The 44,664-nt window shown below is 65.8% G+C and carries 38 protein-coding genes and 1 pseudogene (1 of these 39 running past the window's edge); 21 read left to right on the plus strand and 18 right to left on the minus strand.

Features of this window, described 5'->3' with window-relative positions:
• The 6 genes from BLR19_RS12665 to BLR19_RS12690 form a co-directional block, all read left to right on the plus strand.
• Positions 1–619, plus strand: partial view of an AGE family epimerase/isomerase gene (locus BLR19_RS12665; protein ID WP_255366651.1) — the 3' portion only. Its footprint begins 1,595 nt before the window's first position; 619 of the gene's 2,214 nt are visible here — the last part of the coding sequence; its start codon lies beyond the left edge, outside the window; it ends in the stop codon at positions 617–619.
• Between the two features lie 89 nt (positions 620–708).
• Entirely contained in the window at positions 709–1,794 is a 1,086-nt protein-coding gene (locus BLR19_RS12670) for a glycosyltransferase family 4 protein (protein ID WP_091751642.1), read from the plus strand.
• Between the two features lie 10 nt (positions 1,795–1,804).
• The gene (locus BLR19_RS12675; RefSeq protein ID WP_091751645.1) at positions 1,805–3,304 is read left to right on the plus strand and encodes a phosphomannomutase/phosphoglucomutase; all 1,500 of its coding nucleotides are present in this window, start codon (positions 1,805–1,807) and stop codon (positions 3,302–3,304) included.
• Between the two features lie 70 nt (positions 3,305–3,374).
• Entirely contained in the window at positions 3,375–3,635 is a 261-nt protein-coding gene (locus BLR19_RS12680; RefSeq protein ID WP_066628951.1) for a DUF6894 family protein, read from the plus strand.
• The gene (locus BLR19_RS12685; protein WP_091751648.1) at positions 3,635–4,378 is read left to right on the plus strand and encodes a Crp/Fnr family transcriptional regulator; all 744 of its coding nucleotides are present in this window, start codon (positions 3,635–3,637) and stop codon (positions 4,376–4,378) included. The genes BLR19_RS12680 and BLR19_RS12685 overlap by 1 nt, the downstream gene beginning before the upstream one ends.
• A gap of 52 nt (positions 4,379–4,430) precedes the next feature.
• Positions 4,431–5,099, plus strand: coding sequence for a Crp/Fnr family transcriptional regulator (locus BLR19_RS12690; RefSeq protein WP_091751651.1), 669 nt, complete (start codon positions 4,431–4,433; stop codon positions 5,097–5,099).
• On the opposite strand, the gene glmS is transcribed toward BLR19_RS12690, so the two are convergent.
• Positions 5,060–6,874 carry a glutamine--fructose-6-phosphate transaminase (isomerizing) gene (glmS, locus tag BLR19_RS12695; protein WP_091751654.1) on the minus strand — a complete coding sequence of 605 codons (1,815 nt, stop codon included), beginning with the start codon at positions 6,872–6,874 and terminating at the stop codon, positions 5,060–5,062. The two genes, BLR19_RS12690 and glmS, sit on opposite strands and share 40 nt — an antisense overlap.
• Positions 6,875–7,035: 161 nt before the next feature.
• Here glmS and glmM point away from each other — a divergent pair, with 161 nt between their 5' ends.
• From glmM to BLR19_RS12715, 3 genes are all read left to right on the plus strand, one after another.
• Positions 7,036–8,385 (plus strand): phosphoglucosamine mutase, encoded by a 1,350-nt coding sequence (gene glmM, locus BLR19_RS12700; protein WP_091751657.1) that lies wholly within the window; start codon positions 7,036–7,038, stop codon positions 8,383–8,385.
• A gap of 87 nt (positions 8,386–8,472) precedes the next feature.
• Positions 8,473–9,408 carry a HEPN domain-containing protein gene (locus tag BLR19_RS12705; protein WP_066553366.1) on the plus strand — a complete coding sequence of 312 codons (936 nt, stop codon included), beginning with the start codon at positions 8,473–8,475 and terminating at the stop codon, positions 9,406–9,408.
• A gap of 819 nt (positions 9,409–10,227) precedes the next feature.
• The gene (locus tag BLR19_RS12715; RefSeq protein WP_176758348.1) at positions 10,228–10,734 is read left to right on the plus strand and encodes an RNA polymerase sigma factor; all 507 of its coding nucleotides are present in this window, start codon (positions 10,228–10,230) and stop codon (positions 10,732–10,734) included.
• Positions 10,735–10,840: 106 nt separating this feature from the next.
• Here the strand turns inward: BLR19_RS12715 and BLR19_RS12720 are convergent, their stop codons facing one another.
• Complete coding sequence (locus BLR19_RS12720; RefSeq protein ID WP_176758349.1) at positions 10,841–12,544, minus strand: DUF3363 domain-containing protein; 1,704 nt, start codon at positions 12,542–12,544, stop codon at positions 10,841–10,843.
• A 447-nt stretch (positions 12,545–12,991) separates the two neighbouring features.
• On the opposite strand from BLR19_RS12720, the pseudogene BLR19_RS12725 reads away from it, so the two are divergent.
• Positions 12,992–13,237 (plus strand): annotated as a pseudogene (locus BLR19_RS12725) (phosphoglucosamine mutase); the annotation flags it as partial.
• Here the strand turns inward: BLR19_RS12725 and BLR19_RS12730 are convergent.
• Together BLR19_RS12730 and rph are read right to left on the minus strand one after the other, a co-directional pair.
• Positions 13,234–13,695 carry a hypothetical protein gene (locus tag BLR19_RS12730; RefSeq protein ID WP_143007384.1) on the minus strand — a complete coding sequence of 154 codons (462 nt, stop codon included), beginning with the start codon at positions 13,693–13,695 and terminating at the stop codon, positions 13,234–13,236. The pseudogene BLR19_RS12725 and the gene BLR19_RS12730 overlap by 4 nt on opposite strands.
• A gap of 64 nt (positions 13,696–13,759) precedes the next feature.
• On the minus strand, positions 13,760–14,485 hold the full coding sequence (gene rph / locus BLR19_RS12735; protein ID WP_055754224.1) for a ribonuclease PH: 726 nt from the start codon (positions 14,483–14,485) through the stop codon (positions 13,760–13,762).
• Positions 14,486–14,599: 114 nt separating this feature from the next.
• On the opposite strand from rph, the gene hrcA reads away from it, so the two are divergent.
• Both hrcA and grpE read left to right on the plus strand, forming a co-directional pair.
• The gene (hrcA, locus tag BLR19_RS12740; protein ID WP_091751751.1) at positions 14,600–15,658 is read left to right on the plus strand and encodes a heat-inducible transcriptional repressor HrcA; all 1,059 of its coding nucleotides are present in this window, start codon (positions 14,600–14,602) and stop codon (positions 15,656–15,658) included.
• 44 nt (positions 15,659–15,702) lie between these two features.
• Positions 15,703–16,290 (plus strand): nucleotide exchange factor GrpE, encoded by a 588-nt coding sequence (gene grpE / locus BLR19_RS12745; protein WP_369818860.1) that lies wholly within the window; start codon positions 15,703–15,705, stop codon positions 16,288–16,290.
• 24 nt (positions 16,291–16,314) lie between these two features.
• Here grpE and BLR19_RS12750 read toward each other — a convergent pair whose 3' ends face one another.
• From BLR19_RS12750 to BLR19_RS12780, 7 genes are all read right to left on the minus strand, one after another.
• Positions 16,315–18,399, minus strand: coding sequence for a S8 family peptidase (locus BLR19_RS12750; RefSeq protein ID WP_255366654.1), 2,085 nt, complete (start codon positions 18,397–18,399; stop codon positions 16,315–16,317).
• Positions 18,400–18,662: 263 nt separating this feature from the next.
• Positions 18,663–19,562 carry a dienelactone hydrolase family protein gene (locus tag BLR19_RS12755; RefSeq protein WP_091751675.1) on the minus strand — a complete coding sequence of 300 codons (900 nt, stop codon included), beginning with the start codon at positions 19,560–19,562 and terminating at the stop codon, positions 18,663–18,665.
• Positions 19,563–19,707: 145 nt separating this feature from the next.
• Positions 19,708–21,312: a bifunctional phosphoribosylaminoimidazolecarboxamide formyltransferase/IMP cyclohydrolase gene (purH, locus tag BLR19_RS12760; protein ID WP_091751679.1), complete on the minus strand. Its 1,605-nt coding sequence runs from the start codon at positions 21,310–21,312 to the stop codon at positions 19,708–19,710.
• A 78-nt stretch (positions 21,313–21,390) separates the two neighbouring features.
• A complete protein-coding gene (locus BLR19_RS12765) occupies positions 21,391–23,238 on the minus strand; it encodes a heparinase II/III family protein (RefSeq protein WP_091751682.1) in 1,848 nt (615 codons plus the stop codon).
• Positions 23,235–23,909: a ribulose-phosphate 3-epimerase gene (gene rpe, locus BLR19_RS12770; protein ID WP_091751685.1), complete on the minus strand. Its 675-nt coding sequence runs from the start codon at positions 23,907–23,909 to the stop codon at positions 23,235–23,237. Before rpe ends, BLR19_RS12765 begins: the two co-directional genes overlap by 4 nt.
• 47 nt (positions 23,910–23,956) lie before the next feature.
• Positions 23,957–25,345: an RsmB/NOP family class I SAM-dependent RNA methyltransferase gene (locus BLR19_RS12775; protein WP_369818859.1), complete on the minus strand. Its 1,389-nt coding sequence runs from the start codon at positions 25,343–25,345 to the stop codon at positions 23,957–23,959.
• Positions 25,342–27,318, minus strand: coding sequence for a potassium transporter Kup (locus tag BLR19_RS12780; RefSeq protein WP_091751688.1), 1,977 nt, complete (start codon positions 27,316–27,318; stop codon positions 25,342–25,344). The genes BLR19_RS12775 and BLR19_RS12780 overlap by 4 nt, the downstream gene beginning before the upstream one ends.
• A 168-nt stretch (positions 27,319–27,486) precedes the next feature.
• Between BLR19_RS12780 and BLR19_RS12785 the strand changes: the two genes are divergently transcribed.
• Positions 27,487–27,957: an Rrf2 family transcriptional regulator gene (locus BLR19_RS12785; RefSeq protein WP_091751760.1), complete on the plus strand. Its 471-nt coding sequence runs from the start codon at positions 27,487–27,489 to the stop codon at positions 27,955–27,957.
• A gap of 7 nt (positions 27,958–27,964) precedes the next feature.
• Positions 27,965–28,762, plus strand: coding sequence for an SDR family NAD(P)-dependent oxidoreductase (locus BLR19_RS12790; RefSeq protein ID WP_091751691.1), 798 nt, complete (start codon positions 27,965–27,967; stop codon positions 28,760–28,762).
• Here BLR19_RS12790 and lpdA read toward each other — a convergent pair whose 3' ends face one another.
• From lpdA to BLR19_RS12815, 5 genes are all read right to left on the minus strand, one after another.
• The gene (lpdA, locus tag BLR19_RS12795; protein WP_091751694.1) at positions 28,763–30,160 is read right to left on the minus strand and encodes a dihydrolipoyl dehydrogenase; all 1,398 of its coding nucleotides are present in this window, start codon (positions 30,158–30,160) and stop codon (positions 28,763–28,765) included.
• Positions 30,157–30,678, minus strand: coding sequence for a hypothetical protein (locus BLR19_RS12800; protein WP_143007385.1), 522 nt, complete (start codon positions 30,676–30,678; stop codon positions 30,157–30,159). Before BLR19_RS12800 ends, lpdA begins: the two co-directional genes overlap by 4 nt.
• Before the next feature lie 67 nt (positions 30,679–30,745).
• Positions 30,746–32,401 (minus strand): 2-oxo acid dehydrogenase subunit E2, encoded by a 1,656-nt coding sequence (locus BLR19_RS12805; protein WP_091751700.1) that lies wholly within the window; start codon positions 32,399–32,401, stop codon positions 30,746–30,748.
• A 1-nt stretch (position 32,402) separates the two neighbouring features.
• Positions 32,403–33,470, minus strand: coding sequence for an alpha-ketoacid dehydrogenase subunit beta (locus tag BLR19_RS12810; RefSeq protein WP_369818862.1), 1,068 nt, complete (start codon positions 33,468–33,470; stop codon positions 32,403–32,405).
• Between the two features lie 59 nt (positions 33,471–33,529).
• A complete protein-coding gene (locus tag BLR19_RS12815) occupies positions 33,530–34,765 on the minus strand; it encodes a thiamine pyrophosphate-dependent enzyme (protein WP_255366657.1) in 1,236 nt (411 codons plus the stop codon).
• 161 nt (positions 34,766–34,926) lie between these two features.
• Here BLR19_RS12815 and BLR19_RS12820 point away from each other — a divergent pair, with 161 nt between their 5' ends.
• The 6 genes from BLR19_RS12820 (at position 34,927) to BLR19_RS12850 (ending at position 42,437) form a co-directional block, all read left to right on the plus strand.
• The gene (locus tag BLR19_RS12820; protein ID WP_055754211.1) at positions 34,927–35,415 is read left to right on the plus strand and encodes an Lrp/AsnC family transcriptional regulator; all 489 of its coding nucleotides are present in this window, start codon (positions 34,927–34,929) and stop codon (positions 35,413–35,415) included.
• Between the two features lie 39 nt (positions 35,416–35,454).
• A complete protein-coding gene (locus BLR19_RS12825) occupies positions 35,455–36,405 on the plus strand; it encodes a pirin family protein (RefSeq protein ID WP_091751706.1) in 951 nt (316 codons plus the stop codon).
• Positions 36,406–36,773: 368 nt separating this feature from the next.
• Complete coding sequence (locus BLR19_RS12835; RefSeq protein WP_091751712.1) at positions 36,774–37,739, plus strand: WD40 repeat domain-containing protein; 966 nt, start codon at positions 36,774–36,776, stop codon at positions 37,737–37,739.
• Entirely contained in the window at positions 37,739–38,431 is a 693-nt protein-coding gene (mtgA, locus tag BLR19_RS12840) for a monofunctional biosynthetic peptidoglycan transglycosylase (RefSeq protein WP_091751716.1), read from the plus strand. Before BLR19_RS12835 ends, mtgA begins: the two co-directional genes overlap by 1 nt.
• A gap of 64 nt (positions 38,432–38,495) precedes the next feature.
• Positions 38,496–40,391, plus strand: coding sequence for a M2 family metallopeptidase (locus BLR19_RS12845; RefSeq protein ID WP_091751719.1), 1,896 nt, complete (start codon positions 38,496–38,498; stop codon positions 40,389–40,391).
• A 96-nt stretch (positions 40,392–40,487) separates the two neighbouring features.
• On the plus strand, positions 40,488–42,437 hold the full coding sequence (locus tag BLR19_RS12850; protein WP_176758351.1) for a TadE/TadG family type IV pilus assembly protein: 1,950 nt from the start codon (positions 40,488–40,490) through the stop codon (positions 42,435–42,437).
• Positions 42,438–42,441: 4 nt separating this feature from the next.
• On the opposite strand, the gene BLR19_RS12855 is transcribed toward BLR19_RS12850, so the two are convergent.
• Positions 42,442–43,353, minus strand: coding sequence for an isopenicillin N synthase family dioxygenase (locus BLR19_RS12855; RefSeq protein WP_091751766.1), 912 nt, complete (start codon positions 43,351–43,353; stop codon positions 42,442–42,444).
• 226 nt (positions 43,354–43,579) lie between these two features.
• Here BLR19_RS12855 and BLR19_RS12860 point away from each other — a divergent pair, with 226 nt between their 5' ends.
• Positions 43,580–44,254 carry a YiaD family glycine zipper/OmpA-like lipoprotein gene (locus tag BLR19_RS12860; protein ID WP_091751725.1) on the plus strand — a complete coding sequence of 225 codons (675 nt, stop codon included), beginning with the start codon at positions 43,580–43,582 and terminating at the stop codon, positions 44,252–44,254.
• Between the two features lie 188 nt (positions 44,255–44,442).
• On the opposite strand, the gene BLR19_RS12865 is transcribed toward BLR19_RS12860, so the two are convergent.
• A partial coding sequence (locus tag BLR19_RS12865; RefSeq protein WP_176758287.1) for an OmpA family protein occupies positions 44,443–44,664 on the minus strand: 222 nt, incomplete at its 5' end.

Raw genomic sequence — 44,664 nt, forward strand, 5'->3', positions numbered from 1 at the left:
CGCAGGAGGCGACTCGTGCTGGGCAGGGCTTTCGGATCGGATCGTCGCCTTGGCGCGCAAACGGTTCATCGATGCCGACACCGGCACGATCCGAGAATTCTTCTCTTCCGACTGGTCTCCGGCAGCCGGCGGCGACGGTTCGCTGATAGAGCCCGGTCATCAGTTTGAATGGGCCTGGCTTCTGGCTCGTTACGCTAGAGCCCGCGCCGACGCTGAGACACTCGAGGTGGCTTGGCGACTGTTCGAGGCTGGCCTGAACGGTGTCGATCCCTCGCGGGGGGTGGCGATCGATGCGATGGATATCGACGGCTCGATCCGAAGCGCGCGGGCGCGCCTGTGGCCGCAGACGGAATGGCTGAAGGCCGCCCTGATCCTGGCGTCGTCTTCAGACGACGGTCGACGCGATCTGTGCCTGATGCAAGCCGCCAAAGCGCAGCGCGCCCTCTGGCGTTACCTGACGCCCGTCGGTCTGTGGCGCGACAAAATGCTGGAGAGCGGCGATTTCATCGACGAGCCAGCGCCTGCCAGTTCTCTCTACCACATCATGGCCGCCTACAGTCAGGTCAGGGCCACGCTAGGCGCCCTGCGCCCTGATCTTGCCTCTTCGCTGGATCTGTAATCAGAGCTCTCGACATCCGTCTCGCCTTCGTCATGCGAACCGTCTAGAAGTTCCGCCCTTACTCAACGGCTCAGGGTCCGCCCGCCTCAATGCGCATCGTTTTGGCCACCGACGCCTGGGAACCTCAGGTCAATGGCGTCGTCCGCACCCTGACGCGCACCGTCGCGGAATGCCGCGGCATGGGCCATGAGGTCGAGGTCATCGAACCCAGTCTGTTCAAGACCATCCCCTGCCCGACTTATCCGGAGATCCGGCTGGCGCTTGGGGCGGAAGAAGAAATCCGCGAGATGCTGCGCGCCTTCGAACCCGAGGCTGTCCATATCGCCACCGAAGGTCCCATTGGCATCGCCACGCGACGCATCTGCGTGGAGTGGAAGCTGCCGTTTACGACCAGCTACCACACCAAATTCCCCGAATATGTCTCGGCGCGTTTCCCGATCCCGGTTCAGGTCGGCTACGCCTATATGAAATGGTTCCACAAGCCGTCGGGACGGCTGATGGTGGCGACGCCGACCCTGCGCGACGAACTGGTCGAGCATGGATTCAAGAACGTCTCGCCCTGGTCGCGGGGCGTGGACACGGAGGTGTTCAATCCCGACCTGGAGCGCATCTACGACGAGCTTGGCGGCAAGGACTGGCCGCGCCCCTTCTTCCTGAACGTAGGCCGTGTGGCGGTCGAGAAGAACATCGAGGCCTTCCTGCAACTCGACCTGCCCGGCACCAAGATCGTCGTGGGCGATGGCCCGGCCCGCGCCGAGCTCGAAGAAAAATATCCGGATGCCAAGTTCCTCGGGGCCAAATTCGGCGACGACCTGGCCCGCTGTTTCCGCGACGCCGACGTTTTCGTCTTCCCCAGTTGGACCGACACCTTCGGTCTGGTGATTCTGGAAGCGATGGCCGCCGGTACGCCGGTCGCGGCCTATCCGGCTCACGGCCCGATCGACATCATTCCCGGATCGAACGCAGGCGCAATCGACAAGGACCTCAAGACCGCCTGCCTGCAGTGCCTCGATCTCGACCGTAAGGCTGTGCGGGCCTATGCGGAAAAGTTCAGCTGGCGGGCCTCGGCCGAGCAGTTCGTTGAGAACCTTCAGCCTTATCCCGAACCTGAGCGCGGCCGCTTCTGGCGTCGCCTGCGGCGCATCGCTCGGATTCGCAAACGCGCCGCCGCCTGAGCCAATCAGAATGCTCAAGCCCAGGCAGGACCTGAAGCCGAATACCGCAGATTACGAAACCCTGGCCTTCGTGAAACCGACAGGCTTTCGCGAATACGACGCGCGCTGGATCCTGGAAAAAGAGATCAACCTCCTCGGCATCCAGGCCCTAGGTCTCGGTCTGGCCACCTATGTCCACGAGATCGGCGTCGCGCCCAAGATCGTCACCGGTCATGACTTCCGCGGGTATAGCCTCAGCGTCAAACAGGCGTTGATCCTGGGGCTGCTGGAAGGCGGGATGGAGGTTCTGGACGTGGGCCTGGCCTTGTCGCCGATGGCCTATTTCGGCCAGTTCGAACTGGATGCGCCCTGCGTCGCCATGGTCACCGCCAGCCACAACGAGAATGGCTGGACAGGGGTGAAGATGGGGGCGAACAAGCCTCTGACCTTCGGCCCCGAAGAAATGAGCCGACTGAAAGAGATCGTTCTGAACGGCGAGGGCGTGGCCCGGTCAGGCGGCAAGCTGGTGCGGGTCGAAGATTTCCGCGAAACCTATATCGCCGACGTGGCCTCCACGGTGCAGATCAAGCGTCCCCTAAAGGTCGTCTGCGCCTGCGGCAACGGCACGGCTGGCGCCTTCGCCCCCGATGCTTTGCGCCGCATGGGCGTTGAGGTGATCGAGATGGACACCGACCTCGACTACACCTTCCCCAAATACAATCCGAACCCGGAAGATCACGCCATGCTGGTGCAGATGTCCCAGCGCGTCCGTGAGACGGGCGCCGATCTGGCCCTGGGCTTCGACGGCGACGGCGACCGCTGCGGCGTGGTGGACGACACGGGGGAGGAAATTTTCGCCGACAAGATCGGTCTGATGCTGGCCCGCGACCTGTCCAAGGTCTATCCAGACAGCATCTTCGTCGTCGATGTGAAGTCGACCGGCCTCTACAAGACCGATGAAATCCTCAAGGCCAATGGCGCCGAGGTGGTCTATTGGAAGACGGGCCACTCCTACATCAAGCGCAAGACCGCCGAACTGGGGGCCCTGGCCGGGTTCGAGAAGTCGGGCCACTTCTTCATGGCTGGCGATCTGGGCCACGGCTACGACGACGGTCTGGTCGCGGCCGGCGCAGTGCTGGCCATGCTGGATCGCAATCCGGACAAGAAACTCAGTGAACTGAAGACTGCCCTGCCGGACGCCTGGACCAGCCTGACCATGTCGCCCCACTGCGACGACGAGCTCAAGTACGGCGTGCTGGAGCGGATCGTGAAGGAATATTCCGATCTGGCCGCAGCAGGCGGCGAAATCCTGGGCCGCAAGATCGTCGAGGCCATCACCGTCAACGGCGTCCGCGTCCATCTGGATGACGGCTCATGGGTCCTGGTCCGCGCCTCGTCCAACAAGCCGGAACTGGTCGTGGTGGTCGAGAGCATGCGGTCAGAAGACGATATGCGCGACCTGTTCCGCAAAGAGATCAAGCCGCGCCTGGCCGCCTATCCAGAAATCGGCGCCTTCAACCAGGAAATCTGAAAGATCACAGCGGACTGAACCAATCGCGCCCGTGACCGCTTCCCTCTCGGCTGAGGCCAGGAGGGAAAGATTGCCGCGTTACTTTTTCCATACCCAGAACGGAGATTGCATCCGCGACGATCAGGGCGAGGAACTGAGGAGCGTTGATGCAGCCCGCGAGGAAGCCGTCGCCGTGCTGGGCGAAATCCTGCGCTATCGGGGCGCATCGTTCTGGACGACCCGCGCCTTCAGCGTCATCGTCACGGACACCGAGGGTCGAACGGTCGTCAGCGTCACGGCGTCCGCATCCGATCAGGCGCCCGAGGGCTGGACATTGACGGGGGACGCGTGATGACCAAGGGTGGCAGCGTCTCAAAGATCACCACGCTGGTCGATAAGTTGTCGCTTCGAGACCGGCTCAGTCCCGAAGAGATCGAGGCGTTGAGCGCTGTGCTCGATGCGCCCAAAACCATCTCCGCCGGCTCCGATATCGTGCGCGAGCACACCCGCCCGCTGCACAGCACCCTTCTGATTTCTGGCTTTTCCGCGCGGTATTCCACGCTGGAGGACGGGGCGCGTCAGATCACCGAAATCAATGTGTCGGGCGACTTCATCGACCTGCACAGCCTGTTGATGAAGCAGATGGATCACGGTGTCGTCGCCCTGACCGACTGTGTGATCGCAGAGGCGCCACACAGCGGCTTGATCGACATCACCGAACGACATCCACACCTGGGCCGGCTGCTTTGGCTGGACACCATCATCGACGCCGCCATCCACCGACAATGGCTGGTGGCCATGGGCCGACGGAGCGGTCTGGGCCATCTGGCGCATCTGGTGTGCGAGCTTTACCTGCGGCTCCAGGCCGTCGGCCAGACAGGCGATCTCACCTTCGAACTTCCGCTGACGCAAACGACGCTGGGTGATGCGCTGGGCCTCTCGACCGTCCATGTCAGCCGCCTGATTTCCGAGCTTCGCAGCGAGGGGGTCGTCGCTTGGGCGGGCGGGCGCATCGATATTCTCGACTGGCGTCGCTTGGCCGAGATCGCTGAATTCGACCCCACCTATCTGCGCTTGCAATCAGAGCCCGTCTGATCGCTTAACGCATGTTATCGCACAGAACGGCGATCGGCCGTCTAGACAGGGCATGTCCCAGTCGAACCTCGCGCACGCCCTGTTGTCTGCCCTTGCAGTTCAGGGCCTGGACGAAGGCGATGCTTTCTTCGCCGAGGCTGGCGCACGAACCTCAACCACACAGAATGGCGAAGCTGTCGTCACGCTGATTTTGTCAGGCGTCCTGGCGCGTATCGGGGTCGACGGCACTCTGTCGCATGGGCTGTCGTCCAGCGACGACGTGATCAACTTCGACGCTGCATTGGGCGGGGGTGGGCCAGAGTCGGCCGTTTGGTTGACGACCGGACGATACCTGATCGTCTCCGCTCGCAAGCTGGCGCAGAAGATCGATCGCGGCAGTCTGGTCGAGATGGCGTTGACGGATCTTCGCCGTCGCAACATCGCCCTTCAGGCTGAGCTTTCGCGCCACGCCACACTGAAAGTCAGCCAGCGCCTAGCCGCCCTATTGCTCGACGTTCACGACCGAAAGGGAGGCGACGTCCTGGCCCTTCGTCAAACCGAGCTTTCGCATCTGATGGCTGTGCGACGCGCCAGCATATCGACCGCCTGCACCGAACTATGCGCCGCTGGCGCCGTGCGGCTGCGGCGCGGCGCGATCCAGATCACCGATGCAGACGCCCTGCGGCGGATGACGGACGAGGCCTATTCGACCGTGACGGATTTGGCCAGGTTGCGGGGCTGATCCACGTCGGTGCCCTTCTGAACGGCTGTGTAGTAGGCCAGAAGTTGCACCGGCACGGCATAGACCAGAGGCGCGATCAGCGGGTGGCAGTCGGGGGCGTGGATGCGGCGAATGCCGGCGCCGTGCGGATCGGGCGCCTTTTCCGGCGCGATCATGATGACCGGGCCGCCCCGCGCGGCGACCTCCTGGAGGTTGGACGCAGTCTTTTCGAACACTTCGTCGAGCGGAGCCAGGGCGATGGTCGGGGTCTCTTCATCGATCAGGGCGATGGGGCCGTGCTTCAGCTCGCCGGCGGCATAGCCCTCGGCGTGGATATAGCTGATCTCCTTCAGCTTCAGCGCGCCTTCCATGGCCAGCGGGAACATGGCGCCCCGGCCCAGGAACAACACGTCGTCGGCCTTTGACAGATCGTGGGTCACGGCGCGGATGCTGTCGCCCATCGTCAGGGCCTCGGCGATCAGGCGCGGGCTTTCGAACAGAGCTTTGACCAGTTCGGCCTCGGTCGCAGCATCGATCCGGCCGCGCGCCACGCCAGCCGCCACGGCCAAGGCCAGCAGGGCCGCGACCTGGGCGGTGAAGGCCTTGGTAGAGGCGACGCCGATCTCGGGTCCGGCATGGGTGGGCCACAGGACGGCGGCTTCGCGCGCCATCGAGGACGAGTGAACATTGACGACGGCGGCGGTCTGCAACCCTTGCGCCTTGCACCAGGTCAGGCTGGCCAGGGTGTCGGCGGTCTCGCCCGACTGGCTGACGGCGACCGCCAGCGTCTTGGGCGACACGGCAGGCGAGCGATAGCGGAACTCGGACGCGATCTCGACGTCGCAGGGCAGGCCGGCCAGCTTCTCGAACGCATAACGGCCGATCTGGCCGGCGTAAAAGGCCGTGCCGCAGGCGACGATTTGGATGCGTTCGATGGCGGCGAAATCGACGGGATTGGTCTTGGCCTTGCCCGTCACCAAGTCGAGATATTCCGACAGGGTGTGCTGGACGCTGTCGGGCTGTTCATGGATTTCCTTCTCCATGAAGTGGCGATATTCGCCCTTCTCGACCATGGCCGATGAGGCCGAGACCTGGACGATGGCGCGTTCGACCGGCTTGCCCGCCACGTCGAACATCTGGGCGCCGGCCTTGGTCATGGCGACGTAATCGCCCTCTTCCAGATAGGAAATCTTCTGCGTGAACGGACCGACGGCCAGCGCGTCCGAGCCCAGATACATTTCGTCCTCGCCCCAGCCGACCACCAAGGGGCTGCCGCGTCGCGCGCCCAGGATCAGGTCGTCCGTCCCGTCGATCAGCACCGCCAGCGCATAGGCGCCGGTCAGGCGATCCAGAGTGGTCTTGAACGCCTCCAGCGGCGCGCGACCCGTATTCAATTCGGCATCCAGCAGGTGGGCGATGACCTCGGTGTCGGTCTGGCTTTCAAAGACATGGCCTTCGGCGGCCAGCTCGGCTTTTAGCTCGGCGAAGTTTTCGATGATGCCGTTATGGACCAGGGTGACACGACCGGCCTTGTGTGGGTGGGCGTTGGCGGTCGTGGGCGCGCCGTGCGTGGCCCAGCGCGTATGGCCGATGCCGACCGTTGCCGTCATCGGCTCCTCGGCCAGGACGGCTTCCAGATTGCGGATCTTTCCTTTGGCGCGGCGGCGCTCGACCGAGCCGTCCACAACGGCGGCGACGCCGGCGGAATCATAGCCGCGGTACTCCAGCCGTTTCAGGCTGTCGATCAGCCGGGGAACGACAGGACCATTGCCGGTGACGCCGATGATGCCGCACATGAGCGAAGGCTCCGAGAAGTCAGGAAAAGGGCGCCGCTTTGCACTGGCGGCGATCCGGGGCTAAGCCACACATCAAGCCCCATCGGCCGTCTATGCAATCTTAAGGCGGGCCGCATCAAAAAAGGGGTTTCGGAACGTTACCCGAAACAAAGGACCAGGCCTTGGGCGACAGAAAATATTTCGGCACCGACGGCATTCGCGGACGCGCCAACACCTATCCGATGACGGCCGAGGTCGCGTTGCGCGTGGGTCTGGCCGCCGGGAAACTGTTTCGCACAGACGACGACCGCCGCCATCTGGTGGTGATCGGCAAGGATACGCGTCTGTCCGGCTATACGATCGAGCCGGCGCTGGTGGCCGGGTTTGCTTCGGTCGGAATGGACGTGCGCACCTTCGGACCCGTGCCGACGCCGGGCGTGGCCATGCTGACCCGCTCGATGCGGGCCGATCTGGGCGTGATGATCTCGGCCTCGCACAACGACTATGCCGACAACGGCATCAAGCTGTTCGGGCCGGACGGTTACAAGCTGTCGGACGAGATCGAGCTGAAGATCGAGGCCATGATGGACCAAGGCCTGGACCAGGGCCTGGCGCCGTCGAACAAGCTGGGCCGGGTCAAACGCATCGACGACGCCCAGGCCCGCTATATCGAGATCGCCAAACAGGCCTTCCCCAAGCGGCTGACGCTGCAAGGGCTGCGCATCGCCGTCGATTGCGCCAACGGCGCCGGCTACAAGGTCGCGCCCACCACCCTGTTCGAACTGGGCGCCGAGGTCTTCCCCGTGGGCGTGACCCCGAACGGGACAAACATCAACGCCGAGTGCGGCTCGACCCATCCGGCGACCCTGGCCGATGCGGTCAAACGCTACCGCGCCGATATCGGCATCGCCCTGGACGGCGACGCTGATCGACTGATCATCTGCGACGAGACGGGTCGGGTGGTGGACGGCGATCAGATCATGGCCCTGGTCGGGCTGGACTGGGCCAGGCGCGGCCTCCTGACCGGGGGCGGCGTGGTGGCCACCGTCATGTCCAACCTGGGACTGGAGCGTAAACTGAAGGCCGAAGGCCTGACGCTGGAGCGGACCAAGGTCGGCGACCGCTATGTCATGGAAAGGATGCGCGAAGGCGGCTTCAACATCGGCGGCGAACAGTCGGGCCACATCATCCTGCACGACCATGCCACGACCGGCGACGGCCTGATGGCGGCGCTGCAGGTACTGGCCGTCCTGGTGGAATCCGGCAAGCCGATGAGCGAACTGGCCCGCCAGTTCGAGCCCGTGCCGCAAAAGCTGGAGAACGTCCGCTTCACGGCCGACAAGCCGCTGGAGACCGACACGGTCAAGGCCGCCATCGCCGAGGCCGAAGCGGCCCTGAGCGGTCAGGGACGGCTGCTGGTGCGCCCGTCGGGCACGGAAAAGCTGATCCGCGTCATGGCCGAGGGCGACGACGAGGCGCTGGTCAAGCGGGTGGTGTCTGAAGTTGCTGCGGCAGTGAAAACAGCAGGGTGAGACCTGCAACACAATAATACGCATCTGCGCGGCGTGTGCGCGCAACTTCACGGTTCACAGCGTCTGCGTTTTCGATAGACTCACCTAATGCGGTCCGATCTGGAACATCTGCCGGAGCGTCAGCAGCGTGAACTTCAACGCGTTCGCGACATCCTGCTTGCTGGATTTGAGGCGGCCAGGACAAGCGGCGGCGGCGCCAACTCTGGTTGGCGACGCGGCGGCCAGATCCTCAAGATCATCCTGTTCGGGTCCTACGCACGAGCGGACTGGGTGGACGAACCAGAGAATGGCTATCTCTCGGACTTCGACCTCCTGATCGTGGTCAACCACGAGAAGCTGACGAACATCGCCGACTACTGGTGGAATTCCGAGGACGAGATCCTTCGTGACCCGGCCATCGGGCGAACCGTCAATCTCATTGTCCACGATCTTCAAGACGTGAACGACGCCCTGCGGCGAGGAGAGTACTTCTGGACCGATATCGTCCGCGACGGCGTCGCCCTCTACGAGATTCCCGGCCATGCCTTCGCTCCGCCACAGCTGATGACGGCGCAGGCCGCTGGCGAAATGGCAAAACGCCATTTTGAAGTTAAGTCGGCAGACCTCAGGCGGTGGATCGATACGGCTGAATACCAAACTGGAAAGGCTGCCGCGGACGAAGGCTTCCGGAAGCTGGCCGCCTTCAGCCTGCATCAGGCTGTTGAGACCGCCTACGCCTGCTTCCTACTCGTCCACACCCTCTATTTTCCGCGCTCCCATAACATTAAGTTCCTCCGCTCGCTCGCCGAGGCCGTGGACGTAGGGCTGGTTGAGGCCTGGCCGCGTGAAAGCCGCTTCGATCGCCGCCGGTTCGAACTGCTGAAGAGGGCCTATGTCGAAGCCCGCTACAGCGATCAGTACGACGCCTCGGCCGAGGATCTGGAATGGCTGATGGCCAGGGCGAAACACCTGCGTGATCGGGTCGCAGAATCAAGCCGGGCGCGCGTCGAGGACCTACGGCTGAAAGCGGAAAGCTCGAGATAGGTCGCAGCCTTGGAAGTCAGAGATGCAACTACGGCAGTCGAACACGAAGACCGTCTTCTGAACCGAAAGGAAGCGTCACGTGAACTCGCCGCTCTGGGAGTCCAACTCGCGCCTTCGACTTTAGCAAAAATGCTATGCCTTGGTTTGGATGGTCCGCCTTACATCCACATTCGTAAGCGCCCTTATTATCCCAGGCTTCAACTTCGAGCTTGGGCCAGGCTTCAGGTCAGCGAGGTGCGTTACTCATCGCGCGAGCTTCGCACCCCCCAGAAGGGCAGAGCCTAGAAGGACAGCGCGGCGCTGACTGTACGCCCTTTGAAGGGTGCATATTGGCAAGCGAGGGCCACGAAGCCTGCGTATCTCGTTGGGTCAAGGCCTGGGGCATATTGCATCGCCGCCCGCCTCTGCCGACTGCAACTTGAACAGAAGGCTCCCAGAAGGGATCTCAAGTTGTCGGTTTATGGGTTCGTCCGGATAAGCTAGCATCCAGACGCCCGGGCGGCCCCCGCGCATGTCCAGGCTTCGGCTAAAGGCGGCGGCGCGTGGCTCAACCATGTTCTCAACGCCCGGCGCATGACCAAGACGCAAGCGAAGGTCGAGCGGGTATCGCGCCACACTTGCCAACGGCGAGTGAATGATTCATCCTGGAGGTGCGTCGCACAGCGGCGTCGAGGCGTGAGAACCTCGGTTGAGAACAACCCGCAGCCTGCGCTTGTACGCCCACGGGGGCTGCAGCGCGCCGCGCCCTTTGCGCTTGCCTCGACCTAGGCTCGGCTCCGTCAATCCAGACGGGCGGTCTCGCTGATCGGAGGCGAATTCGTGACGTCTGGTGGTCGACAGTCTAAAACCGTGCCGGCGCTTTCTACCGGAAGCGACGCCGAGACCCTTTTCGCTACCCACGGCGCATGGTTGCTCGGCTCGTTGCGACATCGGTATGGCGCCGACCTCGCCGAAGACCTCCTTCAGGACACCTATTTCAATATCCTGCGACAGAAGCGTCCTGTCGAAATCCGTAAACCAAAGGCCTTTCTGCTCCAAGTCGCCCGCAATCTGTTCGTGAGCCGTTACCGCCGCGATCGCCGGCGAGAGGAACTGGACGCATGGCAGTCGCTTCCCACCACCCAGGCCGCAGCACAGGACGCATCCCTGCTCTTGAAGGAAGTCGTGCTGGGCCTTCCGCAACCGCTTCGCGACGTCTTCCTGCTCAGCCGTTTCGGCGGCATGACCAACCAGGAAATCGCCAATCATCTCGGCATCCGGCTGAAAACAGTCGAATGGCGGATGACCAAGGCTCTAGCCCAATGTGCGGCACAGCTGCGCGATTGAGGCCGGGGATCGAGGCTCCCCCCGCCGTATACTTGGACTTCGCGAGCGCGTCCCGAAGCTGACGATAGGAACTCAACCCAACCCCCGCGGATCCCGTGCAAGTAGGCTAAAGCTCTAGTCCCAAACCCCGGCCCCGCTCTCCGAATCGAAACTCCACACGCCCCGCCTGCAGAACCGCGGTGAGAGCTTGGCCACGGCAGGCCTCCAACCCGGCGCGCCACGGCGCTAGCGTTACGACAGAGCGGCTTTCGACCGCCGCATAGGTTCGGCCGCCCATGTGAACGCTATCGTTGTAGACGCCTGAGAAGGGCTGTCCCTCTTCGGCCTTTACGACCAACTTCTCGTCCTTCCCAAGCCTCTTGAACTGCGCGTCGATCTCCATTTTCCAGAGGGCGAGCATGTCCTTATCGGTCAGCTTTGAGCCATCGCCGATCCCCCACCCCCTGCGAGTCTCCGCCCGTTCCTGTCCCAACCTTCTGGCTTCATCCGCCATAGACCCCAAGCCGGGATCAGGTTCGAGGCCGCCGGCCACCCGGTCCAGCCAGGTGACGCCCCGCGCTTCGGTCTGGAGGTGTAGAGGCCTGACGTCGAGCACGCGGACGTCCACATCGGCAGGACCATGTCGCGCCTGATCCGCCGCCAACGCCCGCGAGATGTAGTCGGGTGGAATGGCGAACCGGCCGTCGCCCCGAGGCTCGACAGCGCCTTGAAGGCGCATGGCTTCCAGCCGTCGAAGATGGCGCTCGATGAAAACAGGCCGATCTTCGGGCCGGACCACGAGATGATCAACCTTAGAGTAAACGCCATTCCTCAGTTGCGCGATCTGAGCGATGGTCCGGTCTGAAGCCCTCGCCCTCCACGGCCTTCCCCGCAGTTCGATAAGGGCCCGCTCGGGTACGCGATCCAGGATCATAACGCGATCCAATGACGCCAGCCTGACATGCCCCAGACGACCATCCATGGTCTCAAGCACGAGCAACTGGGCCGCCTTCTTGTGCCACTTGAGCGGCTGAACGCCGGCGTAAGCGCCAACGATCACCTCGCCTTCCGAGAGGCTCAGCGGTTCAAGGCGATGCGTCTGCCCGCCCCAGAAGCCGCCCCATATGGCGCGCGTTGCGGCGGCTTCACGCGCCTCCTGTTCGCCGACAATTCGCAGGATGTCCCGCAGGTTTTCCGGAAGAGTCCAACGGCATTGGCTGTCTTGGGTAGCCCATCCGCGACGCTCAAGATGGACCAGGCGGCGCTGTGCGTTGGCGCGTTCTCCGCTGTCCAGACCCTCGAGGTTGATCCATCCGTCGTCATGCCGTCGCAGAAGCGTGTCGTCCATCGCGGTCAGCCGGTCCGCCGTCAGATCGCGGGAGGAAGCCGTCCGGTCGGATCTCGGGCCCAGGATCTCGGTCGCCAGGGCTTCGCACCGGCCGCGCAGCCCATGCGCCGCATAACCGCGGTTGAAGACAAGGTCGCGCCCATCGTCCCGCACACCGCGTAGGATGATGTGGAGATGGGGACGTCCGGTGTCGAAGTGCGCAACGGCAAGCCATTCGAGCGGCGTGCCGGTGTCGATCTTAATCTGCTTCATCATCCGCCGTGCGAACGACCTGACGTCCGCGAGCTCTTGTCCGTCTTCCGGATTCACGACAATCCGATAATGACGGCGGTCGTCGGCCCACCGATCGACCTGCGCCCTGGCGTCAGGCCGGTCCTCCAGCGGCCCGAAGAAAGCGGCTCTCGCCCCGTCCTCGCCCGCGCCCTCCCGTCCGAAGTACCGCACGCAGGCTTTCAACGACGCGCGCGCGTTCGGCGTCTTCATAACAGCCTTGACCCTGACGAAGACACGTCGTGACGGCCCGGCGCCCCGGAAGGCCGGCCGGACCCGCTTGGCGACCGTCTTGGCGGCAAAGTGTCGTGTCCGCGCTCTGGAGGGCATCGACGCTGTCGCGCGTCCGGGGAGGAGACCAGTCCCGTGGGGATAGTGATCTCGGTGCGCCGTCATTGACGGACGGAATGGGAAATCGTCTGAATCGTGAGGCTTGGCCATGGGGAACCGTCGTCATCGACCGGCTTGTCCGGAAACCGCCCACCGGTCGCCGAGCAGGTTTGCGAATAAAATCGCGCCTGTCCCGTTTTGAGTTGTTCCGTCCGATTGACGGCGTTTGATCAGCTTTGATCCGGGTGCATCACGATCCATCGTGTCCGCGGAAAGGACCTGAGTGCTTCTGATAACCGCCCATTACATCCTCTTCGCCGCCGCACGTCAGCCCGCCAGTTCGAGCCCGTGCCCCAAAAGCTGGAGAACGTCCGCTTCACCGCCGACAAGCCGCTGGAGACCGACACGGTCAAGGCCGCCATCGCCGAGGCCGAGGCGGCGCTGAGCGGTCAGGGACGGCTGCTGGTGCGCCCGTCGGGCACGGAAAAGCTGATCCGCGTCATGGCCGAGGGCGACGACGAGGCGCTGGTCAAGCGGGTGGTGGCCGATGTGGCGGGCGCGGTGCGCTCAGCCTAGGGTTTGCACGCCGCCGGCGGATCGCCGTCGCGCGCCCACAGCTTGCAGGACCGGTCGATCTCCCCCTGGATCAGATCGCAGGGGTTGGCGGCGTTGCAGGGCGGGCGGGTCGCCGGGCTGACCTGAATGCAGCGCTCGACCAGGCGGGCCGAGGCGGCGGCGCCGATGGCCTCGCGGCAAGGGACCTCGCTGACCGGAACCGGCTGAGCGGGCATGTCTGGACCCTCGGGAATGCTGGCCTCGACGTCCTCGGCCGGTTTGGTCGCTTCCTTCTCCGCGGCCGCCGGCTTGGCGGGCGGGGCGGGCGGCGGGGCGTCGGGCGCCAGTGGAACCGCGTCGATGACATTGCTGCTTGCCGCCGTGTCTCCGGACGCAGGCTGATCGGCTGGATCAGCGCGCTGACATCCGGCCATCAACACAACGCAGGCGGCCATCGAAAGCCAGGGGGATCGACGCATCGACTTGTCTCCGGTCAGGACTGACCGGACGAGGATGCCCGTCCGCGCCCCGAGGTGAAACCCCCTACCGCTTCACCGCCGCCAGGGCCGCCTTCTGCAGGGCGAACAGTTCGGTGCAGCCGATCTCGGCCAGCGAGAAGAGCCGGTCGAACTCGGCGCGTGAGAAGCCGCGCTTCTCGCCCGTGGCCTGGACCTCGACGATCTGGCCCGAGCCGGTCAGGACGAAGTTCGAATCCGCCTCGGCCTCGGAATCCTCTTCGTAATCCAGGTCCAGCACCGGCACGCCGTCGCAGACGCCGCACGACACGGCCGCCACCTGATCCGTGATCGGATCGGCCTTAAGCACGCCCTCGTCGCGCAGATAGTTCAGGGCCAGGCTCATGGCGACCCAGGCGCCGGTGATCGACGCCGTGCGGGTGCCGCCGTCGGCCTGAATGACGTCGCAGTCGATCAACACCTGGCGTTCCCCCAAGGCCTTGAGGTCCACCACGGCGCGCAGGGAGCGGCCGATCAACCGCTGAATCTCTTGCGTGCGGCCGGACTGTTTGCCGGCGGCGGCCTCACGACGCCCGCGCGTGTGAGTGGCACGGGGCAGCATGCCGTATTCGGCCGTCACCCATCCCTGGCCCGTGTTGCGCATCCAGCCCGGCACCTTGTCCTCGATCGAGGCGGTCACCAGCACCTTGGTGTTGCCGAAGCTGATCAGGCACGAGCCCTCAGCATACCGGTTGACGCCGGTCTCGATGGTCACGGGACGCAGTTGATCGTCGGTGCGTTGCGAATGGCGCATGGGAGGGATCCTTGGAAGTCTGACCTTGGAAGCTGTGGCGGCGGTGCTTATCCTGAAACCGTGAGCCTGTATGCCCCGAAAAACCCGCCGTTCGACGCCGGCCCATCCCCGAATCTGGCCCTCGCGGGTCTGGCGGGGCTGGATGCGCGGGCGCGCGACATCTTCCGTCGCATCGTGGAAAGCTATCTGGAGACCGGCGAGCCGGTCGGGTCTCGGACCCTGTCGCTGGGCGGCATCGCCCTATCGCCTGCCTCGATCCGCAACACCATGCAGGATCTGACCCTCGCGGGCCTGCTGGCGGCGCCCCACACCTCGGCCGGGCGCATCCCGACCCATGCAGGCCTTCGCCTGTTCGTCGACGGCCTGCTGGAAGTCGGCGACCTGACCAAGGACGAGCGTCGCGAGATCGACGGGCGGCTCGCCGGGCGCGGCCGGAACTTCGAGGCGGCGCTGGATGAGGCCTCGAACCTGCTGTCGGGCCTAGCCGGCGGCGCAGGCGTTGTCTCCAGCCCGGTGCGTGATTCCGGCGTCAAACATGTCGAGTTCGTCGCCCTGGGCGGAGACCAGGCGCTGGCCGTCATCGTCGCTGACGACGGCACGGTCGAAAACCGCATCATGACCCTGTCGGCCGGCGTCACGCCTTCGACCCTGGTCGAGGCCTCCAACTTCTTGAACGCCCGCCTGCGCGGTCGCCCCTTCGCCGACGCCAAGCGAGAGATGACCCATGAGTTGGAAATCGCACGGCGTGAACTGGACCAGACCGCCGCCCGCCTGGTCGAGGACGGATTCGCTGCGTGGTCCGGCGGCCAGGATCGCGAGCGGGCCCTGATCGTGCGGGGTCGCGCCAACTTGCTTCAGGACCGGGAAGGCCTAGCCGATCTGGAGCGGGTCCGCGTCCTTTTCGATGATCTGGAGCAGAAGGAACAGCTGATCGGCCTGCTGGACGGCGTCGATGCAGCCCAAGGCGTGCGCATTTTCATCGGCGCCGAGACACGGTTGTTTTCACTTTCGGGTTCCGCCGTGATCGCGGCGCCCTATATGAGCGGCCGACAGCGGGTTCTGGGCGCAATCGGCGTCATAGGCCCCGCAAGACTGAACTACGCCCGTGTCATTCCGTTGGTGGACTATACCGCCCGGGTGCTGGGCCGGATGCTGGACGGGAACGACAAGTGAGCGACAAGCCCCTTAACGACGAACTGAACGCCGTGGACGCCGACATGGCCGAAACCAACGCCGAACACGGCCTGGACGCCCATCCGTCAGAGGATCTGGCGCCGCTGGACGCGGTGATCGCCGAACGTGACGAATGGAAGGACCGCGCCCTGCGCGTCGCCGCCGAGATGGAGAATCTGAAGCGCCGTTCGGAGACGCAGCAGAACGACGCCCGCGCCTTCGCCATCCAGCGCTTCGCCAAGGACCTGTTGGGCGTCGCCGACAATCTGGAGCGCGCCCTGATGGCGGCGCCCAAGGACGCCGAGGGCGCCACGGCCGGTCTGGTGACCGGGCTGGAACTGACGCAGAAGGCCCTGCTGCAAGCCTTTGACGCCAACGGCCTGAAGCGCGTGGCGCCGCAGGCCGGCGAGGCGTTCAACCCGCATCTGCATCAGGCGATGATGGAACAGCCGTCCGAGACCGTGCCCGGCGGATCGGTGATCCAGACCATGCAGTCCGGCTTCGAACTATTCGGTCGCACCGTCCGTCCCGCCATGGTGGTCGTCGCCGCCAAGGGGTCCGGCGCCCAGGCTCCCAACCCGTATGGCGCCGCCCCCGCCGCCGACGGTCAGGCCTTCGACGGCAAGGCCTGATCCGCAGTGGTCAGGCGGCGTCGGTCAGAACTGACGCCGCCAGGCTCCGATCAAGGCGAACTCCGGCGGCGCGTCTGCGACGTGACGCGGCTCGCGACTGGCGACCGCCTGAAGCGTCATGCTGGATCCGTCCCACAGCTGACGTTCGCCCCCAAGGATGAAGTCGATCTGACGCCCGCTGGGCGTCGCCGAGAAGCTGCGGCGCGAATAGGTCAGCGGATCGAAATATTCGACCGGAACATCCGCCAGCATGGCCGAGAAGGTTCCGCGCTCTATCCTGAGCGGTTGAGCCAGGGTGAAGCTGATCCGGTCGCAGATCATCGAACAGCCCGTCAGCAGGCCCAGCCGCCAGTTCGAACTGATCGCCGCCTGATCCATCGACAGGAAACGACCCTCGATCCGAGTCGACCCCATGCCCGCCTCGCCGATCAGGCGCAGGCCCGGCCGCAGCGTCCAGTCGCCGCCGAGCGCATAGAAGCTGGTCCGTGACGGCAGGGCGAAGTCGGACCCGCCCGGCAGGAAGGCGCCCAAGGGTCCAAGCCGTTCATCCAGAGCGCCGACGCTGAACGACAGACCGCCGTCCGCTCCGCGCCATCCGATCGCCGCGCGACTATAGGTCGAGGCGTCCTGCTCGACACGACGCAGCGGCATCCGGCGATCGCCGCCCCCGCTTTCGCCAGAAACCGTCACCGCGCCGAACCGCAGGGCGCCGCGCACGGCGTGGTCGGCCTGGGCCAGGGCGGCGAAACCGTCGCCCGCTGCGCCGTTGAACGGTGATGTCGCCCCGCCCTTGCCTTGCCAGACCGAAAAATTCATACGGCCCGTGGCGACGTCAAGCATCGCCTCCTGACGCGGCTCGTCCCCCATCCAGGGTGCGTTATAGAGATCATGACGAGGCGCGATCGGCTCGGGGCGGGCGCTGGGCTGAGCCGCGATCAGGTTCAATCGACCGCCGCCCGGCAGGGCCAGGGTGCTTGTCGCCGTGGTGTTCTGCTCGAACGGCGCCGCCTGATAGGACCGGCTGGGCGCAGTCGGATAGGCGCCGCCCAGTTGGACGGCGAACATGCGATCGTAGGCGTCGTAAAGCACCGTATTCAGCGCCGTCTGGCGACCGAAAGCGTCCCCGAACGCCGCGCCGACGAAGCTGCCCGGTTCGCTCATGCTGACGATGGAGCTTCCGTCGGCCATCGGCGTCGAGGTCGTTCCGACCGGTCTGAACGCGCCCGCCATATCCAGCAGGCCGCGCCCATAAACGATGTCCGTGCCGGGATCGCCGGCGTCGCGTGCGGTCGTCAGCAAGAGATCCAGCGCCGCACGCGCCGTCAGATTGGGGAAGGCCTGCATCAGCAAGGCGAGCGCGCCGGAGACATGCGGCGCCGAGAAGGATGTGCCGTTGACGCGCCAGCACGACGTGCCCTCACACCCGGTGATCACATCCTCGCCCGGCGCAGAAATATAGCCGACCGCCGTATCCCCTGCCCGGTTCGAGAAGCTGGACATCGCATCGGTCGCGCCGTGCGATCCGACCGCGATGACGCTGCCGGCGAACCGCGGGTCAATGGCGTAACGCGCGGGCCAGCCCGGATTGGCGTTTCCGTCATTGCCTGACGAAGCCACGATCACGGCGCCCGAGTTGACGGCTCGCAGCAGCGCCGCCTCGAACGCTGAGCCCAGCCGCCCATCGCCGCCCAGCGACATGTTGATGATCTTGACGCCATTGGCGACGGCGTAATCCAGCGCGCGCACCAGATCCGAACTGCTGAAACAGACGTCCGTATTCTTGTCCGTGCAGTCCGAGATATCGGTGCGGATCGACAGGATGGTCGAGTTGTACGCCACCCCGATCGTACCGAACCCGTTGAAGTTCGAGGCGATCACGCCCGACACGCGCGTGCCGTGGCTGCTTGACGCCACATAGGGCGTATTGCGCCCCACGACGACGTCCGTCGAGGCGCTGGAGATACGCCCCTCCAACTCGGGCAAGGTATTGGCGATGCCGGAGTCGACGACGGCGACGGTGACGCCGGCTCCGGTCGCCCCGGCCTGCCAAGCGGATTGGACCTTCATATTGGCCAGGCCGTAGTTCCGCAGATACTCGCTCGACGTCACCGAAGGAGGCGGAGGCGGAGGCGGAGGCGGCGGAGGCGGTGGTGGTGGGGGGGGAGGAGGCGGGGGCGGTGGGGGCGGAGGAACAGGGGGCGTGATCGTGCCGCCACCGCCTCCTCCTCCTCCACCACCGCCTCCGCAACCCGCGAGCGGTAGAAACAGCAGGCCCATACCCAGGACGATCGCCCCGCGAAGTCGCAATCCGTTCACGCCCTAACCCTCCCAAAGTCAAGGCTGCTTTCCGCAGCCTCCGCATCAGTAACGGCCTAATTCTTTAACGCTTTATCGAACGTCGCCAGCAGCTTGGACCAGCCGTCCTTTGCGTCGGCCTCCGAATAGCTGGTGCGGTAGTCGGCGTGGAAGCCGTGCTGGGCGTCGGGATAGACGACGATCTGGCTGCCGGTCTGGCCGGCGCGGGCCAGGGCTTCGCGCATCCGTTCGACGCTGGCCAATGGGATGCCCTGATCCTTGCCGCCATACAGGCCGAGCACAGGCGCTTTCAGATCGTCAGCGATGTCGACCGGCCAGGGTTGGCCCGATGAGATCTGAACCGGCGTGGCGTCTGCGGCGGGCGCCAAGCGGCCGTACCAGGCCACACCCGCGCCGATCGCGGCAAAGCGGGCCGCCGCCTGCCACACCACCTTGCCGCCCCAGCAGTAGCCGGTGATGCCGACCTTGCCGTCCTTGGACCACGACTGCTGGCTGGCCCATTCCAGCGTCGCCGACAGGTCGCTCATCACCTGCTCATAGTTCGCCGCCCCGACGATCTGCATGATCCGTTGCATATCCGACAACGGCGCGGGATCCTCGACCCGGACGAAGAAGGCCGGTGCAATGGCGGCGTATCCCTGCTTGGCCAGACGGCGGCAGATGTCGCGGATATATTCGTGGACGCCGAAGATCTCGGAGACCACCACCACGACCGGGAATGGGCCGTCGCCCGCTGGCCTGGCGACATAGGCCGGAAGCTGGAACCCGTCCGGCGCGGCGTAGGTCACGGTCTCTGTGGACAGGCCCTCGGCGTCGGTCGTGATGGGCTTGGCTTCCTGGGCCAGGGCTGCGACCGCATAGCCGGAAAAGAGCAAGCCCCCCAAGGCGCCCAAGGTTCGACGGCTCAGTTTCAGGTCGTCGGCGGTCTGGCCTTCGGGGCGGATCAGCACGGTCATCGGACGCTCCAACGCGGGAAAGGCGTCAGAGCATCACGGCTGACGGCAGTCGTCCAGTCACGATAAGGCGCGCTTTAAAACGGGAAGAAGGGGGCTCAAGCAGCGAGCGACCGCGTCGCGCGCGTTAGCGCCCTTCTTCCCTTCATCAATGCCTGAAGACCCGCACCCCGGTGAAGGCCATGGCGATGCCCTTCTCGTCGGCGGCGGCGATGACCTCGGCGTCGCGCATCGAGCCGCCCGGCTGGATCACCGCCGTGGCCCCGGCCGCGACGGCTTCCAGCAGCCCATCGGCGAAGGGGAAGAAGGCTTCGGACGCACAGGCCGAACCCTCGGCCAGCGAGTGGGTCAGACCCTTGGCTTCTCCGGCTTCCTGGGCGCGGATGGCGGCGATGCGGGCGCTGTCGCGACGGTTCATCTGGCCGGCGCCGATGCCGGCCGTCTGGCCGTCCTTGGCGTAGACGATGGCGTTGGACTTGACGTGCTTGGCGACGGTGAAGGCGAACAGCATGTCCTGGATCTCGGTCGGGGTCGGCTGGCGCTTGGTGACAATCGTCAGGTCCGACGGCTTGATCAGCGACCGGTCACGCGACTGGACCAGGAAACCGCCGGCGACCGAGCGGAACACCTCGCCCGGACCGTGGGGGTCGGGCAGGCCGTCGGTGATCAGCAGACGCAGGTTCTTCTTGGCCGCGAAGACGGCCTTGGCCTCGTCATCGGCGCCGGGGGCGATGACGACCTCGGTGAAGATGCCGGTGATGGCGCGGGCGTCCTCTCCGTTCAGCGGACGGTTGACCGCAATCACGCCGCCGAAGGCCGAAACGGCGTCGCATTCCAGCGCGCGGGCATAGGCTTCGGACAGGTCCTTGCCCACGGCCACGCCGCACGGATTGGCGTGTTTGACGATGACCACGGCCGGCTGTTCGAACTCGGCCACCAACTCATAGGCGGCGTCGGCGTCGGCGATATTGTTGTAACCCAGTTCCTTGCCCTGAACCTGTTCGGCATAGGCTACGCCCGGACGGCGCTCGCCGGTTCGATAGAAGGCGCCCGTCTGATGCGGGTTCTCGCCATAGCGCAGGGTCTGGGCCAGGGCGCCCGCGATCGACTTGCGGGCCGGGGCAGCGTCCTCGATTTGACCGGCGAACCAGCCGGAGACAGCGGCGTCGTAGGCGGCGGTGCGCGCGAACGCGCGGGCGGCCAGGCGCTTGCGCAGGGCCATATCTGTGGAGCCCTGGGCCTTCAGCGCCTCAAGGATCAGGCCGATGCTCTCGCCGTCGACGGCGACGGCGACATAGCCGTAGTTCTTGGAGCCCGAGCGGATCATGGCCGGGCCGCCGATGTCGATATTCTCGACCGCCGCCTCGAACGCGCCGCCGGCCGCGACGGTGCTTTCAAACGGATAAAGGTCGATCCAGACGATATCGATTGCGCCGATGCCGTGGTCGGTCATGGCCTGGACATGGTCGGCCGCGTCACGCACGCCTAAGAGGCCGCCGTGAACGATGGGGTGCAGGGTCTTGACCCGGCCGTCCATCATCTCGGGGAAGCCGGTCAGATCGGCCACATCCTTGACCGGCAGGCCCAGCTTCTCAATCGCCGCGCGCGTACCGCCGGTCGAGACCAGTTCGACGCCCAGATCGTGCAGGGTGCGGGCCGCGTCCTCCAGCCCGGCCTTGTCGGACAGGGAGATCAGGGCGCGTTGCGGCTTGACCCGATCAGGGGCGGACGGAAAGTCGGGAGCGGCGGGCATGGGCGGCGTCCGTGATGGCAGGGGAGGATCGCGCGCCGTCTAGACCCAAACCGCTTCGCCGTCACCCCACGGACGGTTTCAGGTCGGTTCGCCGCTCGCGCCGGCCGGGCTCAGCTTCCAGCGGATCTTGGTCTCGCTGTCGGTGCGGGCCGAGCCGCGCACCACGATCTGAAGGGAGCGGCGGGTCAGGCCGGCGTCGATATGGACGCTGGGCTCGATGGCCACGTCCGGTCCGTCGGTCCTGAACCACCAGCCCCGGCCCGAGGCGCCGCGCAGCAGGATCGACCGCCGGTCGCGCGCCAGAGAGGCCTGCACTCCCGGCTCCAGATGGAAGCGGATGGCGTAGGGGGCCGCGATCTGGCGCACCATCTCCTTGCGGCCTGGTGTGGGGAAAAGCTTCTCTTCGGCTCGCAACTCGTCCAAGCGCTGGTCCAGATAAAGCCGGCGCTGATGGTTCAGGCCGAACAACTCATTCCAGCCGTCGTGCTCCATTTCCAGCCAGACAGCGCCGTCGCCGTCGCGCAGGTCGGTGGTCACATGGATCGGCGGTCCGACCAGGCGCGGGCCCAAGAGCTCGCCCTTCCAGCCGCCCAGCGGTTCGTTCAGCGATCGCTCGCCCAAGGTCAGGGTCGAATGGGCCGGCGTCAGCCGCAGGGCCTGGCGGTCGGTCGAGGCCGGCGTCCACCCCGAGCCGGTCACCAGACGATCCTTGCCGCAGGCGATCTCCAGCGCCAGCGGCTGGGCGCAGGCGGCCGCCCCCCAGGCGTCGCGCGCTGGTGGGGCGGTGTCGGCGATGATGGTCAACAGCGGGCTGGCGATGCGCGTCAGGCCGGCGACCGCACCGGTGGCTGCAGGAGCGTCGTCGCTTCTGGCGATCGCCTCGTCGTCGTGGGCGCGGGCGGCCGCGACGCGTTCAATGGTGGAGGGGCCGCCGCCCTGGAAGCTGGCCAGACGACCATCGGGCAAGGTCAGCAGGCGCAGGCCCTGTGTCAGCCGGACGATGGCGGCCGAGACGCTCTCCGGAGTCGGTTCGGAAAGTTGCGACAGGGCGTCGTCCAGCGTCAACAGGTCAAGCAGCAGCTCAAGCCCCGCCTCGGGACTGCGCGAGGCGTGGCCGCCGTCGGCCTGCACCGTCGTCTTCAGGGCGCCGTCCAGCCGCGACAGCGCGCGGCGACGCAAGGCCTGCCCCGGCGCCCCCGCCAGCACGCAGCCGCCGATGGTCGCCGCCGTCAACCGCTCGGCCCGGCTGGCAAGACCGCCGGGCGGGCGTAGCAGCTGTCGGGTCTGGCGCGCCAGACTGTCGGCCAGTTTCAGTCGCTCGGCCTCGGTCGCCACGGCGCCCATCCGCCGTGCGCCGCACGCCAGATTGACGACCCGCCGCGCCAGGATTTCCGGTCCCCAGGCGAAGGGCGACCACCGTGCAAAGGCGTCGGCCCAGGCCAGGGTCAGACGCAGCGCCTCGCGCGCGCCACGGTCGCCTTGAGCCATCAGGCCCGGCAACCAGGCGAAGGCGTGAAGCTCGACCGCAAAGGGCCGCGAGGGACTGGGCCGGTTCCACGGATCGGACGGAGGCTCGACCTCCATCGAGGCGCCGGCCAGCATGAAACGCCCGGCCAGAACATTGCGCCCCGGCGCCGGATCATGAGGGCGGAAATCGCGCGGCGTGGCGGCGAACGCGGTCACCTTGCCTCCGCCCAGAGGCGACCCCAGCGTCAGGCCGTAACCGGGCAGGCCGTAAAGCTCGATCCACAGCTGTCGCGTCGCCAGTCGGCCGGCGATGGCGGGCCACAGGCCGGGTCCTGCGACCGTGTCGCCCGACCGCACGGGCGTGCGCACCGGCGCGCCAGGCAGGCCGGGGATCTGACCCGAGGCGACGTCCAGCGTCGTTTCCTGGCCCCGCGGGGCGAAGGGGCCGAGCGGGCTCACGAGAGGCTCTGAGCAGCCGGCGCGGCTTTCAGGGCGGCGATATTGGCCGCGTAATCGCCCTTGAACACGAACGAGCCGGCGACCAGCGCATCGGCGCCGGCGGCGACGCAGGCTGCGGCGTTGGCGGAGGTCACGCCGCCGTCCACCTGAAGGTGAGCCGTCGAACCGGCGCGGTCGAGAATGGCTCGCGCCGCCGCGATCTTCTTCAGCGAACTGTCGATGAACTTCTGACCGCCGAAGCCCGGATTGACCGACATGATCAGCACCAGATCGACCAGATCGACCACCTCTTCCAGGATCGACAGCGGCGTCGCCGGATTGAACACGACGCCCGCCTTGGCGCCCAGCTGGCGAATGCGAACCAGGGTGCGGTGCAGGTGCGGCCCGCTTTCAGGGTGAACGGTCAGGACATCGGCGCCCGCACCGCGGAACGCCTCCAGCCAAGGATCCACCGGCGCGACCATTAGATGCACGTCGAACGGCAAGGTCGTGTGCGGTCGGATCGCCTTTACGATGTCGGGGCCAAGCGTGAGGTTCGGCACGAAATGCCCGTCCATCACATCGACGTGGATCCAGTCGGCGCCCGCCGCCTCCAGCGCGCGGACTTCTTCACCCAGCCGCGCGAAATCGCTGGCGAGGATCGACGGGCAGATCAGAGGGGTAACGGCCATGGCCTTCCGGATAAGGCGGGTTGCGGGCGGGAGCAAGGCGCTCCCGCTCAGGATGCCCGTTCCAGCCTTGCCGCGAAGAAGCCGTCCAGTCCGCCGTGTTCGGCCCACATGGAGGGCAGGATGCGCAACCAACCTTCGGGCGTCAGCGCCTCGGGCGGAGCGCCGACGGCGGTCGGATCGGCGGCGACGGTGCGGAAGGCAGGATTGCGGCGCAGGAAGGCGATGATCTGGGTCTCGCCCTCCTCACGCTCCAGCGAGCAGGTGCAATAGACCAGACGGCCGCCCGGTTTGACGCGTTCGGCGGCGGCGTCGAGCAGTCGGTGCTGAACGTCCGCCAATTTGGCCACCTCTGCCGGTTTGGTGGCCCGCAGGACCTCCGGATTGCGGCGGAAGGTGCCCGTCGCGGTGCAAGGCGCATCCAGCAGGACGGCGTCGAAGATGCGGGCGTCCTCCCAGTCCTCGGCCGGGACGGCGACGACTTCGGCGGTCAGGCCGGTCCGCTCGAGATTCTGCGTCAGGCGTTTCAGCCGCGGGGCCGAACGGTCGAGCGCGACGACGGCGGCGCCGGCGGCCGCCAGTTGCAGCGTCTTGCCTCCAGGCGCGGCGCACATGTCGAGCGCCGTCTCGCCGGGCTTCACATCCAGCAGCCGGCCGGGCACGGCGGCGGCCGCGTCCTGGACCCACCAGTCGCCATCCTCGAAACCGGGCCAGCCGGCCACATCGCCGCGACGGCCGGTGCGAACCGTGCCCCCGGGCAAGGCTTCGCCCTCGACAGAGGTAGCCACGGCGGCGGGATCGACGCCTGGCTTCAGGCTGAGATCGGTCGCGGGTTCTTCGCGCGCGGCCAAGGCCAGACCCGCCAGGGCGGCCTCGCCATAGGTCGCCTTCCAGCGCGCCGCGATCCAGTCCGGCAGATTGCTCTCGGCCGTCGTCAGGCCGGGGCCTTCACGCCCAACCCCGCGCAGCACCGCATTGACCAGATTCTTGTAGGGCCGGGTCTTGGGATCGCGCTCGGCCAGTTTCACCGCTGTCGAGACGGCGGCGAAGGCGGGCGTTTCCAGCACCAGAGTCTGGGCCAGGGCGATGCGCATCAGGGTGCGCACAGCCTCGGGCGGCGACTTCTTCAGACGGCGATCCAGAATCTGGTCGATCTCACCCAGGCGACGCAGGGCCGCCATGGCCACGGCGCGGGCGAAGGCGCGATCCACGGGCTCCAGCGCGCGGGCGGCGGGCTGAGACAGGGCTTCGTCCAGTCCGTTGCGCTTCTCCAGCGCGGCGTTCAGCAGGATGCCGGCGACGACGCGAGCCTCGACGCCGATGTCGTCTTGCGACGGCCCTTGAGCGGCCTCAGCCGGGGCCGGGCGCGGGCGGCCCTTGGTGGCCATGCGACGCCCGCGCGCCTGCGAGCTCTGGCCGCCCCGTCCCTCGGCGCTCATACCGCCACCTGCGCGCCCAGTTCGACCACGCGGCCGGGCGGGATGTGGAAGAAGTCGGTCGGATTGGCGGCGTTGCGCATCAGGAAGATGAACAGTTTGTCCTGCCACAGCGGCATGCCCTGGCGCGCCGACGGGATCAGCGAGCGTCGGCCCAGGAAGAAGCTGGTCGACATGATGTCGAACTTCAGCCCCTGTTTGCGGCACAGGCCCAGCGCACGCGGCACGTTCGGCGTCTCCATGAAGCCGTAGGTGACCGTGACCTTCTTGAAGTCGTCATTGATCGGCTCCATCCGCACCCGGTCGGCCTCCTTGACGCGCGGGCGCTCGGAGGTGCGGACGGTCAGGATGACGTTCTTCTCGTGCAGCACCTTGTTGTGCTTGAGATTGTGCATCAGGGCGACCGGCGCGACGTCGGGATCCGAGGTCAGGAAGATGGCCATGCCCGGCGCACGGTGCGGCGGCCTGGCCTGAAGCATCTCGATCAGATCGGTCAGCGGCAGGCTGTCCTTGCGCGTCTTGGCCGTCAGGATCTGCGTCCCACGCACCCAGGTCCACATCACGACGACCAGCAGGGCGCCCAGCACCAGCGGCATCCACGCGCCATCCGGAATCTTGAGCAGGTTGGAGGTCAGGAAGACGCTGTCGATGAAGGCGAACGGAAGCAAGGTTCCGGCCACCGCCCACATTGGCCACTTCCAGCCCTTGCGGATGACCGAATAGGCCATCAGCGTATTGACCAGCATGGTGCCGGTCACCGCCACGCCATAGGCGGCGGTCAGGTTATGCGAGCTCTGGAACACCACCAGCAGCACCAGAACCCCAACCATCAGGAAGGTGTTGACCGCCGGCACGAAGATCTGGCCGGCCTGGGTTTCGGAGGTGTTCTTGATGTCGATGCGCGGCAGAAGGCCCAGTTGCACCGCCTGCTGCGTCACCGAGAACGCGCCGGTGATCACCGCCTGGGAGGCGATGACGGTCGCGGCGGTCGCCAGGATCAGCATCGGCCAATAGGCGAACTGCGGCACCATGTTCCAGAACGGGTTCTCGGACGCGGCCGGATTGTCCAGGATCAGGGCGCCCTGGCCCAGATAGTTCAGCGTCAGGCACGGCAGGACGAAGGCCAGCCAGCCCATGCGGATCGGCGCCTTACCGAAATGGCCCATGTCGGCATACAGGGCCTCGGCCCCCGTGACGGCCAGGAAGACGCTGCCCAGGATCACGAAGCCCAGGAAGCCGTCGTTGAGCAGAAGCATGACGCCATAGTGGGGCGACAGGGCCCGCAGCACGCTGACGTCGTCGAAGATATGATACAGGCCCAGCGCCCCCAGGCTCAGGAACCAGACTGCGGTGATGGGGCCGAAATACTTGGCCAGGCTGGCCGTGCCGCGCGACTGGACCAGGAACAGGGCGATCAGGATGCCGGCCGAGATCGGCACGATGAAGGAATCCAGCCGCCCGGCCAGACCCGGCGCGTCCTGCAGGCCTTCGACGGCGGACAGGACCGAGATGGCGGGCGTGATGATGCCGTCGCCATAGAACAGGGCTGCGCCGCAGACGCCCAGAATGAAGATCCAGGCGCTGCGTCGCCCGACCGCGAACTGGGCCAGGGCCATCAGCGACAGGGTGCCGCCCTCGCCCTTGTTGTCGGCGCGCATCAGGAAGAAGACGTATTTGAACGTCACCACCACCATCAGCGCCCAAAACGCCAGCGACACGACGCCGATCACGGCCAGATCGCCGCCCACGCCGGAGCGCGCATGGTCGATCGCCTCGCGCAGGGCGTAGAGCGGGCTGGTGCCGATGTCGCCGAACACCACGCCGATCGCGCCGATGGTCAGGGCCCAGAAGCCGCCGTGCTTGGCGGCCTGGCCGCCCGGGATGTGGGATTCCGGACCCGTGGCGTGGGTGGGCTTGTCCGGCGTGTTCGACGCGGGCGAGGGAGCGCTCGCGTCGTGGGGAGTGTCCCCGGCCATGCGTATCCTCCGGGTCTCCGACGCGGCGTCGGTCCCTTCAAAGCGGCGAGCCTTTAGGCCCATTCCACGCGGTCTTCAATCGCGCCGCGGCGGATTCGGTTTCGGCGTTCTGCGGCGCGATTTGTGATTCGGCCCCTGAACGCCTATTTTCGCATCAGGAACAGAACCATGTCAGACAGCCAACGCTTCCCCGTCGCCGCCCACGCCCTGGCCTATATGGCCCACAAGGGCGCCTTTGGGCCTGCGCAGGCGATGCCCAGCGGCGTGCTGGCGTCCTCGATCCCGACCAATCCCGTCGTGGTGCGCCGCGTGACCGCCCTTCTGGCCAAGGCCGGGCTGATCGCCACCCGTCCGGGCGCGACCGGCGGATCCTGGCTGTTGCGTCAGCCCGAGGACATTCGGCTGGATCAGGTGCTGAAGGCGGTGAACGGCTGCGCCCACATCGGTTCGCCCCCTGCCGGCGCCAAGGGCTGCCCGATCAGCGAACATATCCCGCGCCAGGTCGCCAAGGCCCTGACCGCTGCGGACGAGGCCGCGACCGAGGCTTTGTCCAAGATCACCATCGCCGATCTTCTGGCCGAAAACCCGACCTCGCTCTCTGCCTTTGCGCCGCACAAGTCCTGCCCCGTCGCGGCCTGATCGCGCCGTGAATCGGACCGTTCTGATCACCGGCGCCTCGGCCGGCATCGGCGCGGCCCTGGCCCGGACCTATGCGGCCGAGGGCTGGAATGTGATCCTGACAGCGCGTCGCCAAGCCCCGCTGCAGGCGCTGGCTGACGAACTGACCGCCGCCCACGGCGTGACCGCGACCGTGATCCCCGAAGACCTGTCCGACCCCGAGGCGCCCGAGCGGCTGGTCGCGACCATCGCGGCTCATGGCCTTACCATCGACGGCCTAGTCAATAATGCGGGATTCAGCCGGGTCACGGGCTTTCTGGATACCGGCCTGAGCGCGCACCGCGCCATGATCCAGGTCATGCTGACCGCGCCGGTCGAGCTGTCGCGGCTGTTGCTGCCCGGCATGATCCAACGGGGCTTCGGCCGGGTGCTGAACGTCGCCTCGCTGGCCGGCCAGATGCCCGCGACTGGGGGCGACACCCTGTACGGACCGATCAAGAGCTTTCTGATCAAGGCGTCGCAGGGCCTGCATCTGGAAACGCAGGGGACCGGCGTTCACGTGACGGTGCTGAACCCCGGCTACACCCTGACCGAGTTCCATGACGTCAATGGTTCGCGCGAGCAGGTCTCCAGCGCCTATCCGGCTTGGATGTGGATGGACGCCGCGCGCGTGGCGCGCATCGGCTATGACGCCTGCGAGGCCAACCGTCCCAGCGTCACCCCCGGCGTCATGAACAACGTCATGGCCGGACTGGCCCGCTTCCTGCCCGATGGCCTGGCGCTCCGCATGGTGGCGAACCATGCGAAGCGGCTGGACCGGATCTGATTAGATGTGGATGGCGTGCCCGAGGGCGCGCAGGCTGGCCTCGTGGAAGGCTTCGCCCAGCGTCGGGTGGACGTGGATCGTCCCGGCGACGTCTTCCAGCACTGCGCCCATCTCCAGCATCTGGGCGAAGCTGTTGGACAGTTCCGACACATGCTGGCCCACCGCCTGGATGCCCAGGATGCGATGATCGCCCTTGTTCGCGATCACCCGCAGGAAGCCGCCGTCCTCGCCCGCCTCGATGGCTAGGGCGCGGCCGATCGCGGCGAAGGGGAAGACCGACTGGATCACATCGTCGCGGCCCGCGACCTCGTTCGGGCCCAAGCCGGCCGAAACGATTTCCGGCTCGGTGAAACAGACGGCGGCGATGGTGACGGGATCGAAGATGCGGTCGTGGCCGGCGATGATTTCGGCGACCACCTCGCCCTGGGCCGAGCCCTTGTGCGCCAGCATGGGTTCGCCGGTCAGGTCGCCGACCGCCCAGACGTTCTTCATCGAGGTGGCGCAGCGCTGGTCAATTTTCACGAACGGGCCGGCCATGGCCACGCCCATGTTTTCCAGACCCCAGCCTTGCGTACGCGGACGCCGACCGACCGTGACCAGCACCTTGTCGGCGTCCAGTTGCAGCGGCTCGCCATCCTTGGTCGTGATCGACAGCTTTCCGTCGCCGAAGCCCCCGGCTCGCGCCCCCAGATGCAGCTCGACGCCATGCTTCTCCAGCCACTTGGCGACCGGATCGGTCAGGGCCTTGTCGTAGAGCGGCAGGATACGGTCGGCCATTTCGACGATGGCTACTTCGGCGCCCAGCTTGCGATAGGCGATGCCCAGTTCCAGCCCGATATAGCCGCCGCCCACGACGACCAGCTTCTTGGGAACCTCCGACAGGCTCAGCGCCTCGGTCGAGGAAATGACGTCGCCGCCGAACGGCAGGAAGGGCAGTTCGACCGGCTCGGATCCCGTCGCCAGAATAACGTGTTCGGCGGTGATGCGGATATCGCCTTCGTCGGTCTTGACCACGCAGGTCTTGGCGTCGGCGAACTCGGCCCAGCCCTTGATGACCTTGACCTTGGCCTTCTTCAGCAGGGCCGCGACCCCTGCGTTCAGCTTACGGACGATGCCGTCCTTCCATTCGACCGTCTGCGACAGGTCGATGGCCGGCGCCGCCGCCGTTATGCCCAGCGTCCCGCCGCCGGCCGCCTTGGTCACCGTCTCGAACTTGCCTGCCGCATGGATGATGGCCTTGGACGGAATGCAGCCGACGTTCAGGCAGGTGCCGCCCAGCCCATCGCCGCCGTCCACCAACACGGTGTCGAGGCCCAGCTGGCCGCAGCGAATGCCCGCGACATAGCCGCCGGTGCCTGCCCCGATGATCAGGACTTTGGTTTTCAGGGTCTGGGTCAACGATAGGCCTCAAGGCGGGTGCTGAACTGCGGAGGAACTTGCTGGGGCTCGAAAACGCGGACCGCGCCGGTTCCGGTTTCCATGGCCAAGACTATGTCGCCGGGTTTGACGCGCTGAAAATCGACGCAAATCATGCCTTGATAGCCGCCCAGCGGACGGGCGGTTTCCGCAGCGGTCAGTGTATATGTCTCTTGCGGAGCGCCTTGAAGCGTTTCCAGTCTGGCGATGGTCGCCTCGGACTGAATAACCTCGATGGTCGGCGTCCGCCTGGGTTCAGCCAAACGCTCCACCGTCGTCACGCGCCCGATGAACAGCGCCGGCCCATCGGACCGTAGCAGAGACGACCATGCCGGCGGCGGCTCGGGTATGCAGGCGTTCGCGGACGAGGCCACGACGCCGACGGCTGCTAGCAGGCTGGCGCCGAAGGTCAGCGTTTTGACTTTGAATTGCCGCATCACATTACCCTTCCGATCCCGATGTTCCTCTCTCGGCGACGAGAAAGGATCATCAAGAGCCATGGCGCCAATTTCGAGGTGATAGCCATAGACGCGGGCGGACCTCGCTTTCTCGCTTAGAAAATGGGCATCACCCCATCCAGAGCGTCGCCGGGTTCTCCAAAAGCCCCTTGATCCGCTGCACAAACACCGCCGCATCATGCCCATCAACGATGCGGTGATCGAAGCTGGACGACAGGTTCATCATCTTGCGCACGACCATCTGGCCGTCCTTGACCACGACCCGTTCGGCGATCTTGTTCGGACCAACGATGGCGACCTCGGGGTGGTTGATGATCGGGGTGTGGACCACCCCGCCCAGCGTGCCCAGCGAGGTGATGGTGATGGTCGAACCCGACAGCTCTTCGCGCTTGGCCGAACCGTCCTTGGCCGCGCCCGACACGCGGGCAATCTCCAGCGCCGTATCGTAGGGGTCGCGCGCCTCGGCATGGCGGATCACCGGCACCATCAGGCCATTCGGGGTCTGGGCGGCGATGCCCAGATGGACCGGGGCGTGTTGGGTCAGGACGCCGGCTTCGTCGTCATAGGTGGCGTTGATCTGGGGCTGGTCGCGCAGGGCGACGACGATGGCGCGGGCGATGAAGGGCAGGACGTTCAGCTTGGGCTGATCCTTGGACTTCGTCGCGTTCAGGTGGGCGCGCAGCTCCTCCACCGCCGTCATGTCGATTTCCTCGACATAGGTGATGTGGGGAATGCGGCGCACGCTCTCGGCCATCTTCTCCGCGATCTTGCGGCGCAGGCCGATGATCTTGACCTCGGTCGTCCCTTGCGCCTTCGCATAGGTCGAGCCGCCGTCGGACGGCGCCGACGCGGGTTGCGAACCGCCGCGCGCGATGAAGCCGTCCAGATCCTCGTGCGTGATCCGACCCGCCGGGCCGGAACCGGGCACGAAGGTCAGATCGACGCCCAAATCCCGCGCGCGATTGCGCACGGCCGGCGAGGCCGACGGGCGTTCGCCGGGCGCACGTCCCGTCACGGCGGGAACGGGCTTGGACGACGCAGTCGCTGAAGTCGCGCTTTGAGCCGTCGAAATCGCGGCGGAAGCCGTCGTCGCATTCTCGGTAGGCTTGGAGGCCGGTTTCGGCGCCGCGACGAGCGTCGAGACATTGCCCCGGCCCTCGACATCGAACGCGACCAGCGGTCCGCCGACCGGCACCGACTTGCCCGGCTCGCCGTACAGGGCGACGACCGTTCCGGCGACCGGCGAGGTGATCTCGACCGTAGCCTTGTCGGTCATGATGTCGGCGATGATCTGGTCTTCCTCGACCGCATCCCCGACCTTGACGTGCCAGCCGACCAGCTCGGCCTCGGCCGTGCCTTCTCCGACGTCGGGCAGTTTGAAGACATAGTTGCCGGATGTCGGCGCCTCGACAGCGGGGGCTGCCGGCGTCTCAACCTTCGGCGCCTCGGCGACTACGGGCGCGGGGTCCGGCTTCGCGGCGGGGGGGGCGACGGGCGTCGGGGCGTCATCGGCATTGCCCGCCCCCTCGACCTCGAACTCCACCAGAGGGCCGCGCACCGGCACCATGGCGCCGGGTTCGCCGTGCAGGGCGACGACCTTGCCGCTGACCGGAGCGGTGATCTCGACCGTGGCCTTGTCGGTCATGACGTCGGCGACGATCTGATCCTCGGCGACGACATCGCCGACCTTGACGTGCCATCCGACCAGTTCGGCCTCGGCGGTGCCTTCGCCCACGTCGGGCAGTTTGAAGACGAAACGTCCCATCTTATCGACCTCCCGTCATGACGCTCTTCAAGGCGTCTGCGACCCTCCGCGGTCCGGGGAAATATTCCCATTCGAAAGCGTGAGGATAGGGCGTGTCCCAACCGGTGACGCGCGCGATCGGCGCCTCCAACGAATAGAAGCAGCGCTCCTGCACGAGAGCCGACAGCTCGCCGCCGAAGCCCGAAGTCTTGGGCGCTTCATGCACGATGACGCAGCGGCCGGTCTTCTTCACCGAGGCCTCGATGGCTTCGATGTCCAGCGGCACGAGCGAGCGCAGGTCGATGACCTCGGCATCCACGCCCGCGTGTTCCGCGCCGGCCAGGGCGACCCAGACCATGGTGCCATAGGCCAGGATGGTGACGTCGTTTCCTTCGCGCATCACGCGCGCCTTGCCGATGGGCTCGACATATTTTCCGGTCGGGACCTGGGCCAGATCCTGGGCCTTCCACGGGCTGACCGGCTTTTCATGCCAACCGTCGAACGGGCCGTTGTAGAGGCGTTTCGGCTCGAAGAAGACGACCGGATCGTCATCCTCGATGGCGGCGGTCAGCAGGCCCTTGGCGTCATAGGGGTTTGACGGAATGACGACCTTCAGGCCCGCGATATGCGTGAACAGGCTTTCGGGCGACTGGCTGTGGGTCTGGCCGCCGAAGATGCCGCCGCCATAGGGGCTGCGCACCGTGATCGGCGACGTGAACTGACCGCCCGAGCGGTAGCGCATCTTGGCCGCTTCCGAGACGATCTGATCGTAGGCCGGGTAGATGTAGTCGGCGAACTGGATCTCCACGACGGGACGCAGGCCATAGGCGCCCATGCCGATCGCGGCGGCGACGATGCCGCATTCCGAGATCGGGGCGTCGAAACTGCGGGTCAGGCCGTGTTTCTGCTGCAGCTTGTCGGTGACGCGGAAGACGCCGCCGAAATAGCCGGCGTCCTCGCCGAACGACAGGACGTTGGCGTCTTCGGCCATCTTGACGTCGATGGCCGAGTTCAGCGCCTGGATCATGTTCATGGGGACCACGCCCGCGCCCGTCGCTTCCGAGGCGGGGGCGGCGTTGTGGTCGACCATGTCGGGCTCGACGCCGTCGTTGCGGTCGGCGTCGGTGAAGGTGGTTTGCTCGCTCATGGTCAGACCCCCACCTCGCGGCGCTGTTCGATCAGCCGCCAGTCTTCGGTCGCATAGACCTCTTCGAACATCGTCTTCACGCTGGGGCGCGACTGGCCCAGGGTGCCGATGGCTTCGGATTCCTTGCCGGCTGCGCGGACCTGTTCGACGGCGTCCTTCAACGCAACGGCGTGACGCTCGTCGTCCCATTCGCCGATGACGGTCAGATGCTGGCGCAGACGTTCGATCGGATCGCCCAGCGGCCATTTCTCATGCTCGTCGCCGGGGCGATAGCGGCTGGGGTCGTCGGACGTCGAGTGCGGGGCGCCGCGATAGGTGAACAGCTCGATCACCGTCGCCCCCTGGTTCGACCGCGCCCGTTCCTCGGCCCACTGGGTCGCCGCCCAGACCGCCAGGAAGTCGTTGCCGTCCACCCGCAGAGCCGGAAGGCCATAGCCGATGGCCTTGGAGGCGAAGGTGGTCTCAAGCCCGCCGGCGATGCCCTGGAAGGAGCTGATCGCCCACTGGTTGTTAACGACGTTCAGGATGACCGGGGCGCGATAGACGGAGGCGAAGGTCAGGGCGTTGTGGAAGTCGCCTTCGGCCGTGGCGCCGTCACCGATCCAGCTGATGGCGATCTTGTCGTCGCCCTTGTAGGCACTGGCCATGGCCCAGCCCACGGCCTGCGGCACCTGGGTGCCCAGATTGCCGCTGATGGTGAAGAAGCCATAGTCCTTGGCCGAATACATGATCGGCAGTTGGCGGCCTTTGATCGGATCTTCGGCGTTCGAATAGATCTGGTTCATCATCGCGACCAGCGGATAGCCGCGCGCGATCAGAAGCCCCTGCTGGCGATAGGTGGGGAAGCCCATGTCCTCGCGGCTCAGGATCATGCCCTGCGCCACAGCGATGGCCTCTTCGCCGGTGCACTTCATATAGAAGCTGGTCTTGCCCTGGCGGTGGGCGCGGTGCATCCGGTCGTCGAAGGCGCGCGTCAGGATCATGGCCTTCAGGCCCCGGCGCATCGTCTCGGGATCCAGGCGAGGGTTCCACGGACCGACGGCGGCGCCCTCATCATCCAGCACCCGAATCAGGCGGAAGGCGAGATCGCGCATCTGATAGGGCGTCGACCCGACCTCGGGCCGTTCGACGACACCGGCAGGGTCCATCTGCAGATGGCTGAAGTCCGGCGTATCGCCGGGACGGCCGGACGGCTCCGGCACGCGCAAGGACAGGGGCTGGCTGTTCTTTTTGTTCATTTTATCGTTCATGCGGGCGTCCATATCCGTTCTGGGGTCCGTCCGTGTTTCCTCTGGACGTGTGATAACACGACCCCTAAGCAGGTGCTCGCTCAATTTGACCTTGCGCAATCCCGATATCGGGTATTTTATTTCGCGATAATCATAATCGGAGAAACGCATTGGCCGACGAACTCGACCCCATCGACGCCCGCATCCTGGATATCCTGCAACAAGACGCCGGGCTTTCGGTCGCAGAGGTCGCCGATCGCGTCGGGCTGTCGGCCTCGCCCTGCTGGCGGCGGATCAAGCGGCTGGAAGACTCCGGCCTGATCACCAAGCGCGTCACCCTGCTGAATGCTCAGCTGCTGGGCTTGGACTTCGAGGTCTACGCCATCGTCAAGCTGATGCTGCCCTCGGCCGACAATCTCAATGTCTTCGAGGCCGCCGTGGCCAAATGGCCGGAAGTGGTCCAGTGCGCCACCATCACGGGGCGCGAGGACTATGTGCTACGCATCATCACCTCGGACATGCACGCCTTCGACCTGTTCCTGCGCGAGAAGCTGCTGGCCCTCGGCATCGTCTCGGACTGCGAAAGCCACATCGTCACGCGCGGTGTGAAGAATGTGACCGCTCTGCCTCTTGGCATCATCACGCCTCACGTCGGATAACGTCGCTCAGGCGGCGCGGGCCGCACTGGGAGCCGACACATGATCGAACTGGTGATCGACGCACGCCGCAAGGACCTGGGCGGGTTCGAGGTCGGGCGCGTCCTGCCCTTCCATTCGCGCCGGATGGTCGGGCCCTTCATCTTTCTGGATCAGATGGGACCGGCGGAGTTCGCGCCGGGCGCCACGGCCATCGACGTGCGACCCCACCCGCATATCGGCCTGTCGACCCTGACCTATCTGTTCGAGGGCGAGATCATGCACCACGACAATCTCGGCTACGACCAGGCGATCCGGCCGGGCGAGGTCAACTGGATGACCGCCGGCAAGGGCATCGTCCATTCCGAGCGCACCGATCCGCTGAAGAAGAGCAAGGGCGGGCCGATGCACGGCATGCAGGCCTGGGTCGCCCTGCCCGACGAGGCCGAAGAGATGGACCCGGCCTTCCATCACCTGGGCGAAGACGCCCAGCCGGCCTACGAGAACGGCGGCCTGTTCGCGCGACTGGTGGCGGGTGAGGCCTACGGCGCCAAGGCGGCCGTCCCGGTGTCGTCGCCGCTGTTCTATATCCATTGGGAGCTTCAGCCCGGCGTGCGTACCGCCCCGCCGTCCGGCAAGCGCGCCGGGGGTCCAAGCGGGGGTATGAGTGAACGTGCGCTCTATGTGGCCAAGGGCTCCATCGAGGTCGGCGATCGCACCTTCCACGAGGGCCAGATGATCGTGCTGGAGCCAACGGCCGAACCGACGATCAAGGCCCTGACCCAGTCGACCGTCATGGTGCTGGGGGGCGAGCCGGTCGGGGAACGGCTGATCTGGTGGAACTTCGTCGCCTCCAGCCAGGCCCGCATCGATCAGGCCAAGGCCGATTGGAAGGCGGGCCGGATGACGCTGCCGGACGCCGACGATCTGGAGTTCATCCCCCTGCCCGACGAACCCGCAAAGGCGCAGGCGGAGCCTGCGCCAGTGACGCCCAAGCCGACCGATCCGGTCTGATGCGTGGCGCGACATGAGAACGAGGGTAGAATGTCCAAGGCCGTTTCAGCTTGAAGCATCAGGTTCTCAAGGCGCTTACACGCTCCGTTTTGAACCGATCGACGACTGGGGTGGCTTGTTAGTAGTCGAAGGGTTTTCGGCACCCATGCAATGGGCCGTTCTGTCCATTGAGCGAAGCGAGATCGGTGAGTTGATTCTGTCCGGAACCACGGACGGCAGCACCATTCTTTGGAATGACGAGTATTGGTACGAGGCGACCATTGCTCCAGGACGTGCTCACCTCACCTTTTGGGGAGACCGCGTTCTGATCCGCACCGACGAGGCATCGGCTATAGGCATAATCCCCGCAACCCGCTAACGCCTGCGCAATGAACTTCGATTTCGACGCCCAGGTCACCGCCGCCCTGTTCGACAACACCGGCGCTGTCTTCGCCCTCGGCGACGGCTCGGTCCGGTTCGAGGACCGGACGCGGGTGGAGGCGCACGACGGCGCCGTGCTGTGCGCCTGCGTTCATCCGTCCGGCGACGGGATCGTCACAGGCGGCGATGACGGCAAGGTCGTCTGGACCCGTCACGACGAGGACCCAGTCGTTCTCGCCACGACCAAGAACCAGTGGATCGACGCCATCGACGCCTCGCCGGCCTCGGGTCTGATCGCCTTCTCCTTCGGCCGCACCCTGTCGGTGATCGACCCCAAGGAGGTCGGCTTCCGCCGCGACTTCCAGCATGAGCGCACCGTCTCCGGCGTCGCCTTCGAGCCCAAGGGCCGGCGCATCGCCACCTCGACCTATGGCGGGGCGGCCCTGTGGTATGCGCGGATCGAGAAACAGCAGCCCGTGAAGCTGGCCTGGGCCGGATCGCACACCGGCGTCGCCTTTTCGCCCGACGGCGCCTTCGTCGTCACGACGATGCAGGACAATCAGATGCACGGCTGGCGCATTAAGGACGCCAAGAATCTGCGCATGGGCGGCTATCCCGGCAAGGTGCGCTCGATGGCCTTCCTGGCAAATGGTCAGCTGATGGCGACCTCAGGCGCGCAGGGCGCGGTCCTATGGCCCTTCATCGGATCGAACGGACCGATGGGGCGCGAGGCGACCGAGATCGGCTATGACGACACGACCCTGGTCAATCTGGTCTCGGCCCGCGCCGATCAGGGTTTGCTGGCCGCCGGCCTGACCGACGGTCGGGTCTGGGTCGCGCATCCGGCGGCCCAGGGTCTGAATTTCGTCAAGGCCGAGAAGGGGTCGGCCATCGTCGCCCTGTCGCTCAGCCCCGCCGTCGACAAGGTGGCCTGGGCCGACGAAGACGGCGCCGCCGGGGTGTTGATCCTCTGATGGCGACGGGCCGCAAGAGCTGGCGTCGCGTGGTGCTGACCGCGCTTTTGATCCTGGCCCTGATCCCGGTCGCGGGCGTGCTGATCGTCGCCATTGTCCCGCCGCCGCCCACCATACTGATGCTGCGCCAGCTCGCGAGGGGCGACGGCATGGACTACCAGTGGCGCGGTCTGAACCAGATTTCGCCCAATCTGGTGAATGCGGCCATCGCCGCCGAGGACGCCCGGTTCTGCAGCCACCACGGCTTCGACATGGAGGCGATCCAGAAGGCCCTGGACCACAACGCCGAGGGCGGGCGCCTGCGCGGCGGATCGACCATTAGTCAGCAGACGGCCAAGAACGTCTTCCTCTGGCCCGGGCGCGACTGGATCCGAAAAGGTCTGGAAGCGGGCTACACCGTCCTGATCGAGGCCGTGTGGTCCAAGCGCCGGATCATGGAGGTCTATCTGAACGTGGTGGAATGGGCGCCCGGCGTCTATGGCGCCCAGGCCGCGTCGCGCCACTGGTTCGGCAAAGCCGCACGCGATCTGAGCCCGCGTGAGGCGGCGCGTCTGGCCGCCATCCTGCCGGCCCCGCGTCGTTACGAAGCCGCCGCGCCCGGCCCCTATGTGCGTCGGCGCGCCGCGCGTATTCAGGCGGCTATGGGTACGGTGCGCAATGAAGGTCTGAACACCTGCGTCGTCGGTCGCTGAACCGTCACGCTTGACGGGCGACCGGGCCTGACCTCTCCTGCCCGCGCTGTTCAGGAGATCCATCATGAAGCGTCAGATGATGACCGCCGTCGCGGTCTGCGCCCTCGCCTTCGCCGCCGGCTGCGCCAGCACCAGCGAACCCGCCGCCGCAGCCCCGGGCGTCGAACAGACGGCCTCGACGACGCCCGCGCCGGCCGTCAGCGGCATGCGCGCCGACTATCCCATCACCGCCGAGGGCGCGACCGCCTTCATCGCCGACGCCGAAACCAAATGGGCCGAGGTCAGCGAATATGTCGCCCGCATCCAGTGGGCGCGCGCCACCAACATCACCTTCGACACCATGTGGCTGGAGTCCAAGGCCAACGCCGAGGCGACCGAGCTTCAGGTCCAGCTGGCCAATCAAGCGGCCAAGTTCAACGACGTCCAGGTTGATCCCGTCGTGCGGCGCAAGCTGAACCTGCTGCGGCTCAGCCTGGTTCTGCCGGCGCCCAACCGCCCCGGCGCGGCCGACGAACTGGCCCAGATCACGACGCGGCTGGACTCGACCTATTCGACCGGCAAGTTCGACTTCAAGGGCAAGCCGATCACCCTGGACGAGGCCTCGCTGATCCTGGCCGACAGCCGCGATCCCGCCGAGACCAAGGCGCTGTATGAAGGCTGGCGCACCATCTCGCCGGTCATGCGCGACGATTACGCCCGCATGGTCGAGATCGCCAATGAGGGCTCGCGCGAACTGGGCTTCGCCGACACCGGCGCCCTTTGGCGCTCGGGCTATGACATGCCCGCCGACGACTTCGCCGCCGAGACCGACCGGCTGTGGGCCCAGGTGAAGCCCTTCTACGAGAACCTGCACTGCTATGTGCGCGCCAGGCTGAACGCCAAATACGGCGACGCGGTCCAGCCCGCCCACGGCCCGATCCGGGCCGATCTGTTGGGCAATATGTGGTCCCAACAGTGGGGCAACATCTATGATGTGGTTGCCCCGCCCAGCGGCGGCGCCTCCAGCTATGACCTGACCGAACTGCTGAAGGCAGCTGATTACGACGCGACGAAAATGGTCAGGACGGGCGAGGGCTTCTACGTCTCGCTGGGCCTCGATCCCCTGCCTCAGACCTTCTGGGAACGCAGTCAGATCACCCGCCCGCGCGACCGCGAAGTCGTCTGTCACGCCTCGGCCTGGGACCTGGACAACGCCGACGACATCCGCATCAAGATGTGCACCAACGTCAACGGCGACGACTTCTACACCGTACACCACGAGCTTGGTCACAACTACTACCAGCGCGCCTACAAGAACCAGCCGATGCTGTTCCGGAACGGCGCGAACGATGGCTTCCACGAGGCCATCGGCGACTTCGTCGGCCTGTCGGCCCTGACCCCCACCTATCTGAACCAGATCGGCCTGCTCAAAACCACCCCGGGCGCAGAGGAAGACATTCCCTTCCTGCTCAAGATGGCCTTGGACAAGATCGCCTTCCTGCCGTTCGGCCTGATGGTCGACCGCTGGCGCTGGGACGTCTTCTCGGGCGAGACGGCGCCGGCCGCCTACAATACCGCCTGGACCGCTGACATGCTGCAATACCAGGGTCTGGTCCCGCCCGGCCCGCGTCCGGCCAACGCCTTCGATCCGGGCGCCAAATACCATGTGCCGGGCAACACGCCCTATACGCGCTACTTCCTGGCGGCGATCTATCAGTTCCAGTTCCAGCGCGCCGCCTGCAAACAGGCCGGCTGGACCGGGCCGCTGCACCGCTGCTCCGTTTACGGCAATAAGGAAGTGGGCGCCCGCTTCAACGCCATGCTGCAAATGGGTCAGTCCCAGCCGTGGCAGGAGGCGATGAAGGCCTTCACCGGCGATGACGGCAATGACGCCTCGGCCATCGCCGACTATTTCGCCCCGCTGAACGTCTGGCTCCAGGAACAGAACCGCGGTCACCAATGCGGATGGAGCGCCGCGTGATCACGCGGCGGCGTTAACTGTCCCCTTCACAGTTCCCTTAACCGCCCGATGGCAAACTGAGCGCTAATCGGGCGGTCCGCGTCCTTTGGGATGGGCATGGTGAAGGTTTCCAATCGGATCGGCAGGGCGGTGAAGACTCTGCGCTCGTTCACGTCGCGCCTGTCGTCGGACTGCGGCGGCAATGTCGTGATGATCTTCGCTCTGGTGATGCCAGCGCTGATCATGCTGACCCTGGGCGGCATCGACATCAACCGCGTGACGACGGCCAAGGCTCGCGTTCAAGACGCGCTGGACGCCGCCACCCTGGCTGCGGCGCGGTCGTCCTATACCGATCCGAACGACCTGAAGACCGTCGCCCTGGTGGCGCTGAGAGCCAATCTGCGCAACGCCTCTGTGGAACCGTTTGCTGACGACGCCGTCAAGATTGAGCTGACGAAAGACCAGGTCGTCATCGCCGACATCCAGGTCCAGGTGAAGACCCTGATCGCCAACGTGGTCCTGCCGCCCTATGGCAAGATACTGGACGACACCCTGCCGGTCAGCGTCCACTCCGAGGTGAATCGATCGTCCAAGGACATCGAGGTTTCGCTGGTGCTCGACATCACCGGCTCGATGGCCAGCAACAACCGGATCGGCGATTTGAAGAACGCCGCAAACCAGCTGATCAAACTGGTCGTTCAGCCGGCGGCGAAACAAACGCCCTACTATTCACGCATGGCGATCGTGCCCTATTCGATCGGCGTAAATCTAGGTGCTCGCGCCGACGCCGCACGCGGCGCCTCGATCGGATCGACCAGCATCAGCGGCGCCGCATGGGCGGCGGCGGCGGCCAAGTCGATCTCTGGCATCACGCGCGCTTCGCCGGGCGTCGTGACCGCCAACGGCCACGGGCTATCGACCGACGACTACGTCTGGATCAGCGGCGTCGGCGGCATGACCCAGATCAACAACCGCGCCTACAAGGTCGTGCGGATCGACGCCAATCGGGTGTCCCTGCAATATCAGTCGGGCACGAACTGGTATGCGCTGAACACCACTAGCGGCAATGGATACAGCAGCTACAGCTCGGGCGGTCAGATCCGCAAATGCATGCGCTCCGACTGCTTCGTGACCATCTCCTCCACAAATCACGGCTTGTCGAAAGGCGACACGCTTCAGATCGCTGACGTTAAGGGCATGACGGCGCTTAACACGACGAATGATGAAGGCCTTTACGAAGTCCAAGAGAAAATCTCGAACGACGCCTTTGTAATCCCTGTCGGTGGCGCCGCGTTCGCTGATTATTCTGGTGGCGGCTCCGTTCAGTGTGGGCGCGATGGATGCGCCACACGCGTCTTCCGCGACGCTCAGTACAATCGCTTGACCGCCTTTAGTAACACCAGCTGCGTCAGCGAGCGTACGGGTTCACAAGCCTACACCGACGCGGCTCCGAGCACGGCCAGGGTGGGTCGCAACTATGCCGCTCCGCAACGCTCAACGCCCGTGAGATCGGCGGGTAACCCTTGCCCGACAGCGACGATCCAGCCGCTGACTTCCAACATCGATACATTGACGGGGCTCGTGAACGGTTTGACCGTTACAGGATCAACGTCCGGGCAGATTGGCTTGGCTTGGGGTTGGTACACCGTATCTAACCAGTTCAATGGGCTTTGGTCGTCCAATCCCGCCGCTGCCTATGCGCCGACCAAGGTGTTGAAGGCGGTGATCTTGATGACGGACGGCGAATTCAACACGCCCTATTGCGGCGGCGTCATCGCCCGCGATGCGGGCTCAGGGTCCGGCAACCTCTTTGACAAGATTGCCTGTGACGCGACGAACGGCGACCCGTTCGATCAGGCCGCAAAACTGTGCACCGGCATGAAGGCCAAGGGCGTGATCGTCTATACCGTGGGCTTCTCGATCACACCGGGCAGCGACGCGGCCAACATCCTCAGCACCTGCGCTACCGATAAGGACAAGGCCTTCCTGCCGCAGTCGGGCGCGGACCTGTCCAACGACTTCCAGGCCATCGGACGCGACATCACCCGACTACGGATTTCCCGCTGACGGCCTAGAGCAGGCGGATTTCGCGCAGGCGTTCGGTCAGATAATCCTCGGCCAAGATGGTCTTGCCCGCATAGCGATCGGGATTGTCCGGCGTGATGGCGCTGGGCAGGGTCTCGATCGGGAAGTCCGGGTTGAAATGCAGGAAGAAGGGCGTCGAATAACGGGCGAAGCCGCGACGCTCTGGCGCGGGATTGACCACGCGGTGGGTCGTCGATGGCAGGACGTGGTTGGTCAGCCGCTGCAACATGTCGCCGATATTGACGACCAGGGCGCCGGGCGGCGGGGCGATGTCGAGCCAGCTGCCGTCCTTGTCCTTCAGCTGAAGACCGGCTTCTTCGGCGCCGAGCAGCAGGGTGATGACATTGATGTCTTCATGCGCGCCGGCGCGCACGCCAGGCGCATCGGCCGGAACCGGCGGATAATGCAGCATGCGCAGGACGCTGTTGCCCATGTCGACCTTGTCCGCGAAGAAGTCGTCGCCCAGCTTCAGATAGCGGGCGATGGCGCGCAGGATCTTGGCCCCGAGCGCATCCAGGTCCTCGAACATGCCATACAGGTGCTCGCGGAAGCCCTCGATCTCGGTCGGCCAGAGGTTGTCGCGCATATAGCGGCGATAAGGATGGCCTTCGGGCAGTTCCCGGCCGACGTGCCAGAATTCCTTCAGATCGACCGTTTTGGCGTCCTTGGCCGCCTCGACTCCGAACGGGGTCAAGCCGCGCGCGCCGCCGGTACCGGGCTGGTGATACTGACGCTTCACCTCTTCCGGCAGTGCGAAGAAGGCCTTGGCGTCGTCGATGGCTGCGGTGATGCGCGCCTCATCCAGACCATGGTCGGCGACGACAGCGAAGCCATAGCGGGAGAAGGACGCGCCCATTGCGTCGCTGAACTCTTGAAAATCGGCGTCGTACAGCGTCATCGAAACCGGCTGAATGGCGCGGTCGGTCGTGTGGTCCGTCTGGGTCACGCTCACGGCGTCGTCCTCGATTTGGGGATGTGCGGCGGTTCCCATACGCCTAATCGGCGACCTTGTCAGGGTCATGGCGCGTGCGGACGTGGAAGGCATTCATGCCCCGTACAGATTGGAACCTTCACAGTAAGCGCACGTTTCCGCGCCAGATCGCTCAAAAGAAAGGGACTATTCCATGCGCGCCAAGTTCATCGTCACCAGCGTTTCCATCGCCGCCCTGCTGGGGGCGGCCGCCTGCACCACCACCGACCCCTATCGTTCGGGTCCGGTTCGCAACAACACCGGGACCGGCGCCATCGCCGGTGCGCTGGGCGGCGCGGTTCTCGGCTATCTGACCAATACCTCGAACGGCGAACAGGGCCGCAAGAATGCTCTGATTGGCGCCGGCATTGGCGCGCTGGGCGGCGCCGCCGTCGGCCAATATATGGATCGTCAGCAACGCGCGATGGAAGCCGAACTTTCCGGCTCCGGTGTCGGCGTGGCGCGTCAGGGCGATCTGCTTGTGTTGCGCATGCCGTCGGACGTGACCTTCGCCACAAACCAGTCCTCCATCGATCCGCGCTTCCTGCCGGTGCTGGATGACGTCGCCCGCGTTCTGCAACAGTATGACCAGTCGACCGTGGACGTGATCGGTCACACCGATTCGTCGGGCGGCGACGCGATCAATCAGCCTCTGTCTGAGCGCCGCGCGAGCAGCGTCGCCTCTGAACTGGTGCGTCGCGGCGTGATCGCGCAGCGCCTCTATGTCGCCGGTAATAGCTCGCGTAACCCGGTGGCCTCGAACGCCACTGCCGAAGGCAAGGCGCAGAACCGCCGCGTCGAAATCCTGATCCGCCCGTTCACCGGCTGATCAGGCCTTAAGTCAGAATACTTGGGGGCGGCGTCGCAAGGCGCCGCCTTTTTGGCTGCGTGGACGCATCACGCAGAGGGTGAGACGGCGCAAAGAAAAACGCCGCCTCCTTTCGGAAGCGGCGTTCTGTCTTTCGACGACTTCGAAGCTCGAAGCCGACCCGGACGAACCGGTCGGCTCCGAAAGCCTTAGAAGTTGATGTCGATGGTCGCGCGGCGGTTGAGCGGTTCGCGCACACCGTCGGCGGTCGGCTTGGCCAGGTTGGTCTCGCCCTTGCCGTCGAGGGCGATGACGCCGCCGTTGACGCCCGAGGCGACCAGCGCGTCCGCGACGGTGCGCGAACGACGGTTGGACAGACCCAGGTTATAGGCGGCCGAACCCGAGGTGTCGGTGTAGCCGACGATCAGGAC

The sequence above is a fragment of the Brevundimonas sp. 374 genome, from assembly GCF_900102995.1.
In the GTDB taxonomy this organism is placed as follows: domain Bacteria; phylum Pseudomonadota; class Alphaproteobacteria; order Caulobacterales; family Caulobacteraceae; genus Brevundimonas; species Brevundimonas vesicularis_C.

Coding starts and splice junctions, on each gene's coding strand:
- BLR19_RS12675 (WP_091751645.1), top strand. CDS start 1,805: ATGCTCAAGCCCAGGCAGGACCTGAAGCCGAATACCGCAGATTACGAA.
- glmS (WP_091751654.1), bottom strand. CDS start 6,874: ATGTGCGGCATCATCGGCGTCACCGGCAATGGTCCTGTCGTTCCCCGG.
- BLR19_RS12815 (WP_255366657.1), bottom strand. CDS start 34,765: ATGAACAAAAAGAACAGCCAGCCCCTGTCCTTGCGCGTGCCGGAGCCG.
- BLR19_RS12705 (WP_066553366.1), top strand. CDS start 8,473: ATGCGGTCCGATCTGGAACATCTGCCGGAGCGTCAGCAGCGTGAACTT.
- BLR19_RS12810 (WP_369818862.1), bottom strand. CDS start 33,470: ATGGTCGACCACAACGCCGCCCCCGCCTCGGAAGCGACGGGCGCGGGC.
- rph (WP_055754224.1), bottom strand. CDS start 14,485: ATGCGCCATTCGCAACGCACCGACGATCAACTGCGTCCCGTGACCATC.
- BLR19_RS12780 (WP_091751688.1), bottom strand. CDS start 27,318: ATGGCCGGGGACACTCCCCACGACGCGAGCGCTCCCTCGCCCGCGTCG.
- BLR19_RS12850 (WP_176758351.1), top strand. CDS start 40,488: ATGGTGAAGGTTTCCAATCGGATCGGCAGGGCGGTGAAGACTCTGCGC.
- BLR19_RS12775 (WP_369818859.1), bottom strand. CDS start 25,345: ATGAGCGCCGAGGGACGGGGCGGCCAGAGCTCGCAGGCGCGCGGGCGT.
- BLR19_RS12690 (WP_091751651.1), top strand. CDS start 4,431: ATGTCCCAGTCGAACCTCGCGCACGCCCTGTTGTCTGCCCTTGCAGTT.
- BLR19_RS12855 (WP_091751766.1), bottom strand. CDS start 43,353: ATGACGCTGTACGACGCCGATTTTCAAGAGTTCAGCGACGCAATGGGC.
- BLR19_RS12730 (WP_143007384.1), bottom strand. CDS start 13,695: ATGCGTCGATCCCCCTGGCTTTCGATGGCCGCCTGCGTTGTGTTGATG.
- BLR19_RS12720 (WP_176758349.1), bottom strand. CDS start 12,544: ATGAAGACGCCGAACGCGCGCGCGTCGTTGAAAGCCTGCGTGCGGTAC.
- BLR19_RS12825 (WP_091751706.1), top strand. CDS start 35,455: ATGATCGAACTGGTGATCGACGCACGCCGCAAGGACCTGGGCGGGTTC.
- BLR19_RS12755 (WP_091751675.1), bottom strand. CDS start 19,562: ATGACCGTGCTGATCCGCCCCGAAGGCCAGACCGCCGACGACCTGAAA.
- grpE (WP_369818860.1), top strand. CDS start 15,703: ATGGCCGAAACCAACGCCGAACACGGCCTGGACGCCCATCCGTCAGAG.
- BLR19_RS12845 (WP_091751719.1), top strand. CDS start 38,496: ATGAAGCGTCAGATGATGACCGCCGTCGCGGTCTGCGCCCTCGCCTTC.
- BLR19_RS12685 (WP_091751648.1), top strand. CDS start 3,635: ATGACCAAGGGTGGCAGCGTCTCAAAGATCACCACGCTGGTCGATAAG.
- BLR19_RS12835 (WP_091751712.1), top strand. CDS start 36,774: ATGAACTTCGATTTCGACGCCCAGGTCACCGCCGCCCTGTTCGACAAC.
- BLR19_RS12860 (WP_091751725.1), top strand. CDS start 43,580: ATGCGCGCCAAGTTCATCGTCACCAGCGTTTCCATCGCCGCCCTGCTG.
- mtgA (WP_091751716.1), top strand. CDS start 37,739: ATGGCGACGGGCCGCAAGAGCTGGCGTCGCGTGGTGCTGACCGCGCTT.
- BLR19_RS12785 (WP_091751760.1), top strand. CDS start 27,487: ATGTCAGACAGCCAACGCTTCCCCGTCGCCGCCCACGCCCTGGCCTAT.
- BLR19_RS12800 (WP_143007385.1), bottom strand. CDS start 30,678: ATGGCTCTTGATGATCCTTTCTCGTCGCCGAGAGAGGAACATCGGGAT.
- rpe (WP_091751685.1), bottom strand. CDS start 23,909: ATGGCCGTTACCCCTCTGATCTGCCCGTCGATCCTCGCCAGCGATTTC.
- BLR19_RS12670 (WP_091751642.1), top strand. CDS start 709: ATGCGCATCGTTTTGGCCACCGACGCCTGGGAACCTCAGGTCAATGGC.
- BLR19_RS12805 (WP_091751700.1), bottom strand. CDS start 32,401: ATGGGACGTTTCGTCTTCAAACTGCCCGACGTGGGCGAAGGCACCGCC.
- purH (WP_091751679.1), bottom strand. CDS start 21,312: ATGCCCGCCGCTCCCGACTTTCCGTCCGCCCCTGATCGGGTCAAGCCG.